At 59.6% G+C, this 57,671-nt stretch carries 45 protein-coding genes and 1 pseudogene (1 of these 46 running past the window's edge); 12 read left to right on the plus strand and 34 right to left on the minus strand.

Going from position 1 to position 57,671, the window contains the following annotated elements; all coding sequences use genetic code 11:
• From BGC09_RS12125 to BGC09_RS12150, 7 genes and pseudogenes are all read right to left on the minus strand, one after another.
• Positions 1–240, minus strand: a 240-nt coding sequence (locus BGC09_RS12125) for a helix-turn-helix domain-containing protein (RefSeq protein ID WP_141727761.1), incomplete at its 3' end; no start/stop codon positions are given.
• A gap of 263 nt (positions 241–503) precedes the next feature.
• Positions 504–1,871 (minus strand): UDP-N-acetylglucosamine 1-carboxyvinyltransferase, encoded by a 1,368-nt coding sequence (murA, locus tag BGC09_RS12130; protein ID WP_069804260.1) that lies wholly within the window; start codon positions 1,869–1,871, stop codon positions 504–506.
• Complete coding sequence (locus tag BGC09_RS12135; RefSeq protein ID WP_069804261.1) at positions 1,868–3,442, minus strand: phytoene desaturase family protein; 1,575 nt, start codon at positions 3,440–3,442, stop codon at positions 1,868–1,870. The genes murA and BGC09_RS12135 overlap by 4 nt, the downstream gene beginning before the upstream one ends.
• 40 nt (positions 3,443–3,482) lie before the next feature.
• Positions 3,483–4,871: an FHA domain-containing protein gene (locus BGC09_RS12140; RefSeq protein ID WP_069804262.1), complete on the minus strand. Its 1,389-nt coding sequence runs from the start codon at positions 4,869–4,871 to the stop codon at positions 3,483–3,485.
• 199 nt (positions 4,872–5,070) lie between these two features.
• On the minus strand, positions 5,071–5,331 hold the full coding sequence (locus BGC09_RS23280) for a hypothetical protein (protein WP_069804263.1): 261 nt from the start codon (positions 5,329–5,331) through the stop codon (positions 5,071–5,073).
• Positions 5,332–5,427: 96 nt separating this feature from the next.
• Positions 5,428–5,505: pseudogene (locus BGC09_RS23525) on the minus strand (zinc ribbon domain-containing protein); the annotation flags it as partial.
• Positions 5,506–5,751: 246 nt separating this feature from the next.
• Entirely contained in the window at positions 5,752–6,555 is an 804-nt protein-coding gene (locus tag BGC09_RS12150) for a hypothetical protein (RefSeq protein ID WP_069804264.1), read from the minus strand.
• 815 nt (positions 6,556–7,370) lie between these two features.
• On the opposite strand from BGC09_RS12150, the gene dnaA reads away from it, so the two are divergent.
• The 3 genes from dnaA to BGC09_RS12165 all read left to right on the plus strand — a co-directional run bounded on the left by dnaA (position 7,371) and on the right by BGC09_RS12165 (position 11,287).
• Positions 7,371–8,969 carry a chromosomal replication initiator protein DnaA gene (dnaA, locus tag BGC09_RS12155; protein ID WP_069804265.1) on the plus strand — a complete coding sequence of 533 codons (1,599 nt, stop codon included), beginning with the start codon at positions 7,371–7,373 and terminating at the stop codon, positions 8,967–8,969.
• A 380-nt stretch (positions 8,970–9,349) separates the two neighbouring features.
• Entirely contained in the window at positions 9,350–10,057 is a 708-nt protein-coding gene (locus BGC09_RS12160; RefSeq protein WP_069804266.1) for an SDR family oxidoreductase, read from the plus strand.
• Positions 10,058–10,114: 57 nt separating this feature from the next.
• Positions 10,115–11,287 (plus strand): S-adenosylmethionine:tRNA ribosyltransferase-isomerase, encoded by a 1,173-nt coding sequence (locus BGC09_RS12165; protein ID WP_084658570.1) that lies wholly within the window; start codon positions 10,115–10,117, stop codon positions 11,285–11,287.
• Positions 11,288–11,467: 180 nt separating this feature from the next.
• On the opposite strand, the gene BGC09_RS12170 is transcribed toward BGC09_RS12165, so the two are convergent.
• From BGC09_RS12170 to BGC09_RS12210, 9 genes are all read right to left on the minus strand, one after another.
• The gene (locus tag BGC09_RS12170; RefSeq protein WP_176728911.1) at positions 11,468–12,343 is read right to left on the minus strand and encodes an SAM-dependent methyltransferase; all 876 of its coding nucleotides are present in this window, start codon (positions 12,341–12,343) and stop codon (positions 11,468–11,470) included.
• A gap of 115 nt (positions 12,344–12,458) precedes the next feature.
• A complete protein-coding gene (locus BGC09_RS12175; protein ID WP_069804267.1) occupies positions 12,459–13,565 on the minus strand; it encodes an ABC transporter substrate-binding protein in 1,107 nt (368 codons plus the stop codon).
• A 410-nt stretch (positions 13,566–13,975) separates the two neighbouring features.
• Positions 13,976–14,944: an ABC transporter substrate-binding protein gene (locus tag BGC09_RS12180; RefSeq protein ID WP_176728912.1), complete on the minus strand. Its 969-nt coding sequence runs from the start codon at positions 14,942–14,944 to the stop codon at positions 13,976–13,978.
• Between the two features lie 330 nt (positions 14,945–15,274).
• A complete protein-coding gene (locus BGC09_RS12185) occupies positions 15,275–16,357 on the minus strand; it encodes an ABC transporter substrate-binding protein (RefSeq protein ID WP_084658583.1) in 1,083 nt (360 codons plus the stop codon).
• A 239-nt stretch (positions 16,358–16,596) separates the two neighbouring features.
• Positions 16,597–17,463: a class I SAM-dependent methyltransferase gene (locus BGC09_RS12190; protein ID WP_069804270.1), complete on the minus strand. Its 867-nt coding sequence runs from the start codon at positions 17,461–17,463 to the stop codon at positions 16,597–16,599.
• Between the two features lie 238 nt (positions 17,464–17,701).
• Complete coding sequence (locus BGC09_RS12195) at positions 17,702–18,784, minus strand: ABC transporter substrate-binding protein (RefSeq protein ID WP_084658585.1); 1,083 nt, start codon at positions 18,782–18,784, stop codon at positions 17,702–17,704.
• 84 nt (positions 18,785–18,868) lie between these two features.
• Entirely contained in the window at positions 18,869–19,759 is an 891-nt protein-coding gene (locus BGC09_RS12200; RefSeq protein WP_084658588.1) for an ABC transporter permease, read from the minus strand.
• On the minus strand, positions 19,756–20,547 hold the full coding sequence (locus BGC09_RS12205; protein WP_069804272.1) for an ABC transporter ATP-binding protein: 792 nt from the start codon (positions 20,545–20,547) through the stop codon (positions 19,756–19,758). Before BGC09_RS12205 ends, BGC09_RS12200 begins: the two co-directional genes overlap by 4 nt.
• A gap of 341 nt (positions 20,548–20,888) precedes the next feature.
• Entirely contained in the window at positions 20,889–21,746 is an 858-nt protein-coding gene (locus BGC09_RS12210; protein ID WP_069804273.1) for a class I SAM-dependent methyltransferase, read from the minus strand.
• Positions 21,747–22,269: 523 nt separating this feature from the next.
• On the opposite strand from BGC09_RS12210, the gene BGC09_RS12215 reads away from it, so the two are divergent.
• The 4 genes from BGC09_RS12215 (at position 22,270) to BGC09_RS12230 (ending at position 26,387) form a co-directional block, all read left to right on the plus strand.
• Positions 22,270–22,776 carry a hypothetical protein gene (locus BGC09_RS12215; RefSeq protein WP_069804274.1) on the plus strand — a complete coding sequence of 169 codons (507 nt, stop codon included), beginning with the start codon at positions 22,270–22,272 and terminating at the stop codon, positions 22,774–22,776.
• A 196-nt stretch (positions 22,777–22,972) separates the two neighbouring features.
• Complete coding sequence (locus tag BGC09_RS12220; RefSeq protein WP_069804275.1) at positions 22,973–24,088, plus strand: methyl-accepting chemotaxis protein; 1,116 nt, start codon at positions 22,973–22,975, stop codon at positions 24,086–24,088.
• Between the two features lie 320 nt (positions 24,089–24,408).
• A complete protein-coding gene (locus BGC09_RS12225; RefSeq protein WP_069804276.1) occupies positions 24,409–25,338 on the plus strand; it encodes a J domain-containing protein in 930 nt (309 codons plus the stop codon).
• A 107-nt stretch (positions 25,339–25,445) separates the two neighbouring features.
• Positions 25,446–26,387 carry a dihydrodipicolinate synthase family protein gene (locus BGC09_RS12230; protein ID WP_069804277.1) on the plus strand — a complete coding sequence of 314 codons (942 nt, stop codon included), beginning with the start codon at positions 25,446–25,448 and terminating at the stop codon, positions 26,385–26,387.
• 120 nt (positions 26,388–26,507) lie between these two features.
• On the opposite strand, the gene BGC09_RS12235 is transcribed toward BGC09_RS12230, so the two are convergent.
• Together BGC09_RS12235 and BGC09_RS12240 are read right to left on the minus strand one after the other, a co-directional pair.
• Positions 26,508–27,416, minus strand: a complete 909-nt coding sequence (locus BGC09_RS12235; RefSeq protein ID WP_141727763.1) for a zinc ribbon domain-containing protein — start codon at positions 27,414–27,416, stop codon at positions 26,508–26,510.
• Positions 27,417–27,875: 459 nt separating this feature from the next.
• Entirely contained in the window at positions 27,876–28,751 is an 876-nt protein-coding gene (locus BGC09_RS12240) for a hypothetical protein (protein ID WP_069804279.1), read from the minus strand.
• Between the two features lie 557 nt (positions 28,752–29,308).
• Here BGC09_RS12240 and BGC09_RS12245 point away from each other — a divergent pair.
• Both BGC09_RS12245 and BGC09_RS12250 read left to right on the plus strand, forming a co-directional pair.
• Positions 29,309–31,444 (plus strand): GAF domain-containing protein, encoded by a 2,136-nt coding sequence (locus tag BGC09_RS12245; protein WP_141727764.1) that lies wholly within the window; start codon positions 29,309–29,311, stop codon positions 31,442–31,444.
• 146 nt (positions 31,445–31,590) lie between these two features.
• A complete protein-coding gene (locus tag BGC09_RS12250; protein ID WP_069804281.1) occupies positions 31,591–32,094 on the plus strand; it encodes a response regulator transcription factor in 504 nt (167 codons plus the stop codon).
• Here the strand turns inward: BGC09_RS12250 and BGC09_RS12255 are convergent.
• The 3 genes from BGC09_RS12255 to BGC09_RS12265 form a co-directional block, all read right to left on the minus strand.
• On the minus strand, positions 32,091–33,257 hold the full coding sequence (locus BGC09_RS12255; protein WP_069804282.1) for a serine/threonine-protein kinase: 1,167 nt from the start codon (positions 33,255–33,257) through the stop codon (positions 32,091–32,093). The genes BGC09_RS12250 and BGC09_RS12255 overlap by 4 nt on opposite strands.
• A 263-nt stretch (positions 33,258–33,520) precedes the next feature.
• Positions 33,521–34,882 (minus strand): FHA domain-containing protein, encoded by a 1,362-nt coding sequence (locus tag BGC09_RS12260; protein ID WP_069804283.1) that lies wholly within the window; start codon positions 34,880–34,882, stop codon positions 33,521–33,523.
• Between the two features lie 107 nt (positions 34,883–34,989).
• The gene (locus tag BGC09_RS12265) at positions 34,990–36,204 is read right to left on the minus strand and encodes a protein kinase domain-containing protein (protein WP_069804284.1); all 1,215 of its coding nucleotides are present in this window, start codon (positions 36,202–36,204) and stop codon (positions 34,990–34,992) included.
• Positions 36,205–36,586: 382 nt separating this feature from the next.
• Here BGC09_RS12265 and BGC09_RS12270 point away from each other — a divergent pair, with 382 nt between their 5' ends.
• Complete coding sequence (locus BGC09_RS12270; protein ID WP_069804285.1) at positions 36,587–37,396, plus strand: TIGR01458 family HAD-type hydrolase; 810 nt, start codon at positions 36,587–36,589, stop codon at positions 37,394–37,396.
• A gap of 83 nt (positions 37,397–37,479) precedes the next feature.
• Here BGC09_RS12270 and BGC09_RS12275 read toward each other — a convergent pair whose 3' ends face one another.
• From BGC09_RS12275 to BGC09_RS12315, 8 genes are all read right to left on the minus strand, one after another.
• Entirely contained in the window at positions 37,480–38,793 is a 1,314-nt protein-coding gene (locus BGC09_RS12275) for an FHA domain-containing serine/threonine-protein kinase (protein WP_069804286.1), read from the minus strand.
• Between the two features lie 72 nt (positions 38,794–38,865).
• Positions 38,866–40,182: a glycosyltransferase family protein gene (locus BGC09_RS12280; RefSeq protein WP_069804287.1), complete on the minus strand. Its 1,317-nt coding sequence runs from the start codon at positions 40,180–40,182 to the stop codon at positions 38,866–38,868.
• 7 nt (positions 40,183–40,189) lie between these two features.
• A complete protein-coding gene (locus tag BGC09_RS12285; protein WP_069804288.1) occupies positions 40,190–41,341 on the minus strand; it encodes a glycosyltransferase family 4 protein in 1,152 nt (383 codons plus the stop codon).
• A gap of 4 nt (positions 41,342–41,345) precedes the next feature.
• Complete coding sequence (locus tag BGC09_RS12290) at positions 41,346–42,512, minus strand: glycosyltransferase family 4 protein (protein ID WP_069804289.1); 1,167 nt, start codon at positions 42,510–42,512, stop codon at positions 41,346–41,348.
• On the minus strand, positions 42,496–43,686 hold the full coding sequence (locus BGC09_RS12295) for a glycosyltransferase family 4 protein (protein ID WP_069804290.1): 1,191 nt from the start codon (positions 43,684–43,686) through the stop codon (positions 42,496–42,498). Before BGC09_RS12295 ends, BGC09_RS12290 begins: the two co-directional genes overlap by 17 nt.
• A 517-nt stretch (positions 43,687–44,203) precedes the next feature.
• Positions 44,204–44,548: a histidine triad nucleotide-binding protein gene (locus BGC09_RS12300; RefSeq protein ID WP_069804291.1), complete on the minus strand. Its 345-nt coding sequence runs from the start codon at positions 44,546–44,548 to the stop codon at positions 44,204–44,206.
• A gap of 92 nt (positions 44,549–44,640) precedes the next feature.
• Positions 44,641–45,933, minus strand: a complete 1,293-nt coding sequence (locus tag BGC09_RS22575; RefSeq protein ID WP_141727766.1) for an FmdB family zinc ribbon protein — start codon at positions 45,931–45,933, stop codon at positions 44,641–44,643.
• A gap of 164 nt (positions 45,934–46,097) precedes the next feature.
• A complete protein-coding gene (locus BGC09_RS12315; RefSeq protein ID WP_069804294.1) occupies positions 46,098–49,184 on the minus strand; it encodes a helicase C-terminal domain-containing protein in 3,087 nt (1,028 codons plus the stop codon).
• A gap of 396 nt (positions 49,185–49,580) precedes the next feature.
• Between BGC09_RS12315 and BGC09_RS12320 the strand changes: the two genes are divergently transcribed.
• The gene (locus BGC09_RS12320) at positions 49,581–50,312 is read left to right on the plus strand and encodes an NUDIX hydrolase (protein WP_141727767.1); all 732 of its coding nucleotides are present in this window, start codon (positions 49,581–49,583) and stop codon (positions 50,310–50,312) included.
• Positions 50,313–50,408: 96 nt separating this feature from the next.
• On the opposite strand, the gene BGC09_RS12325 is transcribed toward BGC09_RS12320, so the two are convergent.
• The 3 genes from BGC09_RS12325 to prfA all read right to left on the minus strand — a co-directional run bounded on the left by BGC09_RS12325 (position 50,409) and on the right by prfA (position 54,221).
• Positions 50,409–51,257 carry an HAD family hydrolase gene (locus tag BGC09_RS12325; RefSeq protein ID WP_069804295.1) on the minus strand — a complete coding sequence of 283 codons (849 nt, stop codon included), beginning with the start codon at positions 51,255–51,257 and terminating at the stop codon, positions 50,409–50,411.
• A gap of 384 nt (positions 51,258–51,641) precedes the next feature.
• The gene (locus BGC09_RS12330) at positions 51,642–52,880 is read right to left on the minus strand and encodes a pyridoxal-phosphate-dependent aminotransferase family protein (RefSeq protein WP_069804296.1); all 1,239 of its coding nucleotides are present in this window, start codon (positions 52,878–52,880) and stop codon (positions 51,642–51,644) included.
• A gap of 240 nt (positions 52,881–53,120) precedes the next feature.
• Positions 53,121–54,221 carry a peptide chain release factor 1 gene (gene prfA, locus BGC09_RS12335; protein ID WP_069804297.1) on the minus strand — a complete coding sequence of 367 codons (1,101 nt, stop codon included), beginning with the start codon at positions 54,219–54,221 and terminating at the stop codon, positions 53,121–53,123.
• 991 nt (positions 54,222–55,212) lie between these two features.
• Here prfA and BGC09_RS12340 point away from each other — a divergent pair.
• The gene (locus BGC09_RS12340) at positions 55,213–55,893 is read left to right on the plus strand and encodes a YtxH domain-containing protein (RefSeq protein WP_069804298.1); all 681 of its coding nucleotides are present in this window, start codon (positions 55,213–55,215) and stop codon (positions 55,891–55,893) included.
• 116 nt (positions 55,894–56,009) lie between these two features.
• Here the strand turns inward: BGC09_RS12340 and BGC09_RS12345 are convergent, their stop codons facing one another.
• On the minus strand, positions 56,010–56,693 hold the full coding sequence (locus BGC09_RS12345; protein WP_069804323.1) for a histidine phosphatase family protein: 684 nt from the start codon (positions 56,691–56,693) through the stop codon (positions 56,010–56,012).
• Between the two features lie 20 nt (positions 56,694–56,713).
• On the minus strand, positions 56,714–57,671 hold the 3' portion of the coding sequence (locus BGC09_RS12350; protein WP_069804299.1) for a phosphotransferase family protein. Its footprint extends 89 nt past the window's final position; 958 of the gene's 1,047 nt are visible here — the last part of the coding sequence; its start codon lies off the right edge, out of view — the gene reads right to left on this strand; the stop codon is at positions 56,714–56,716.

Below are 57,671 nucleotides of genomic sequence, written 5' to 3' on the forward strand. Positions count from 1 at the left end.
GGCCTGCTCCTGCCCCGTGGCGGTGACATTGGTGGAGGTCTCGATCAGTACCTTAAACAGCTCTTCTTTGCTGGAGAAGTAGCGGTAAATCAGACCCTGGCTAATGCCGCTGGCCTCCGCGATATCGCTGATGCGTGTTTCCGCCAGGCCGCGGCGGGCAAAGATCTCGGCGGCTACGTGTAAAATCTGCCGCCGGCGTTCATCGCGGATCTGCTGGTTTGCTTGCTCACTGCGTGGCATCGGCTCATCCTGATAAGGTGGCGTGGCGGGTAGGTAGATAACGTCCTCTACTCGGGGCCGCCTTGATCTCAGCCCGCTCGAACTGGAACGAGCGGCTGGATTCTTTGAATGAGTAATCACTCATTCAACACATTGGAAAGTATAGCCTTCCTGCTGGCCTCTGTCAAGAGGGTGGGCAAGGAGCTGGCAGAGAGCCTGGCAGGAGGGTGGCCGAGACTGGGGCGAGAGGGTGAGAGTGAGAGGTAAGCAGGAGTCTGACGGAGCTAGGCGAGAGCATCCAGCGTATCGTCCTCTGCTGAAGGGCGGATCACCTCAAGCTGGGCCCCGAGGGTGCGTAGCTTCTCATCCAGACGCTCATAGCCGCGCTCGATATGCTCCACGCCATGCACCTCAGAGGTTCCCTCGGCGCAGAGAGCGGCCAGAATATAGGAGCAGCCGGCGCGGATATCGGGGATATCCAGACGAGCGGCGCTCAAAGGGGTGGGACCACGAACCACGCAGCTATGCAAATACTGTTTCTCGCGGAAGCGACAGGGTACCTCGCCCAGGCACTTCGTATAGAGGCCGATATGGGCCCCCATTGTTTTCAGGGCGTGGGTATAGCCGAAGCGGTCTTCATAGATTGTCTCATGGACCACCGAAATGCCATCGGCCTGGGTCAGCAGGATCGTGAAAGGCTGCTGCCAATCCGTCATAAAGCCTGGGTGGACATCCGTCTCCAGAGCGATGGGGGGGGGAGGGCGATCATCCCCAATAAAGCGAATGCCCTCATCTTCCACCTCGAAGCGCAGGCCCATCTTCGACAGCGTATTCAAGAAAGTCAGCAGCGTATCCTGCTGGGCCCCGCGCAGATAAATATCGCCTTTCGTCAGATAGGCTGCGATGGCCAGAGACACCGCCTCATTGCGGTCGCTCAAGAGCGTATGGCGGGCGCCGCGCAGGCGTTGGACCCCTTCGACAACGATGCGGCGATCCACCTTCTGCTCGATAATGGCTCCCATTTTCTGCAAGAACTTGATCAGATCGATGATCTCCGGTTCGAGGGCGGCGTTCTCAATGATCGTCACGCCGCGGGCCAGCGAAGCCGTAATCAAAAAGTTCTCGGTGGCCATCACGCTGGGAAAAGGCAAGCGGATCGTAGCCCCGTGCAGGCCACGGGGAGCGCTCATATAGTAGCGTCCGCCCAGCTCCACGATTGTCGCGCCCATCTGTTGCAGGCCGTTGAGATGGAAATCGATCGGGCGGGCTCCGATCCGATCGCCGCCAGGGAGGGGGATATCGGCCTCGCCGCAGCGATGCAGCAGGGGGCCGACTGCCAGGATCGCCATTCGATTCAAGCCGCCGATGGTTGCCGAGACCGAAGTAGAGTGAATGGCTGGCGTCCTGATCGTGAGCATATGCTCTGCTTCATTGAGCGTCACCTCTGAACCCATATCCTGGCAGAGACTGAGGGTCAGATAGAGATCACCGATGAGAGGCACATTGCGCAGCGTGCAGGGTTCCTCGCTCAGCAGCGAAGCGATGGTCATCTTGGTGACAGCATTCTTGGCTCCGCTGACCGTAACCTCGCCGTGGAGGGGGGTGCCGCCGCGGATCAAATAATAGGGAGCAGCCTTTGCAACGTCCGTCATGGATAGAGAGGTCTCCTTACCTGTTTACGAGCATTGCCCGGGGCCGTCCATAACCAGCGCAAGGCGTTGAGGCGGGAAGGAGGGTGCTTCACATAGCCTGCGCGCGCTCGTCTCCGTCCTCGTCCAAATGGTAACCAGCCTGGCCGGCGCTGGCGTTCGCCGTCGGTGGCTCTTGAGACTGGCAGGTGAGGGCTGCCTAGAGGGCCGACAATCTCGCCGCGCTCGATAGCATCGAGGAGGTCGAGCACATAATTGACACTCTGTGCCACCCCCTCGACCATCAGATAGCCGCTGGGCTTGACAGCATCGCCCACCAGAAAGAGGCCCTGTAAAGGTGTGACCGGCGAGAGATCCGTCCCCTGAGCCAGGCGATTCACCGGCCACTCGCCCCGATAGACGCTCATCGTCAAAATGCGGCAGTGGCGTTCAAAGGTTTCGCCGAAAAGTTGGCGCAGATCGGCGATGGCCAGGGCTTTCTCCTCCTCGATATTCTCGCTCTGGATTACCTGATGCGTGATGAGCAAGTGCTTGCCGGGGGGAGCCAGGCGGGGGTCGCAGTTTGTTGGCTGGACAATACCAGCGATGCGCTGCGTGTCGAGACAATACATGATCCCTCGATGTGGGATCAAAGAAACATCGCTGAGCACATGGACCTTCAGGCCCACTGCTTCGCGGTAAGCCTGATCCGCCTCGGTAGCTGTTGCCGCGCTCTGGGCCGCCTGTCGCTGCTGCTTGAGCAGCTCGGCCTGACGCACCTGGCGATTTTCGATCAGAGCGGTGGTCGCGCGCGGGCCGATATCGCTGACCAGCAGGGGAGCGTAGAGCAGCAGCTCGTCACCGCTAGTCTTGTCGCGGGCGCGCACACCTGTCACTCGCCCATCGGTGTGCAGAATCTGCTGCACCTCATGGCTGAGCAACACAGTGGCTCCCCGCTCGCGCAGGCGGCGCTCTAGCTCGGCTGCCAGCGCTCCGCAGCCACCCTCGACAATCCCAGGCGCACCATAGCGGAACATATTTTTGGTCGTGGCGACGACCTCAGCCGTTGAGACCTGATCCAGCTCCAGGCTGAGGGCGAAGCGCGCGATGCGCTCGAAGAAGGCCACCAACTCGCGATTGCGCTCGACCTTGATATGGCGCGCCAGCCAGGCGCTGAATGGTAAAGTGCTCTCGCTGGCGGGCAGCGGGCGGAAAAACATCAGATAGCCCAGGCGTAGGAACCAGAAGAACTGGCGCGGGCCCAGAAAGCGATAGACGCCGAGGAGGCCACGAGCACGCACCTGGCGCCCATGCACATGGAAGGAGCCGAAGACATCGGCGTCCAAAAGGCGGTGAGGGATCTGCAGGCGCCGCAAGGTGTGGGCCAGCACTCCGCTGCTGCCAAAAGGCACCATGTGGACAGCCCCGGTGCTGACCTGCACACCTTTGAAGGTCTTGGCGGTAAAGCGTCCACCGCAGTGATCAAGTCGCTCTAGCAGAGCCACCCGCTTGCCGCGCTGCAGCAGTTGAGCGGCGCTGAGCAATCCCCCCAGGCCAGCGCCAATGACGATGGCGTCGTAGTGAGCTTCCTGCATCTTTCTCAGAAAGAACCTGGTTTACTAGAGTTGAAAGCTGTCAGCGCTCTTCCCCGATTAGCGCTCTGAGTAGGGTATTGCACTCAGCAAGCGTGTTGAGCACGCTCTGGTGGATCTGGAAGACCTTATTCAGCTCGCGCGCTTTGCGAGCAAGGCGTGTCACATACTCGATATCGCGTGGATTGTTCGTGACGTCTTCCATCAGCTGGATCAGCTCGGACCAGGCCAGGGCCTCGCGGCTGCGGGCCACGTCGGCGATCGTTTGATCCATGCGTTCGGCCACGCGGCGGACGCCGGCGCGCAACTGATTAGCCGTCTGGGCGATTTCGGCCTCATGGTTGCGCAGGGCCTCCTGGGTTGCGTTCAGCTGTTCTTGAAGAGCGGAGACCTGTCCATCGAGCGTGGCCAGGGCTGCCATGAGAGAAGACATATCCGGCAACGCTGGCAGAGGCAGGCTGGTCAGGCGATTGAAGGTCACGCCATCGGCAGTGCTAGAAGCAAGGGGCTGAGCGACCTCTGCAGCGGCAGAAGCGGGCGCCATCGGCTCTGGCTCGCGTACTGGGCTGATGGCGACCGGCTCGGCTGCAGTGGCGCTGCTGCTGGAGCCGCTCTCGCTGCTGGGGGTGACCGGCGGAGTGGACGAGATTGATCCGCTGCTGGCCACTACCGAAGGAGGCAACTCGCTCTCTGTGTGCGTTGCAAACTGGTCAATGGAACTGGCCGTCAGACTGCTATCCTCGCGTGTCCGATAGGTCATCTCGTTCGGTTGAATGCTGATGGTTGGCAGCTCATCGACGCCGACAGCGGGAGCCTGGAAGATCAGCTCATGCTCACCGATACCAATGTGGTCGCCATCCTTCAGTGTATAAGGGACCAGTTCTTCAAGCTGTTGGCCGTTGACGAATGTTCCGTTAGCGCTCCGCTCGTCGCGCAGGATATACTGGCCATTTTCGTAGCGTACAGTTGCATGGCGGCGTGAAGTAAGCTTATCCTTGGAGAGGAGAATATCGCTGGTTGGCGCGCGTCCAATCGTAATTTCCTCTTTATCAAGGGTATATTCCTGGATCACCTCACCGCTCTCTGATTTCAGGATAAAGCGGGCGGGGTTTTTAATTTTTGGCTCCGCTGTGGCAACTGCCGCTTCATGGCTAGCGGCTGGCTGAGCGGGAGAGGGTGACAGCTCCGTTGGTGCAGATGGAGAAGCGGGAATGGTGGCATTTGGCCAGCTACCACCGGACGAAGGCGGCGACTGAGGACCAGGAGCCGCAGCTCCCCACTCATCCTGAGCTGGCACGGTTGCGTCGCCCCCGGAGAGCGGGGTCTGGGCCGGCTCATAGGCGGGAGCGGATGGAAGCAGCGGCTGACCACAACTCAAGCAGAAGCGATCGCCGGGCCGCGTCTCTGCACCACAACGGGGGCACTTGTCCATAATAGATCTCCTCCCTTTGCTAGCACGTAGGCTTTGCTTTTGTGCTCCTCGTATACCTCACAGGAGTATTTAGCGCACTCGCAAAACTGTTGCCATTATACCAGAAGTGGTCACCGGGCGTCGAGCGGGTACACAAGCGAGGGTAGGAGAGCAATCGCTCACCTGCTGTGTCACTCATTCACTCGCTGGGCAGCCCATGTTACCAGAACAGACGCCTGAACACCTCACGGATGAGATGACGCACAAAGAGGTAGGTCAAGAAAAGCGTGAGGGCGATCAGACCGACGAAGCACCAGAAGAAGCCGCGCAGTCCGGGGATGTACCAGGCCAGCAGGCCCAAAGCCACCAGAGCGGCCAGGGTGCCCCCAACGATGGCCAACAGAATCAGCCCCGCTTGCTTGAGGGGCTGATTCTGCTGGCCTGGCAAGGCATTTGCCAGCTGGAACGCTGAATCCGGCATGGGCTGGATTGGCGAAGCTCCTGACGGATCTCCCCAACCGGGGCCAGGGGATCTGTTCCTCTGGCTGCTGGCTATTCCAACCGAAGGGGACAGCTGGGCGCCGCAATTGGTGCAAAAGCGCATCTGCGAGTCATAAGGCTGGCCGCAGTAAGAGCAAATGCCTGCCCTTTGCATCTTCCTGACTCCTTTCCTATCTCCCAAGAGAACGTGCTTGAAACTGTGCCACCCCTGGGACCTGCTTTCTTCGCCCAGCGGAGTCGGAGATCCCCTTGATGGTTGCTTCTGAGCTCGTACTCTTACAGAAATTCAGCGAACACTCTGTTCTACAGCCCCTGAGTTACCTCTTCTTCTTCTTCTTCGCCGTCGCCTCCCCTCCTCTCGCGCTGCCCTGTCGCTCACCCCGGCAGCAATCAAGAGGCATCAAGAGAGAGGCACCCAGGCTACATCAGGTTGCAGCGTGTCGAAAAACTGTTTCAGTGTCTTCTCGTCGCCGGGTGCCGAAAACACAATGCTCGTCTCGCCGCGCACCCCGGAACAAATCTGGCTCGGCGTACGTGTTGGTGTTGGACTCACCCGGGCGGTTGGGCTAGCCTTGGCCTGGGGGCGGGCCGTGGCCGTGGGTGTCACCAGCGAGGCTGTGCACTGGAAGACTGACTTCTGATTGCGGTGTGGTGCCTCAGAGAGGCTAATGGCGCTCCCGTCGGGGAGGAGATAGGAGATAGAGAAGTTCCCTCCAAAAATAGGGTCGTGCACCGTACCGAGGGCGCTCACCAGACAGGCACGCGCTGGCAAGCGTGATGGTAGGTAGATAGTGAAGCCGAGCAAAGCCTGAACCTGCTTCCAATCGGTAAGGGTCCGCGGGCCACTGCTGGCAGCTGTGGCCGGAGCAGTAGCAGTAGCAGTAGCAGTAGCAGTAGCAGTCGCAGTCGCAGTGCCGGGAGTGGTCGTCGCGGTAGCGGTGGAGGCTACTGGTGAGACGGTGGCTCCCTCGTCGCGGAACAGCATTGAGGGTTTGCCGCACCAGTGGAGCTGATTCAGCGCTACAGTAGCTGCGGTAGGTGTCGCGCTTCCAGATTGATTCGGGTTGCCACCCAGCAGACCGGAGCAGGCGGCAGTCAGTGATCCCGTCAAGATCACCAGGGTCAGGAGTAGAAGCCAGCCATGTCGATGCTGTGGCGAATGGGCAGCCCGTGCCGAGCGCAGTAATGCTTTCATGGGCATCATTGAGCAGCCTACTCCTCTCCCTGGTGACCTGCGAGCCAGGGGCAAGGTGTGGGGTGGCTGCTCCTCCTTTCTATCCTCTCTCAAGGGATTGCAGCGCGGCAACGAGCAGAACTTGAGAAAGAGCGTCGTGCTTTGTCCTGGTTGCTCTTCTCCTCACCCTCTCAAGAACGAACGAGAAGAGGGAGAGAGTCAGGATCGCTCGTCGCCGTTTTGCTGCTCTATCGTGCGAGCCAGTTAATTATGCCATCCAGGCCATGCGCAAGGAGCGAGGGAGGTGCGCAGCCAGATAAGAGCAGGGGTGTCTCAGCGGCGTGTGAGTAGGGGGAAGAAGGCTGCCATCCCCCGGCTCTGGCGGCGGCTGGGTGAGCGAGATGGAGCAGGAGAGGGCGGGCGAAGTGCACTCCCTGTCCCGCCTGGAGGAGAGGCGCCTCGCCTGGTGGCTCTCTCCTCCCAGCGACAACAGTACTTTTTTCCACGCTCGCAAGAGCACCCTGCGCGCTTTGAACCCAGTATATATTACTGGTAAAGGAATTCCTATGGTCTGCTTCTCATCTGGTACCAAAAGAGGGCTTTACAGCCTTTTGGTTTAGTGCTACCATTACCCTCTGCTATTCAGGAATACGTTCATCCGGGTGTTTTTTGTCCTACTCATCCGACCCTTGTACTACCAGCGTAGGGCTGGGCACCCCTCTAGCTGCCGAGTTGTTCTGATAATCCAGGCCTGTAACCTGACATTTCTATGCCCGAAGGAACTCAATCAGAGCGAACTGACGCAGCCTGAAGGCAGAGACGAACTGCGTATGAGGTGAGAGCCGGTGAATGCAAGACAGATCTGGAAAGCGACACTGGAGCAGATACAGACCCGGGTCCAGCCGTCCGTCTACGATACCTGGTTCAGCGGCACGGTGGGTCTCTCGTTCGACGAGAACGTCTTTATGGTAGGGGTGCCCTCGGCCTTTGCCAAGGCTCAAATGGAAGTACGCTTTATCGAGATGATCCGCTCGCTCCTCTCGGAGGCGACCGGCTGTCAGCCCGAGGTGCGCTTTGTGGTCACTAAGGGTTCGACTGTCAACGAGGAGCTGCAAGCGTTGGAACAAGAGGCCGCTGTGAGTGAGAGTCCTGCCCAGCGCTTAAAGCGTGCCTATCGCGCTCCCAGGCATCGCCCGGCCTTGCGGGCAAAACTCGATGCGTCTTCACCGGCGATTGCAATGACGTCTCATGCCCCTTCTAGCGCTCGCCCGGTTCCCCATCGCGCTGAGGCCCGTGAGGAGGAACACGAGCAGGCTGCTATCTTTCTTGGATATGAACGCCCTGCCGAGGAGAAGGCTGGCGGCGGTGGCGTGCAGGAGCACCTCTTTACTCCCATTGAAGGCGGTAGCATGCTAAATCCTCGCTATACCTTTGATACTTTCATTGTCGGCAAGTCGAACCGCCTGGCTCATGCCGCCTCGAAGGCAGTCGCCGAGCGCCCCGGCTATGTCTACAATCCGCTCTTCCTCTACGGTGGGGTGGGCCTGGGTAAGACCCACCTGCTTCACGCTATCGGGCATCATGGTGAGGCTGCCGGCCTGAGCGTCCTCTATACAACCTCCGAAAAGTTCACGAATGAAATTATCAACGCCATTCGCTTTCAGAAGACGGAGGAGTTTCGCGCGAAGTATCGCCAGATCGATATTCTGCTGGTCGACGATATTCAGTTCATCGCGGGCAAGGAATCGACAGAAGAGGAGTTCTTTCATACCTTTAACGCGCTCTACGATTCCAACAAGCAGATCGTGGTGACCAGCGATCGCCCCCCAAAGGCCATTGTGAGCTTGCAGGATCGCCTGCGCTCGCGCTTTGAGTGGGGATTGCTGGCCGATATTCAGCCGCCTGATTATGAGCATCGCCAGGCAATCCTGCGCTCGAAGGCCGAGTCGATGCGTTTCCAGGTTCCCCCGGCAGTCATTGATTATATTGCTCGCCCGGAATGCCGCAGCGTGCGCGAACTGGAGGGGGCGTTGAAGCGGGTGATCGCCTATGCCACCTTACATCAGGAGCCTCTCACGGTGAACCTGGCTGCCAAAGCTCTAGAGCATATCTATAACAGTAAGCCGCCAGCAACGTTAACGGTGCGTGAGGTCTTGGAAGGGGTCTGTCGCTACTATAATGTCGATCCCGAGCAGCTGCGTGGCAAAGCTCGCGATCGAGAGATCGTCTGGCCGCGCCAGGTAGCGATGTATGTGATGCGCGAGCAGACCGATGCTTCGTTGCTCCAGATCGGCGCTGAGCTGGGCGGACGCGACCATACGACGATCATGCATGGCTGGGAAAAGGTGCAGGCGGAGATGGCGACCAATGACCGTGTGCGCCGTGAGATCGCGGCGGTCATTGAGACGATCGAGCAATCTAGAATGGATCTGCGGCGGCTCTGATTGGCCGCTGCGCTCTCCTGCTGATCTGACTGAGTAAGGCGGGCTAAAGCCCTTCCATTCAGGATCGGTTGGCGCTCAGGTGGCGCAGCAGAGCCATAACGAGAGCAATCGCCAGACTGGCAATAGCGTGCGTCAGAGAGGTTGGCGCAGCGCCGGTCTGGCTATATTTTTGGCCCTGGCCCTGTGCGGGCTTATCAGGGATCTCGGGGAGAAGCTGCCTGACTGTCAGCCAGGGCGCTTCTGGCTCTGAGGGGAGCTGACCTGTCCACAGGAACAGGGAGCAATCTGTCCGCTTGCCCGGTGTCTGCTCTGTGGGTCTCGCCCCATAATGGTCCTTGCTTGTGGTTGAGTGCTTCAACAAGCAAGGAGGTCCATTAGCTATGACGTCTGCTTCTCTGAGGGCTGAGCGTACCGGGTTAATCACCGGAGCCTCTCGTGGTTTGGGGCTGGCTCTGGCTCGTGAGCTGGCTCGTGCGGGCTGGCGGCTCATTATCGATGCGCGCACTCCTGGCGAGCTGGAGGAGGCACGCGCCGAGCTGGCTCGCTGGAGCGAGATAGTGGCTCTGGCTGGCGATGTCGGCGATGCTGAGCACCAGCAGGCTTTGACCAGTGCTGCGGCGCGCTGGGGGAGGCTCGACCTGCTGGTCAATAACGCCAGTATTCTTGGCCCCAGTCCTCAGCCGTTTCTGCTGGATTATCCCCTGACGGAGCTGGAGCGAGTCTATCGCGTCAATACCTTTGCGCCTCTTGCGCTTATCCAGCTATTGCATCGCTATCTATCTTCTGGTGCCTGTATCATCAATGTTACCAGCGATGCGGCCCGTGAACCGTATCCTGGCTGGGGTGGCTATGGCTCAAGCAAAGCGGCGCTGGAGCAGCTGACCCTCATTCTGGCGGCAGAGCAGCCGCAGTGGCGGGTCTACCTGGTTGACCCTGGTGATATGAGGACGCGCCTGCATCAGGAGGCTTTCCCCGGTGAGGATATCAGTGATCGGCCTCCTCCAGAGGTGAGTGTGCCGGGCTTGTTAGCCTTGATTGAGGGAAGCTATGCCTCTGGGCGCTATCTGGCCCGTGAGGTGAAAGCTTGATGCCGGCAATGGATGCAGATGGGAGCCTTCTGGCTGTCAGAAGAATGGTAGGTACCTATGAGGACGTTCGAGCGATCTTGGCTTGAGCAAGAGTCGGGGGACGGAGGGCGTGAGGGGGGTGCTGATCCGGGAACTGATTCCAAGGGAGAGCGATCGACGGTTGGGCTGGAGCTGACCACTTTCTCCTTTGAGCTACCGCCTCAGCTGGAGGCAGGGGAGCCGCCCGAGGCGCGTGGTCTAGCCCGCGATGAGATACGTTTGCTGGTCTCGTATCGCCGTGACCATCGCCTGGTGCATGCCCGCTTTCGAGAGCTGCCAACCTTTCTCAAGCGAGGCGATGTGCTGGTGATCAATACCAGCGGCACCATGAAAGCTGCGCTGCCCGCTGAGCGAGCTGGCGGAGAGCCAATAGAGCTACATCTCTCGACGTGTCTGCCGGCTGGTCTCTGGGTAGTTGAGTTGCGCCTACCTCTTTCTGAAGGCTCGCAGCCTTTTTTCGGAGGCCGGCCTGGCGAAGTACTGACTTTGCCGCAAGGGGGGCGGGTGATGCTGCATGCTCCCTACGTGTCTCGTGCGCGCTCTGAAGCTGCTGGTCGGCAACGGCTCTGGGTGGCAACCTTTGAACTGCCGGAGCCTCTGGAGGCCTATCTGGAGCGCTATGGTTTCCCGATTCGTTACGGCTACGTCCAGCGCAAGTGGCCAATCGACTATTATCGCTCGGTCTTTGTCACAGAGGTCGGCAGTGCGGAGATGCCTTCGGCCAGTCGTCCATTTACGGCTGAGCTGGTGACGCGGCTGGTGGTAGAAGGGGTCCAGTTCGCGCCTCTGCTGTTGCATACGGGAGTAGCCAGTCTGGAAGCGCATGAGCCGCCCTACGAGGAGTACTATCGTGTGCCTGCTGAGAGTGCCGAGCTGGTCAATGCAGCTCGCCGGCATGGGCGGCGAGTCATCGCCATAGGGACAACACCAATGCGAGCGCTAGAGACGGTTGCTGATGAGTATGGAGAGGTGCATCCTGGTGAGGGCTGGACCGATCTGGTGATTACTCCGCAGCGGGGGCTGCGTGTCGTCAACGGGTTGCTGACGGGCTTCCATGAGCCGCAGGCGTCGCATCTGGCCCTCTTAGAGGCCCTGGCTGGACGCGAGCATGTAGAGCAAGCCTATGCGGCGGCGCTTCAGGAAGGCTATCTCTGGCATGAGTTTGGCGACATCCATCTGATTTTACCCTGAGCGATAGGTGGTTGTCAGGACCGGCAGGCGCAGAGACGATCAGGCAAGTACTGGCGCGTGGATGTCATCCCTCGGTTCGGGGTGAGATCTTGCCTCCGGGTCAGCGCCGACTGTGGCCCGGCGGCCTCTTGCCTGGTCGGACCGCGCCCGCTGGTCAGCTCTCTTGTAGCGGCGCCTGACTTACCCCTGCTGGACGACCTGGCTCTGGCGTACTGCTGTAACTAGCCAGTGATACAGCTTTTCCGTTTCGGGGGTGAGCTGGTCGCTCGAGATGAAAGGGTAGACGGGACGGTTGTACTCGTAGCCCTTGCGGGCAGTGGAGGTCACGGTGGCCTGCCAGCCCAGGGACGCCAGGAGAGAGACGGGGTCATCGATGGTTCCGATCCAGGGAACGCCGAGCCGCGAGACGCGCTCCATACGCTGGCGTGTTAAGGGAGAGCTGGTCATGGCGCTATGGATCGCGTCGAAGGCCAGCCAGCTCTGAGGAGCGCTCAGCTTGCTGATCAGCCCGAGCAATTGATGGATAGCCTCATTGGGCAAGTAGAAGAGCAGGCCCTCAACGAGCCAGATTGCAGGGAGTGCTGGATCGTAGCCAGCCTCCAGTAGGTGGGTGGGCCAGGAAGTCTCGGTCAAATCGGCGGGGATAAGATGCCGTCGGCAGCCCGGGCGGGCTTGCTGGGCCTGCAGGATGCCCTCTTTGTAGTGGAGTACGTCGGGCTGATCCAACTCGAAGACAGTCATGGCTGGCGGCCATTCCAGTCGGAAAGCACGTGTATCGAGGCCGCAGGCAGGCATGACAAGCTGACGAATGCCTTGCTCATTGACGATGCGCTGCACGAAATCATCGAAAAAGCGTGTGCGTACAATGATACTACCACCTGCATCTTCGAGCTGGCGAAAACGCCGTTCACCCTCGGCTCCGGCCAGAGCGGCGGCCCAGGGATCGGTGAAGAGGCGGTCCTCGCGCAGGCTCTCATGAGCGCGCACTGCGGCTGTCATATAAGCAGTGTAGCCTATCGAGGCTTTCTGGGCTGAGGTAGAGCTGTGCTCTGACATCGTGTTCATCCTTTCCAGGGCAGGCTTGTTTGCCTGGAGCAAGAGCTAACCAGGGGTAGCAGTGCTGTGGCCAGGCGTGGCCTGGCCTCTTGCTCAGGGCAATGCTGGGCTTGAGCTACACCTGTGGAGTGAAGCCTTGAAGAGCCTGAGCAGCGGTTTGGGTATCAACCAAGGTAGAGAAGGGAGGAATCTTCTTCACCGCCCCTGTTTGAAGGGCAAAGGAAGCGGTCACGTTATAGCCCCGCTCGTTGACGATGGGCGTGGTTGCGTAGGAAGAACGCAGGTCCTGGGCAGCGGCGGCAGCGGTCTTGTCGTCGATGTGAGTATACTTCTGCAAGATCTTGATGGCCTGGTCGGGATACTTCTGGATGAAGGCTAAAGCCATAGCCATAGCGCGCACGAGGGCCTTGAAGGTGTTGGGCTTGGCTCGAATCAGGCTGGCCTTGGCGTAGAAGACCGAGTTGAGCTGGCCCTGCATTTGAGGGACATCGCCGCGCAGGGGACTGATGAAGATGCGTCCCAGGCCCTGAGTTTGGACGGCCTCGCCGACAGGTTTGTAGAAGCTGAGGGCGTCGACACGGCCTGCTTTCAGGGCTGCCACCGCGGCGGAAACGTTGTTGCCGACAGCCACGAGGGTGGCGGACTTGTTGACGTCCAGACCAAAGAGGTGGAAGAGGTAGCTGACAAAGCCGCCGGTTTGGCCAGTAGCGGAAATGACGCCGATCTTTTTGCCGACGAGGGCTTTGACCTTGGCCTCCAGGGGGCTGCTTGCGGAGAGGCCAGTCTGCTGCAGGAACTTGTTACTGACGGTGATATCGTTGGGGAAGGCCACCTGGAGCTGGCCGATGACCTTGACGTCAGCGTCGACCTGCGAAACCAGGAAGGCTTCGGTGAGGAGGCCGCCGACGGCCACCTCAACAGCACCGGAATGGATGGCCTCAGCCATTTGGGGACTGGTGGGTTCAAGCTGGAAGGGGGTAGGGTAGATGGTGAGGCCCTGAGCCTGGAAGTAGCCCTTGTCAAGGGCTACCAGATCTGGCAGGAAGGGAGCTGAAAGACTGTCAACTGCTACCTTCAATCTCATGTTATCCTGGCTCTGGCTGCTCGATGGAGGGGGAGCGCTGGCGCCACAGGCGCTGGTAGCGGACAGCAGCAAGACCAGGATGAGAGCAAGCAGCAAGGAATTGGAATGTCTGAGGAGCCAACGCTGTTGCCTGAGCATTAGTGGGCTCTCCTTAAGTGGCTTGCCGAGCAAACTGTCCATTGAACGATGAACGAACGGGTTTCAGGTATCCTCGGAGCTAGCAGAGGATAGTCAGCAGGCCAGGCTGGTGCTGGCTGTGCTGATGGTGCTAAGGGCGATTTGGCGATAGGAGCGATGCTGATAATGCAAAAGCTAGTGCTATGCGCGACACTCCTCCTGTAGCAGGCTGGTTGGGCAGTCATTTCCCACGAGCTGGCAGCTTAGGCTACCTGCTCCTCTCACTCTTAAATGTGGGCAGAAGGCCCAGTCCATAGTGGCCTCCTCTCTCAGCAGTAAGCGGCGCCCACCAGGGTCATGAAGATCACTGAGTGGGCGCCGCTTACAAGCTTCAAACGTGACAGCTTGGTTGTCTGGACGAACCGGATGCATTACACCTTCGGTGTAAAGCTCTGCAGAGCCTGGGTTGCCGTCTGGGTGTCAACCAGGGAAGAGAAAGAAGGGATCTTCTTGGCAATACCAGTTTGCAGAGCGAAAGCAGCGGTGACATTGTAGGCTTGTTGGTCAACCACAGGAGAAGAAGGGTAGGAAGTACGTAGATCCTGCATGACCGCGGTAGCGGCCTGGTCGCTGATATGGGTGTATTTCTGCAAGATCTTGGCGGCCTGGTCGGGATACTTTTGAATGAAGGCCAGAGCCATCGCGATGGCGCGCACCAAGGCTTTGAAGGTGTTGGGCTTAGCGCTGATGAGACTGGCCTTGGCATAGAAGACCGAGTTGAGATGGCCCGTCAGCTGAGGGACATCGCCGCGCAGGGGGCTGATCAGCATGCGGCCCACTTTCTGAAGCTGGACGGCCTCGCCGGTGGGCTTGAAGAAGCTGAGGGCATCGACGCGGCCCGCCTTGAGAGCGGCGATGGCGGAAGAGACGTTGTTGCCGACCGAGACAAGGGTTGCGTCCTTACTGGCATTGAGACCGAAGAGGTAGAAGAGATAGCTGACAAAGGCGCCAGTCTGGCCGGTGGTAGAGACGACACCGATCTTTTTGCCGACGAGAGCTTTGACCTTGGCCTCCAGGGGGCTGGTCTCGGAAAGGCCAGTTTGCTGCAGGAACTTGTTGCTGACGATGATATCGTTAGGGAAAGCCACCTGGAGCTGACCGATGACCTGGACATTCGAGTCGATCTGTGAGACCAGGAAGGCTTCGGTAGCCAGACCGCCGATGGCGACGTCGATGGCGCCGGAATGGATGGCCTCGGCCATCTGGGGGCTGGTAGGCTCAGTCTGGAAGGGGGTAGGATAGACGGTGAGGCCCTGGGCCTGGAAGTAGCCTTTGTCGAGGGCGACGAAATCGGGCAGGAAGGAGCTGGAGAAGGCGTCAATGGCCACCTTCAGCTTCATATCATCCTGGCTCTTGGTGGTGGTGGTGGTGGTAGAGCTGGAGCCACATGCTGTCACACCCAGTAGAAACAGCGTGAGAAACAGCATGGACAGTGCATTTCTCAGCAGCATCTGCGAGCTGGATCGCATTATGTTCCTCCCAAACTGTATTGAGAGCGAAATGCCAGGTAATCAATTTATGCGGAGCGCTACCGCTCCAACCAGAGAGTGCGGTCGTTGCCGGCCTGGTCTTGGAGCGGCAGCCTCCCGAGAAATAGCTTCTCTAGCGTTACACTACCAACTGCCACTACAAATAGCGTTCGCTCATTGAATCATCCCAGGTCTATAAGGCTAGACGACAGGTGAAAAACCTTGTATCGCCTGAGTAGCCGTATTTGTATCAACGATCGCCTGGAAAGGCGGAACAGCTGATAGCAGACCTGCCTTGATATCAAAAGCAGCGGTGACATTGTAGGCTTGTTGGTCAACCACAGGAGAAGAAGGGTAGGAAGTACGTAGATCCTGCATGACCGCGGTAGCGGCCTGGTCGCTGATGTGGGTGTACTTCTGCAGGATCTTGGCGGCCTGGTCGGGATACTTTTGAATGAAGGCCAGAGCCATCGCGATAGCGCGCACCAAGGCTTTGAAGGTGTTGGGCTTAGCGCTGATGAGACTGGCCTTGGCATAGAAGACCGAGTTGAGATGGCCCGTCAGCTGAGGGACATCGCCGCGCAGGGGGCTGATCAGCATGCGGCCCACTTTCTGAAGCTGGACGGCCTCGCCGGTGGGCTTGAAGAAGCTGAGGGCATCGACGCGGCCCGCCTTGAGAGCGGCGATGGCGGAAGAGACGTTGTTGCCGACCGAGACAAGGGTTGCGTCCTTACTGGCATTGAGACCGAAGAGGTAGAAGAGATAGCTGACAAAGGCGCCAGTCTGGCCGGTGGTAGAGACGACACCGATCTTTTTGCCGACGAGAGCTTTGACCTTGGCCTCCAGGGGGCTGGTCTCGGAAAGGCCAGTTTGCTGCAGGAACTTGTTGCTGACGATGATATCGTTAGGGAAAGCCACCTGGAGCTGGCCAATGACCTTGAGGTCGGCATCGACGCGGGAGACCAGGAAGGCTTCGGTAACCAGACCGCCGATGGCGACGTCGATGGCGCCGGAATGGATGGCCTCGGCCATCTGGGGGCTGGTAGGCTCAGTCTGGAAGGGGGTAGGATAGACGGTGAGGCCCTGGGCCTGGAAGTAGCCTTTGTCGAGGGCGACGAAATCGGGCAGGAAGGAGCTGGAGAAGGCGTCAATGGCCACCTTCAGCTTCATATCATCGCGGGCGCTGCTTGATCCGAAACTCAGATTGCAGCTACTGAAGGTGACACTCATCAAAATAAGCAGACTCAAGACTGACCAGAAAGATCTGGCTCCAAGGGATCGCATGATATTCTCTATCCTCCAATATCAGGATTCCCGAGATCGACCTCGGTGATCGGACGCACTGAAGCAAGCAAAACCAGATGCAGACTCTTCCCCAGCTCTTCAGCGTGAGGGACTGGCCTGTCCAGACCTGGTTTGCTGATTCATGTTGGGAAGAGCAGACAGTTCTGGCTGTCTGCTCCCACCTGTACCAAAGGAGAAGCCTGCCCCTAAAGAGAACCTGCTTCTAAAGCAGTATTGCATTATTTTGATGCATCTATCTTTATTGCCGCTACAAAGTGATGGTAGAGGTTCAGCAAGTCAGGGGTTAGCTCTTCTTTGGAAACGAAGGGAAAAACTGGGCGATTGTACTCCAGAGACTTATGAATACTATAAATAACTGTAGCTCTCCAGCCGTAAGAGCGGAGCAAAGAGACAGGATCGTCGATAGCGCCGATCCAGGGAGAGCCAAGGCTGGCAACGAGCTTTGTGCGTACTTCCAACAGAGGGGAGTTGAGCATAGCGCTGTGGACGGAATCGAAGCCGAGCCAGCTGCCAGGTGCTGCCAGGCTGCTGATCTGCTCAAGGAGCCTTCTGATTTGCTCCTCTGACAGATAGAACAGCAGCCCTTCCACCAGCCAGACTGCCGGGAGGTGAGGATCGTAGCCGGCCTGCAAGAGAGCATCTGGCCACTCAGGAGCGGTCAGGTCGACTGCCAGACTATGGCGTTCACACCGGGGATGGGCGCCCTGCTTTTGCAAGACCTCCTCTTTGTATTCAAGAACCATTGGCTGATCCAGTTCGAAAAAGCGTGTGTCCTCGGGCCAGTCCATACGGAAAGCGCGGGTATCCAGGCCGGCGGCAGGAAGCACAATCTGCCTGATTCCTTTCTCAAATGATAATTGATGCAAGCACTCATCGAAGAAGCGTGTGCGTACAACAATGGGAGCTCCTTGATCCTTGATCAGGAGCCGACGTCTTTCTCCCTCCTCGGTTGCCAGGGCGGCGGCCCAGGGATCATCAAAGAGGCGGTCGGGCCTTTGGCTCTCGAAAGCGCGGACGGCAGCCGTCATAAAAGCGCTAGGGCCGATCAGCTCCTTGGGAGTTGAGGGATAAGCTGTTTCTGACATCGACAAGGTCTCCTTCCTTTGCTCCTCAAAGAAATTCCAAGCATTAGACGCCAGGCGGGCATCAACGACCCGCCTACCGTCCGATCAACCGCTCAGCCGGACATAAGTTGGCCAGAGAGAAGCAACCGTCCCACGTGGCTGCTTCATGAGCACCGGGCCTCTCTGGCCAGGAGGTGGGGCAGAAGACGCACCTCCGACAGTGTCACAGCCATGAATTGGCGACATTAGCCAGGCTCTGCTACACAGTGGGACGAAAGCCCTTCAGAGCCTGGCTGGCGGTCTGAGTGTCCACCAGCTGCTGATAAGGTGGAGCACTGCTAATCAGACCGGTTTTGCTATCGAAAGCGATAGCGACGTTGTAAGCCTGTTGATCGACAACCGGCGTCGATGGATAAGACTGGAGCAGGACCTGCCTTGCTGCGGCGATTGTCCTGTCGTCAACCTGCGTATACTTTTGCAGGATTCCCATTGCTCGATCTGGATACTTTTGAATGAAAGCCAGAGCCATAGCAATGGCGCGCACCAGGGCCTGAATCGTCTTAGGCTTGGAGCGAATGAGGCTGACTTTGGCATAGAAGACAGCATTGAGCTGGCGGGCCAACTCAGGAACATCTCCCTTCAAGGGGCTGATCCAGATATGGCCCAGGCCCTGAGACTCAATCGTCTCTCCCACCGGCTCAAAGAAACTCAGTGCATCAACGCGCCCAGCCTTCATCGCAGCTACCGCACTGGCCACTGTTGGGCCGAGCGTCACCAGGCTAGCTACCTTCTTGGGATCGAGGCCAAAGCGACGGAAAAGGTAAGAAACAAACGCCCCAGTGAGTCCCGTTGTCGAGACGACACCGATCTTCTTGCCGGCGAGCGCTTTCACCTTAGCCTCCAGAGGGCTACTCTCGGTCAAGCCAGTCTCCTGCTGGAGCTTGTTGCTGACAGTAATCGCCCCGGCCAGGCCGACCTGGAGCTGGCCGATCACCCTGATCTCAGGGTCGACCTGAGAGAGCAGAATCGCCTCGGTCAGCAGGCCCCCGAGAGCCACCTCGATGGCCCCTGAGCGCACAGCCTCAGCCATCTGAGGGCTAGATGGCTCTGTCTGGAATGGCAGCGGATAGACTGTCAGTCCCTGAGCCTTGAAATAGCCCTGATCGGCGGCTACAAGATCGGCCAGATAGCCACTTGAAAGGCTATTAATGGCCACCTTCAACCTCATATCGTCGGCAGAAGCCGTATTTTGGGCTGGGCCACAACTTGAGAAACCCAGCGCAATCAGTATGCATACCAGGGCTAAACAAAGCCCCCGATCCATCAGAGAAGATTGCCTCATTGCCTCTTTTCAATCGCCAGGAAAGCCTGCTCAGTGGCTCCCGAGATAGTGGAGGCATTGTCTGCTCTCGCAATGCCGATCCTCTCAGGACTGATCAGCGCTGCTGAGCTTGAGGCCGGCTTTCCAATGGGAAGTCTTCCGGTCGATAAGATTCACCACTGCATTGAGCAGTCCTGCGATCAGCGTCAGGACCAGCAACGCAGCGAAGATACCGGCAGCGTTAAACGATTCGCCGGACGACTGAATCAGATAGCCAATGCCGCGGTTGGCCCCGATCTGCTCCGCCACAATGGCCCCAATCAGGGCATACGGGATAGCAACGTGCAGGCCGGTCAACACCGAGCCAGTGGCCGAAGGAAGAATCACCTTAAAGACCACGTCGCGCTGGCGCCCTCCCATCAGGCGCACCGCATCGACCAGGTGCTGATCGACATTGCGCACCCCGTTGAGCGTATTCAAGAAAATCAGGAAAAAGACCGTCACAGCGGCCAGCACCACCTTCATCGGGATCTCGATCCCCAACCAGAGAATGAAGAGCGGTGCCAGGGCAATCTTCGGAATGCTGTTCAAAGCAATGATGAACGGGTTGAAGATCCGCTCCAGGGTTGGCTGCAGACCAAAAAGGAAGCCTAAGAGCAACCCACTCACGACGCCGAAGAACAAGCCAAGCAGCGTTTCCTCCAGAGTCACCGCCGTATTAATGATGAGCGTACTTTCATACCAGGGATCTCCGTCGCTGAGCCAGGCGATGGTCTGGCGAAAGATGGCCAGCGGGTTGCTCAGAAAGGAAGAATCGAGAATCGTCCCTGACGCCAATTGCCAGAAGAGCAGCACGCCTACCACCAGTAGCAAGCGGGCCCCATAGATCAGCCACTGCTGACGCTGCTTGCGCTGCTGGGCCTGTCTGACCAAAGTCGAAGGCCCCACAAGGACAGACCTCGACTGCTCCGAGCTGAACTGGTTCACCAGACTCATAGCCTTACCTCCTGCCTCTGCACTTGCAGACGGGACTCCATGAGAGCATCCCAGAGACGTCGATGTAGATTGGTAAACTCCGGGCGAAAGCGAATATGGATGGCATCGCGTGGGCGAGGCAAGGTGACTGGCTCATCAGCGATAATGTGACCTCCTGTACCCAGCACCACCACGCGGTCGCCCAAGATAATGGCCTCCTCCAGGTCATGAGTCACAAAAAGCACGCTAGAGCGTTGCCTGGACCATAGTGAGAGCAGCTCATTTTGCAGCTCTAGACGCAACTGCGCATCGAGCGCACCGAATGGCTCATCCATCAGAAGCGTTTCTGGCAGAGGTACCAGCATGCGAGCCAGGCTGGCCCGCCGTAGCATACCGCCCGAAAGCTCGTGGGGATAAAGCTTCTCAAAGCCTTGCAGACCAACCAGACGAATGAGCTCGGCAGCACGTCGCCGCCGCTCTGCTGGTGGAACCCCTCTGATCTCCAAGGGCATTTCGACGTTGCGCTCGACCGTTCGCCAGGGCATCAGCGTGTCCTTCTGGGTCAGGTAACCCACTTCCAGCCGTGGCCCACTGATAGGAGCCCCTTTGTAGTAGACCGCCCCCGAGCCAGGGGGAAGCAGGCCGGCGACGATATTGAGCAACGTTGTCTTGCCGCAGCCGCTCGGACCGGCGAGGACCACGAAGCTTCCGCTTTCAATATCGAGATTCACGTTGTGCAAAACTGCAATTTCACGATCATTGCGAACGAATGACTTGCTGAGCTGTTCTATATGTATGACGATACTCATGAAGCTGCTCCTTATGGGACCTGGAAGAGTGACAAGGGTGGCGAGGGCTCGCCTTCCAGGCCAGGCACAGGTGTCTCCTTGTCCTCGCGTTGTTGCTGGCAGCGACCTCGACGACCAGCGCCAGCGGGCGGCTCGGTCGCCCGCTCAAGTCTGGTTGCAGCTGATACGAGCTGACCTGATCACATCTGGTCTGCTCTGGCCAGTGACGAAGGAAGCGGCTGGGCGGGCCAGTCCTGAAGGGGGCCAGCCCAGTCTGCTGCTGGATTTGCTCTCTCGCGCCGCGCAGCGAGGCTCAGGTTGGCGAACGAACTTGTTACTCCTTCCTTACCCTGCAGATTTCGTCATTCTTGCTTCTCTGGAGACCAGCGCCTGGCGGTGACGAGCATGTGATAGAGCTTCTCGGTCTCGGCGTTGAGAGCCTCGGGAGCGATAAACGGGAAGATCGCTCGGCCATACTCGTACCCCTTACGCGCATTAGGCACAAAGCTAGCCTGCCAGCCAAAGGAGGCTAGCAACGAGACCGGATCATCGATAGCGCCGATCCAGGGGGCCCCGTTTTTCTTAGTGAGCTGGATGCGTGAGCGTGTCAGCGGCGAAGAGAGCATGGCGCTATGGATCGCATCGAAGCCGAGGCAGCTCCCTGGGGCAGCCAGGCGACTCAGACGAGCCAGCAGCTGGCAGGTCTGCGTGAGGGGAAGGTAGAAGGAGAGGCCTTCTACGAGCCAGATCGAAGGAAGAGCTGGCTCAAAGCCGGCCTGCAGTAGCTGGCTTTCCCAGGGAGAGGAGGTCAGATCGGTGGCCACAATAGCGCGTTGGCAGCGGGGCTGAGCCTGATGGGCCTGAAGCCGGGCCTCCTTGTATGCGACAACGGCGGGTAGGTCAAGCTCGAAGAAGTGGGTAGCCGGAGGCCAATCGAGGCGAAAAGCCCGCGTATCGAGACCGGCAGCGAGCAGCACGATCTGACGTAATCCCTCCTCAAACGTCAAATGCTGCAGCCACTCATCAAAATAACGGGTGCGCACAATGATCGAAGCGCCCCTGTCCTCGCCCTTTTCAAGGATAGCGAATCCCTCGCTGCTGGCCAGCAAAGCGGCCCAGGGATCATCGAAGAGCCGATCTGGTCGCTGGCTCTCGACGGCGCGCGCCGCCGCTGTCAGGAAAGCGGTCACGCTGATGCGCTGTTTCGCCGAATCACGCATATCTGTCACAGGGGTCTCCCAGTGTATCGTTTCTGCCATAATCTAGAGCTAGCCATCACTATTGCAAGAAAACAGGCAAATTATATGGTTACAAAGACTTAGTAAGCGCCATCGCATACTTAGTCGCCAGCATCACCGGGAGCCCCTCAATTGAAGAGCTTATTCTGACTGAAGAGCTTGACTTATTTCTTTCTCTGGATCTATGATATAAAGCCTTGTCAATACCTCACTGGGTAGAAGACCCTAAAGAACCGGGCATTTCTATCTATGAAAGGATAGTACCTTCTGCGGATTTATGCAATATTTGCCCGGCATTTTTATATAATCTTAATATTTGAGAATGCCATCATCTGTTAAAATAACTAAGCGAGGAGTCGGCTCTGTGGGAATAACCCTATAAGCAGCACCAGAAAGCGGTTACCGTCTTTCCCCGAATTGTGGAGCTCTATGAATCGAAGAAGGTCAGGAGCCTGATGGTACCAGGCTCCTGGCTCCTTGTTTAGAACAGGAAGAGCCTTGATCGATGTATCGCCTGGACTTTGAAACAATGAAGCAGGTCATGCGCGAACATCGCAAAACCGGACTCCTCTATGCCGACCTTCCCTGGGGAGTCCCGGGGATGCCGGAGCCATGCCGTGTTGAGATCATTCTGCGTGCAGGACAGATTGTCTCCTGCTTCTTCGTTGGCAAGAGCGGGCGGCGTCTGAAAGAAGAAGACGCTTCGTCAAAGCTCGCGCGCCTGGGAAAGCTCGACTGGACTTTTGTTCCTCAAGAGGAAGTGCCCACCGAGTTGCCCTCTGCGCCCGGGCAGGCGAGAAATGTCACCACAGGGCCCTCAGTTTTCCCGCAGCGCCTGCTGCATCTGGAACAGTGGCAGATGGTCGGCTGGTCGCGCATGCATCGCATGGTTTTTGCTCTGGCTGACGGAACCCGTTCTGTCGAGAAAATCGCCGAGATTCTCTCGACCTCTCCCGATGCGGTGCGTGCTATTCTGCGCGATCTCCAATCGATCGGCGTGATCCGTCTGTAGCACCGTGGCGAAGGGGGGACTCGCGATCAGCCGGGCTGGTACTGTCGGGCACAAAGGAGCAGGTTCCTAAGCAGAGGTGGCTCTCTGGGAGAAAGGTGTCTGGTGCGCTTTTCTTTCCCGATGCATATTTCCTTGCTGGTTTCCCAGCTATTCACTTTTACCTGTCTTGTGAGAACAAGGAAGGAAAGGCTTCCCGATGAAAAGGATCACCGTTGCTGATCTCGATACGCAGAGTACCGATGCGCAAGTGCCCAGTTATCTGGCTTCTGACCACCGTGAGAACCCCTGGCTGCGCTGGTGGTACCGGCTGGCCTCCCCTCTGATGCCACCGGCCTCGGCCTCCTTCCAGCGTCGCGAGCTCTTCCGGCGTGGGCGAACCGGCAGCCAGATTCTTCCTGCCCTCTACCTCCTGCTCATCGTGGCTCTGCCTGCCGGTTTCCTTGGCACCAATTTCTACCTGGTGCCGATTGTCATCGTCTGCTTCTTCATGTTGGTGATTGCCACGGTGCTGAACCGTCTGGGCTTTGTCAATGCTGCCGGCTTCATCGTGGTCTTGACCTTTATGTTCTTCCCCATCGCCGATATTGTGACCACCCCTGGCGGTATCAATATGATGGATCTGCCGGTTTTCGGCATGCTGATCCTCCCGCTGGTCTGTGCTGTCTCCTTCCTGGCGCCCTGGTGGGTCTTCGTAGTGGCTCTCATCAACTGTCTCTTTACCTTCTTTGCGCTGACGCAGCTCCCCCAGACGCCCGAGCTGATGGGTATGCTCGAAATCAACTTCACTGGCATCATTAGTCCTATCCTCATCAGCCAGATCATCATCTCGGTCGTGGCCTATGTCTGGGTCAGCAGCACGGTGCATGCTCTGGCGCGTGCTGACCGCGCTGAGGAGATCGCCCGTCTGGAGCATGATCTGGCCCTGCAGGCTGAGGCCGCGGCCCGGCAGAAGGAGCAGTTGGAAAACAGCATTCAGAAGATCGTGGAGACCCATACCCGGGTGGCCAACGGCGACTACAGCGCTCGCGTGCCGCTGACGAGAGACAATGTCCTCTGGCAGATCTCTGGCTCACTCAATAACTTGCTGGCTCGCATGCAGCGCTTGTCTCAAGACTCTGGCGAGCTACAAAAGATGAAACAGGGCTTCTATCAGCTGCGGGAAGAGAACAGGCGTTTGCGTGAGGCCGTCCTGGCCCTTCAGCAACTGCGCGAGGAAGAGGGCCGCTCGCGGGGAACCTCGCCCAATCTCTCGCAGTTTTCGCCCGATGATCCCAGAAAGCTGATGTGGCAGACCGGCGAAGAGCGCTTTTGAGGGGAGTCCCTCTGGCTGGCCAGCGCTGGAGCTGGATGCTCATTCGGGCGTGCGGCCTCGATCTCTGGCCATGCTGTGTCCAGCACTCCCTTGGAGGCAGAGCTGCTATCGAAGACTGAGCAGACGGCAGTCTATCTAGGTCGACTGAGACTCGTCAAACTCAGCTGTCCTCAGATTCTTTTTGGTCTGGGCCCCGGCCAGCCTGCTGGAACTGAAACAAAGACGTGGCTCAGGCGTATTTTCTCTGTGGTATCATACGTACTGGTTAACAAGAAACCGGGCGGCATGCTCCACGAGCTGGATGCTGAGATGGGCACTCGATGAGTCCTTTTGTCGACTATTATGCTGTGTTAGGGATAGAGGCCAGTGCCTCCCCTGCCGAGATCAAGGCTGCTTTCAAGAAGTTGGCGCTTCGCTATCATCCCGATGTCTATAAAGGCGAGGATGCTGAGGAGCGCATGCGTCTGATTCTGGAAGCGTATCAGACGCTCAGTGATGCTGAATTGAGACGTGCCTACGATGAGCGTCGCCGGCAACAGCCTGGCCTGGCAGGGGCGGCTCGCTCAACACTGACGGAGAGAGAAGGTAGCAGCTCTGCTACAGCGGCTAAGACTGAGGTCTCGCCGCAGGCTCGTCGCGATCGCCAACGCCATTATGATTTTCCGACGCTGGATGGCTCAGCGACCATCTATCTAGGCGAGATCATCTACAGTCTGGACGCCGAGCAGGCCGCTACCTTGAGGGAGCAGGGACTGCTGCGCGGTAGCGCTGGCAGTGGCCGGGCCCGCAAAGATGGAACGGTCCATGTGCCGCTCTCGCCGGCTGCGGGATCGTCAGGGGGCGATATGCGCTATTGCCATCGCTGTCGCCATCGTTGGTCTGCTCCCGAGGGGACAGTATCGGCCTCAGTTCAAAGAGTTGCCTGTCCGCGCTGTCAGGCCTACGACTGGGCGGAATATCTGCTGTTGCGCTGTGTTCACTGTCGAGCTGTCTTCGAAAGTGAGCAGATTCGCTATGAGGTCGGCGTCTATCGCTACAGCGGAGGCCGGCTCTGTCCCCCCTACGAGCTTTTTCCGCTCTGCCCTTATTGCGCCCGTTCTCACTGGTGTCCTGCTGAGGAGGCACGTCTTGAGCGAGAGCGGGCAGCAGCGGCGCGACGGCGTGGCCTCTCTTTTCTCCTGGCACTGGTCTTCCTGCTCGCAGTGGTTGCTGCGCTGAGCTTCATGGCCCTGACCACTCTCATCCATTGAGGAGGAGAGGCCAACCTGGTGCTGGCTGAGGCGAGATCTGTTCTTCTCCTTCCCGCCGTCCACAGGATTCTGCCGGTAGTATGGCCTACCAGGGGGAAAGAAGAGACATGTCAGCCTTGCTGTTAGAAGGGATCTATCCGCCGGTCCCAACGTTTTTCTCGCCTGACGAGGAGCTTGACCTGACAACACTGGAGAGCCATCTCCGCTGGCTGGCGGCGAGCGGTATCGCCGGCTATGTGGTCCTTGGCTCTAACGGCGAAGCGCCCCATTTGACCGCTGAGGAGCGAGTGCTGGTCATTCGCACTGCGCGTCAAGTCATCGACCAGCTAGCCTATCCCAAGGAAGCGGCGCGTCCCCGGCTCCACCTGCTTGCCGGTTGTGGCGAACAGTCAACACGGGCCACTGTCGCTGGCTGCGAGCGGGCGGCCCAGGCAGGAGCTGACGCTGTCCTGGTACTGCCTCCTTTCTATTTCCGCGGACGGATGAACGGAGCGGCCCTGCTGGCTCATTATCGGGCAGTCGCTGACGATTCTCCGGTGCCCGTCGTTATTTACAACATGCCAGCCAACACAGCAGGTCTAGACCTGGAGGCATCGCTGATTTGCCGGCTGGCCGAGGAGCATCCCAACATTATTGGCCTCAAAGATAGCGCTGGTAACATTGCCAAACTGGCCCAGATCAGCGGCGAGCTACAGGCCAGCCGTCCCGATTTCTCCGTGCTGGCTGGCAGTGCTGGTTTCCTGCTGCCAGCCCTGGCGGTCGGCGCACGGGGAGGTGTGCCAGCCCTGGCCAACGTCCTGCCACAGCAAGTTTGCCAGGTCCAGACGCTTTTCGCGTCCGGGCGACTGGAAGAGGCTCGCCGTCTACAAGCGCGTCTGGTGGCCCTCAATACCTTGCTGACCGCAACCTATAGCGTGGCCGGACTTAAGGCTGCTCTGCAGCTGCTCAAGGGCTATGGGGGCCGGCCTCGCTCGCCAGTCTTGCCACTGGATGAGCAAGAGCTTGCTCGGCTCAGGGCCGCCCTGGTCCCTTTCATCGACGAGGGCTAAGCTGACAACATGCCGGCCTCTGGCCCAGACTGGACAGGACTGCCAGGCCCACGAGCATGAGGGGCGCTGCTCGCTCGAACAATCGAACGCCGTAGCGGCCCTCGCTCGTCTGAGTCAGGGTTAGCTACTCTCCTGAACTGTGAAGGTGGCCACCTGGGCAAGTTGAGCGTCGCTGCAGTCGGAGGTGGTGCACCAGTAAATCTCGACCGCCCCCTGGCCGGCCAGATTGTAGTAACCGGCAAAGTAGCCGGCGTCGTAGTCTGGTTTCACCTGCAAAATTTTGTTATCAAAAGCGTGTAAATTATTAAGATACCACTTGGCTACCATGTAGCCGCTACTACCGCTCTTTATTTCAAAGGTGGCATAGATAGTTTGGTGCGTCTTAAAGGTCGAGGTCAGGTGAGTTGGCGCCACATCTTTCACCTGATCGGCCATCTGCACCTTAGTGACAATGGCGCTGGCCGAGGTAACGATGGGCGAGCCAGAGGGTGAGGGACCCTGCTGGTTAGAAGAGGCTGGGGTAGTTGGAGCCTCGGTCGCTGTAGGCGTCAGCAGGCTGTTGGCGGTGCCTTCCTCTGCCGCAGCTGTAGCAGCGACAGCGGTGGCAGTTGCATTGATGCTGCTGACCACCGTATTGGAAGCATTGCGAGCCAGAAGGAAGAGACCACCGCAGCAGGCAGCGACGATGACCAGCAGAACGACGCCGGTGATGAGCAAGACCTTGCCAAGGTTGCTCTTACGCGGTGGGGTAGGGGGTGGGCCATAGGGACCTGGGCCGCCGGGTGCATACGGTCCGACTGGGGGAGGGCTATAGGGATCGGTGGGCATATTCGGCGTGCCATAAGGAAACCCTCCCTGGGGACCGTAGTTAGTAGCCGGCGGCGGGGGAGGGGTCTCCTGCTGGGGAGTGGCTGCCACAGTAGGGTCGTAGGGGGTCTGGCCAGCAAGATTATAGGGTGTAGGATTGCCGCAGACCGGGCACGAGGCGGCTCCTGTAGGGAGCGCTGCCCCGCAACGATTGCATTGCATAGGGAAAAACCTCCTCACTCAAGTAGACCAGCAGCCGATGGGTGTTCAGCAGAACCAATGCTGTGGTCCGGGAACCTCTGAACTGAGATACTGGGGAAGCCTGCCTGGACCTGTCTGTCTGTCTGTCTGTCTGTCTGTCTGTCTGTCTGTCTGTCTGTCTTCCTGCCTACCTGCCCTTTTCCCTTCCTTACGGGACGCAGGCATGTTCCTTCTTCCCTCCCAGCCTCTTGCCAGCCGTCCCCTGCTATTGATCCTGTTTCTGCCTGCTCCCCGGCCTGGCTGACTGCTCTCTCAGTCTGACACGCATCATCGTGGCTGCCAGGTGGCAGCTCCTAGCCACCTTTAGAGAAAACGCTGGCAAGGCGATCATTTTGCAGGAAGATTTACTCCTTGCCGAAGCGGAAGCGGGAGAGGGACTGGCTCCCGCCACACCGGGGTTAGCCGGGGTAAAGCAGTCCATCACCCGGTCACAACCGTAAAGGTGACGTGCTGGGCCAGGACGCGGTCCGTGCATTGCGTGGTGCTGGCCCAGTAGAGATCAACGCTTCCTGTCCCGGGCTGGCCGTAGATAGCGTAGGAATAGCCAGTTTGGCTGTAGGGCCTGACAGGAAAAGCAAAGTTAGTCACACTATTGCCATTAAGATACCAGTAAACGCAGACGGCCCCGGCCTGGCCATGTGGATGGAGGCCAAACGTGACATAGATAGCTTGATTCGTCTTAAAAGTAGTCGTCACCTGAGTGGGCTGGCCGGTCTGCGCATTGACAGCGCTGGCCAGCTGAGGCTGATCAATATAGGACTGCCCGGGAAGCGCTGTCGCGGAAGGAGAGGCAGTAGCGCTGGTCTGCGGTGTTGCTAACCCGTTATGGCTTGCCGTGGCGGTCACTGCGTTCTGCAAGCTGGCACTACTCCCGTTCGAGTTAACCACCATATTGGTGGCCATGAACCAGACAAAGAGCAAGATAATAGCTGCTGTTACCAGACAGGCGGCTGAAGCAAAGAAACCCAGGCGAACGTGGCCGGGACGATAAGCAGGAGCGGCGAAGGCGGCACCTGCTGTGGCTGGTGTAGCAGGAGAGAACTCCTGCGGGGGCGCAGCCTGCTGAGGGGGGGCTCCGGCAAGCCAGAGCGGCTGTTGTGCCTGGGGTGGTTGTTGTACCAGCTGAGGCTGGAAGACAGTGGTTGGGCTGGCGGGATCAACGTCGTTCCAGTCCCCCCCTCCTGGCGGCAGGGAAGTTGGCTGGGATGCCGGCCCAGACTGAGGCCAGCTCGGAAAAGGCATTTGCTCAACGGAAGTGGGGGCCATCCCCGCGCTGCCAGGTTGGATCTGGGGCATCGGGGTCGGAACCGCTCCCCATTGGTATTCAAACGGCGCTGCCCTATCAGGGGCCAGAGTCGGTGACGAGGGGGGGACCTGGCCCAGGACTGAGCCACAGCGGGGGCAACGGCTATCTGTCCAGCCTGGCGAGAGCGGCAGGCCGCAGTGTGAGCACCTTCTCATCGGTCGTTTCTCCCATACATGCTTACGAGTGATCTCAGCGTTATTTCCCGTTACTTTTTTAGTAACGGTCAAAGGATGAACCAGCGGGCGGCTCTTCCCCTGAAAAGGCTATCACACATAGGCCGCAGTCAGGCCCGCTGGCGGGAAAAGCCTGGAGAAGGCCAGACAGCTATATACTGGCCGCTATCTATGATATAATGTGGTTCAAGTTCGTAGCGGTCGCTGCTGAACAACCACGGGCAGAGGATAGCACATCTCTCTGAAGCAGAAAGGTTGGATAAGACATCTGGCCTGGTTGACCTGAGAAGATCTGGCCCTTTCCTCTGAGGAAGAGGGCGCATCTTCCATCCGTGGCTGCAAGAAAGGCGGTGACCAGAACAGGGTGACAGGACGTGTCGCAACAGTGTGAAGTGGAGCAGGTGCTAGGCCAACACCTCTCACGGTTACAAATATGTTTACAACGTGCGTCCGGCGCAGGCTCTGGACCCGAGGAAGGGAGCGATGCCTGGCTCTTCTTGCAGGCGCTGATAGGGGAAGATGAAGCCGGGCTGCGGAGTTGCTTTGAGCGCTCGGGGCGCTGGCTGGCGGAGCAAGGGGGAAGATTGGACGCCCGCCTGGAGGCCATGCAGGTCTATATCGATGCCCTCAGCGAGGAGCTACAGGCTATTTTTGCTGATCAGCCCCAGTTACTGGCTGCAGCGCTTGCGCGCCTTTATCGGCTTCAGTCGACCTGCTCGCTGGCCCTGACTCAAGGCTATCAGGAGGCGATGAGTCAGCTTGCAGACCAACAGCGGCACTTGCTGGAACGCCATAGCCGGCATCTCCTGGCTCTGCAGCGCATCAATGGCATCAACAACTCCAGCATGGATCTTGACCAGACGCTGGAGATGACGGCCCGCATTGTGGCCGAGGAGCTGCAAGTCGCGCTGTGCGCAATCTTCTTTTACGATGAGCTGCAGCGCTTGTTGACCCTGCGGGCAACCAATGGCCCAAGACCGCTTGGAGGCATGCATTTCACTCTGCGCCTGGGTGAAGGATACAGCGGCTGGGTGGCAGATAAAGGCCATCCCCTCTTGGTGCGCGACGTGATGAGCGACCCGAACTTTGCAGCTGAGGCCACCACCTACGACACAGAGTATCACGGCCTGATGGCGCTCCCGATTATCTTCTTTGGCTCAGTCGAGCGCCTGATCGGCGTCATCAGCGTGCAGTCGGAGGAGCCGCGCGACTTCACGCCTGACGAGATCAACTTTCTAGAAGTGGTGGCGGGGATCATCGCCATCAATGTCGAAAATGGGCGCCTCTACGAGCAAACCGATGAGCAGCTGCGGCGCAAGGTCCACGAGCTGGCAACTATTCACCGCGTGACCACTGTCATTGCACGCACCTTAAACCTCGACGAAGTGCTGCAGATGATCACGACTCAGGCGGTGCATCTCAGCGGCGCCGAGCGCTCGTGCATCTTCGAACTGGATGCGGAGATGCAGACCCTGCACATTCTGGCCCACTATGGCTTTGGCGGCAGTCAGATCCAGCAGGCGCGTGTCAAAGTAGGCGAGTGTTGCGCGGGGCGTGCTGTCCAGACGGGGCGCCCGATCATGCTCGTCGACTGTTTCCAGCAAGATGAGAAATGTTTCCTGCGGGCTGATCCCTTCATTTCGTCAGAGATCCATTCAGTGCTTTGTGTGCCGCTAGAGGTAAAAAGGAAAGTTTTGGGCTGTATCTGTATCTATAGTAGTCACAGGCACTTGCTGAGTCCTGAGCAGATGCAGCTGGTGGTGACCTTTGCGAATGAAGCGGCCATCGCCATTGAGAATGCGCGTCTCTACGAGGAGACGCGGCGAGGTTTGGAGCTGAAGTCGATGCTGCTGCGCGAGCTGCATCACCGGGTCAAGAATAACCTGGCCACGGTGGCCGGCATTCTCTCGCTGCAGCGCCGGCGGACGCGCTCGCCCGAGGTTGGCAATACCCTGGCGGAGAGCGTCAATCGGGTCCAGGGGTTGGCGGCCACCCATGATCTGCTGGCGCATGAGGACCTTAGCGAGGCGCGAGTTGATGATATTGCACGCAAGATTGTGGGCGTTGCCAGTGCTAATCTCAGTCCACCGGAGGCCCATATTACCTTTAAGGTTGAGCCATGTCCGATCGTCATTCCCTCGCGGGCGGTTACGATTCTGGCCCTGGTGCTCAATGAGATGGTCTCCAATGCCATTAAGCACGGCATGGCTGACCTGAGTGAAGGCACAGTCTTAGTGCGAGGACGTGAAGAGGAGGGCATGGTAGTGGTTGAGGTCATTGATACGGGAAGAGGGCCGAAGAAACCCTTGGAGGAAGAAGAGAGCGGTGAGGGGCTGGGCCTCTCATTGATTCGCAATTTGCTCGCTGATCTGCGTGGGCGCTTCAGTCTACGGCGTGTGAGCGAGCTTGAGCCGCCAGCTAACACGCCTGGCCTCAAACCAATCTGCGGGGGCTATACGGTGGCGGAGGTGCGCTTCCCCCTGACACGCACGCATGCTCTTGCCTCGTAAACTGCCTGAGTCGTACCGGTGAGCTGGCCAAGTGAGTGCTGCACTGCCCCAGAGGCTGGGGTAAAGCCTTACCGTGGAAAGGATAGAGGTCGTGGCCCCGTGTGGGCCTGTTCTGGCTGCTATTGCGGTTGGGAGAAGGTGATGACATGTCTGTTCAAGAGCACAAGCCGAAGATTCTCATTGTTGAGGATGACGAAGCCATTCTTAATGTCCTCAGTCTTTTTCTGTCCTATGCTCACTTTGAGGTACGTGGGGCACGCAGCGGAAAAGAAGCAATGGAGCTTGTGCCCAGCTTTGGGCCGCAGCTCATTGTTCTCGATCTGAACATGCGGCCTATTTCTGGCTGGGAGGTGCTGCATTGGTTACGTGCCAGCAAGCTGAGTCCCCCCATCCGCGTCCTTGTCTTGACAGCCTCGACACGTTTGAGTGAGCAGGTGCGTGGTCTGGAGGAAGGGGCAGTTGACTACTTAACCAAGCCGACGCAGCCGAGTGTCCTGGTTGAGCGCATTCGGAGTATTCTGGCCATGAGCGACGAAGCGTTGCTTTCGCTGCTCCAGAAGCGCCTGCAGCAGCAGCGTCGCGTTCTGGAGCAGCTTGTTCAGGCTAGCAAGGATGAAAAGATGAATGTTTCTATTATCAAGACCTGTTAAACGGGGACGGTGATAAGAGCGTGTCCACAGGCAGTACAGAAGCGAGTGCTGGCCAGGTGGATGCGTCCGCAGCCGGGGCACTGGTTGATTGGGCAGCCGCAGCGGGTGCAGTAGCGCATGTGGGGTTTATTCAGATGCTGGCAATTAGGGCAGAGGTAGCCAGTGGCATGTGGTTGAGCTGCTCCTCCGGGTGAGGCGGGTCTGGCTGGTAAAGCGGCTGGGGCTGCCTGGGCAGGCTGTGGGACTGGTGGGGAGGGCGGGACGAAGCGCTCCCCTGGATAGGCTGGTTGGTAGGCTGGCAGTCGACCGGTAGCATGGATTGCCAGATCGAGCGCATCGGCCAGCTCGCTGGCGCGTTGGTAGCGCTGGGCGGGGTCCTTCATCAGGGCAGTCAAGATCACTCGCTCCACCGGTAGGGGCAGAGTGGGATTGAAGCGGCTTGGTGGTAGAGGTGGCTCGTAGAGGTGGCTGTGAGCCAGGGCCGGGTAATTGTCGCCGAGGAAGGGAGTGCGACCGGTCACGGCCTCGTAGAGCATGACGCCCAGGGCATAGATATCGGCCCGTCCATCGACCTGCCCGCCCATACACTGCTCAGGGGACATATATTCAGGGGTGCCAACGCCGGCGCCCGGGCGTGTCAGCTGCTCGTGGCTGCTTGCCAGGACCTTAGCGATGCCAAAGTCCGAGAGAATAGGGCGGCCCGAGCGATCCATCAACACATTGACCGGTTTCACATCGCGGTGAATGATCCCCTGGTCGTGAGCATAGCTGAGGGCGTCGGCAATCTGACGAAAGACATGTGCGGCCTCTGTCAGATCCATCGTTTTCCCCTGGGCGCGGAGCTGGTCAAGCCGCTGCTTCAGTGTCCCCCCATCGACCAATTGCATAACGATATAGAGCAGCCCATTATATTCGCTGGCGTCATGGACCGTGACGATATTGGGATGAGACAGGCGAGCGACCAGGCGGGCTTCGAGGTTAAAGCGCTCGACGAAGCTGCGGTCTGAGGCGTACCAGGGCGGGAGCACTTTAATTGCGACCTCGCGATCCAGATTTTCCTGGCGGGCGCGATAGACGCGGGCCATGCCGCCCTGGCCCAGCGGGGCCAGAATCCGATAGTTTCCGAGTGTTGCTCCGATCAGCTCATCGTGTTGTGGCTGCACAACTCACCCCATTGAAGAGGGCACCCTGTTGGAGGCTGCGGGCCAAGAGGCCAGCAACCAGCCGCGGCATCCAAAGTGATGCGACGCGGCGGGTGCCCGACCGATGTGACACACGTTCCGGGCCTGCCTGACCTGGCGAAGGGAGGCAAACCCGGGGCCGAAGAACCAAACCAACAAGCCAGACCCAAGGAAGAGTACCGTGCCAGGCTGCAGGAAGCCAGCCGGGCCGGATGCCAGTACGCTGAGCCACCACAGATCTGTCATCAACGTTTGGCGAAGACAAGCACGGTTTGCCCGAGCTGGATCTTATCCCCCTCCTGGAGCGGATAGGGCTGGTACTTAGTGATCGTCTGGCCATTCAGCCGGGTTCCGTTGGCGCTCCCCTCATCTTTCAGGGCATAATTGCCATTGCCCATATTGATGATCGAAGCGTGCAAGCGAGAGACAGCCAGGTCCTCCAGGAAGATATCGCTTTCGCGGCTGCGCCCGATGCTGAGCGAGTCCTTGCGGATCTCGTAGACGCGACCGGCCTCCTTCCCTTCTTCGACGCGCAAGATCCCGATTCGACCCTGCGGTCCTGTTGCGCGCAGCATCGTCTTATCGGCCTCGGAGAAGGCGGAAGGAGTAAGCTCCTGGGGTTGACCGAACTGGCCGGGCTGGCCAGCGGGGCCGGTGGGAGCGAAGCCGGGCAGAGAGACTGGCTGCTGAGCCTGCTGAGGCGGCTGCTGCCAGGGGCTGCCGGTGGGCGAAGGAGGCGCAGGTGTGGCGGGGACCTGCCCCATCAAGCCGGCACCCTGTGGAGGCTGGAGTCCCTGGCCCCAGGGCTGGGAGGGAGAAGCGCCCTGGGCCTGAGCCTGGGCCCAGGGGTCGGCAGATGCAGGCTGTCCTGTTTGTTGCCCGCTCTGACCCCAGGCAGGCATCCCTGTTGAGCCAGAAGGCGGCTGCTGGGTCTGCTGTGACAGGCTCCAAGGCGCAGTGTTGCCACTCTGCGGGGCGGGCTGGCCCCACGGGTTCTGAGCACCTGCCAGCGGCTGGCTCTCCCAAGGCGAAGCGGGGTTGCCGGCAGGCGCACTATCCCAGCTCGCGCCCGAGGGAGAAGGTGCTCCCTGGGCCTGCCCCGGGGGCATCCCCCACGGAGGGCTTTGCGGTTGCGCTTGAGCACCCCAGGGAGACATTTGCTGTGCTGGCTGCTGGGCCTGGGGCTGAGGCTGGGGAACGGACCAGGGAGCTGGCTGGGGCTGTGCTCCTGCGGCTCCTGCGCTGCTACCACTCCAGGCGCCCGGCTGCTGAGCCTGAGCTGGATTTTGGGCGCTCCAGGGCGAGAAAGGAGGCTGCTGCTGTGGTTGGGCCGCCATGCCTGGGCCGGGGCTGCCCCATGCGCCGGGCTGCTGTGCTTGGGGAGGCTGGCCCCAGAACTGGTCGGGGGCGTTCCCCATCGCTTGCTGGCCCCACCCTCCGGGGGCGGCCTGGCGCTGCCATTCTGGCACCTGAGCCTGCGCGGCGCTCGTCTCCTCATCGCGCTTCTTGCCGCTGCTGCGTATCAGCAAGATGGCCCCCACGATCAGGATGATAACGACGACCGCTGCAATGACGAGGATGAGCGGACTCGAGAGTAGATTATGCATACTGGTTCACCCCTCCGAGTTGTAGGAGCTGCCTGGCCGATCCACATATCCTCGCGGAGAAAGCGACCGCGTGGGCCGTCCCTACAACTGCAAAATAGCGTAATAGCTCAGCGCAGTTCAAAGCGAACCTCGACGCTGCCGAAGCGGAGAATATCTCCATCCTTAAGTACATGCTCCTCATGCGGTGCAAGAACCACTCCATTTAAGCGGGTTTTATTCAGAGCGTTCAAGTCCTCAACGGTAAAAGTACCATGCTGATTGCGGATATAGGCATGCCGTCTGCCAACTGTCTTATCCATGAGATTAATCTCGGGGTAAATCCCAAGAATGGGATCGTGGCGACCGACAACCATTTGCTCACCGGTAAGAGGAAAGACCTGGCCCGTAGCGATAACGACCAGGCGGGCCTGTTTTTGAGGAGGCATGCGGGGAGGAGCGGAGCGCTCTCCCTCGGGGGGCTCGGCACGCTCATCAGCGCCCACCTCGTGGACACGCTGCTGCAGCTGCTCCAAGGCGGCCAGGAACTCCTGGGGAGTCTGATAGCGCTCTGCAGGCGCCTTGGCCATCGCCGTCTGGAAAAACTGGTCCATCTCCGGCGGCAGCCCTGGCCGCTGCCGGCAGATCGAGGGCACTTTCTCGTTCATGTGCTTGATGACTATATCGACCGCTGTCTCACCCTCGAACGGCGGATGGCCGGTCAGCATTTCAAACAGGACGGTGGCGACCGAATAGAGATCCGAGCGGGTATCCGCCGAGCGCCCGCTCTCGGCCTGCTCGGGCGCAATATAGTAAGGAGTGCCCATGAACATGTTTGACCGGGTCAGGGTAACCGTCTCGCTGCTGCGTGCTAGCCCGAAGTCGGTGATTTTGACGACATCCTTCGTGTTGATCAGGATGTTCTGGGGCTTGATATCGCGATGAACTACGCCATGCCGGTAGGCAACGTCCAGACCCTCGACGATCTGATGCGCATAGTTGAGCGCGCGCGAGGGCTTCAGTGGCCCATAGGTAATCGTATGGTACTTGAGGTTCTGCCCATCGATGTAATCCATCACGATAAAGTGCATGTTGTGGTCTTCCCCATAGTCGATGATGCGCACAATATGGGGATCACTCAGGTGCAACAGGATGCGGGCCTCACGCTGAAAACGGGCCAGCAGCTCGCTGTCCCCCGCCAGCTCGACGTGCAAGACCTTGATGGCATAAATATGGTTGTTTTCGAGGTCACGAGCAACATAGACGGTGGCGAAGTTGCCCCGCCCTCTTTCGTCAATCAGTTTGTAGCGACCCTTGATGACACGCCCGATCATGTCACCGTCCATGGCGCAATCTCCTACTTAAAGGCTATTCCTCGCGGCTATTATAGCATCATTCCCTGTCTCATGTCATTGGTACGTGGCTTTTTTCATCGCTCCCATCTCGGGAAACCGGTGCTGACAGACCGGGTAAGACATAGTAATAGGCTACTCTTCGAGCAAACTCCTCTGCACTTCTTGCTTCGCAGGCCAGGAACGCATATAGTGATAACGAAGGCTCGCCGACCTTCCTCTGCCTTGCGTGAGGAGGATCTACTGCGAAAAGGCCCTTTTCCAGGATGATGGCGCCAGCATTCCCTACTGTAGAGTAGACTCTTTCTTGACCAGTAGTGATCTTCCTATATTGTCTAGCTTTGTTCGATAAATCTGGATGAGGAGGAGACAGCTGATGGAGACTATTCGCGGCGTGCTGCTGGATATTGATGGGGTGCTGCATGTGAGTATGCAGCCCATTGAGGGCGCTGCCGAGGCGCTGCGCTGGTTAGAGCAGCAGGGGTATCGCTATGCCTTTGTAACCAATACCACGACTATGGCCCGTCCGACACTGGCGCAACGTCTCCAGGCGATCGGGCTGCCAGTCTCTGCTGAGCAGCTTATTACGGCTCCTGTAGCGACCGCCGCCTATTTGCGCCACGCCTATCCAGGCAAACGCTGCTGGCTGCTCAGTAAGGGGGATACGGCGGCGGATTTCGCTGGCGTTGAACTGGTTGAGCCTGGCAGCTCGGGAGCGGAGCACGTCGATGTAGTGGTGATCGGAGGGGCCGAGGAACTGCTTTCCTATGAGAATATGAACCGGGCTTTTCGCCTGCTGATGGCTGGCGCCGATCTGGTCGCCATGCATAAAAACCTCTACTGGCGTGTGAGCGATGGGTTGCGCCTCGATAGCGGGCCGTTCGTCTCGGCTCTAGAGCTGGCCTCTGACAAGCAGGCCGTGATCATTGGAAAGCCCGAGCGGGCCTTCTTCGCGGAGGCTGTACGCTTGCTCGGAACGGAGCCGGAGGAGACGCTGATGGTAGGCGACGATCTTGTCAATGACGTTCAGGGGGCCAGGCGGGCCGGTCTGCGGGCCTTGCTTGTCTGCACTGGCAAGCACGGACCGGATACGCCTCTGCTCAGGGAGTGCCCGCCGGAGGAGCGGCCCGAGGCGTTGCTGCCTTCGGTAGCGGCTTTACCTGACTATCTTGCTGGCCAGAGCTGAGGGGGGATGAAGCCGGTCCGGTCAGGCGGGCGACCTGGTGTGCTCTCGCCTTCCGCGGAAAAAGCGGCGAGCTAGAGAGCGAGCTAGCTTGTCGCCTCCTCCCCGTCCTTCGCCTCCGTTGGTGCCTGCTCATGGCCGTTGATCAGTTCGAAGCGCATTTCAATATTGCCGAAGCGGAGGATGTCGCCGTGCTTGAGCGCCCGCTCTTCGCCCGGTGGCAGGAAGCGACCATTGAGGCGAGTGCGGTTGCGTGAGTGGAGATCCTCAATGGTAAAAAAGGTGCCCTGCCGATTGCGGATGCAGGCATGGCGTCTGCCCACCATCTTGTCGGCCAGGCTGATATCGGGATAGAGGTTACGCATAGGATCACGTCGCCCAATGATTATCTCCTGATTGACCAGGAGAAAGACTTCCCCCGTGGCCAGGTGAACGAGTCGGGCTGCGGCTCGTGGAACTGGGGCCTTCTCTGTGGCGGCTGGGGCCTCGATCACGGTGCTTTGCTCAGGAAGGGCCAGCGGATCAGCCGGGACCCTGGGCTGGCTGGTCTGCTGAGGCAGGCTGACCGCGGCGCGGCGCAGGTTCTGCAGCGCATCGATAAATTCCTGGGGCGTTTGATAGCGCCGTTCGGGGCGCTTGGCCAGGCCTTTTTGGAAAAACTGGTCAACGATGGGGGGGAGATCGGGACGCAGCGGGTGCAGCGCTGGAATAGGCGTACTCTTATGCTTGACAATCAACTCCATCACATTGCTGCCCCGGTAGGGCGGTTGGCCAGCCAGCATCTCGAACAGGATGGCCGCCAGTGAGTAGAGGTCAGAGCGAATGTCTGCCGCATGGCCACTGTCGATCTGCTCAGGTGAAATGTAGTAGGCTGTGCCCATAAATTCATCGGTCTCGGTGATCGTCGGGGTATCCTTGGCCCGCGCCAGACCAAAATCAGTGATTTTTACCTCTCCCCGGTTATTGACCAGGATATTCTGCGGTTTCAGGTCGCGGTGCACAATGCCGCGACAGTTAGCCGCTTCTAAACCAAGAGCAACCTGCTCAGCATAATCCAGAGCAGTCTCCAGGGGGAAGGGACCGCGACGCTGCATGATGGTTCGCAGGTTATGGCCATCGACGTAATCCATGACGATGAAGTGGACTTGTCCATCCCAGCCGTAGTCGATGACATGGACGATGTGAGGATCATCAATGCCCAGTGGGAGCGAGGCCTCGCGCTGAAAACGCTGCAGAATCTCCGTATTGCGTAAAAATTTATCGTGCAGCAGTTTAACGGCATAGAGATAGTTGGTTTCCAAGTCGCGGGCAATGTAGACCGAGCCAAACGCTCCTTCTGCAATCTGGTCAATCAGTTTGTAGCGCCCTTTGACCAAATAGCCGAGAAAGGTGTCGTCCATAGAAACAGCTCCTCCTCCTGACTTACCTGACCGTCTCGACTGACGCAACCGCGCTGTCTCCGTTTCACTATATCATAACGACCGGAGGAGACCGAAACCAAACTGACCAAGAGTGGCCGCGAGTACGAGGACGTTGCGCAGCAAAATAATCTCGAAGAAGCCGGGCAACGTTTGCGCGACCTGGGGCGCACTAGTCGGGTCAGCCAGATGCGGGTAGTAGAAAACGTAGATTGAACTTGTCAGCAGGCAGATGACGATCCAGAGGAGCCGCCAGGAGCGAGCACGGGAGGAGGGAGTACGGTTCAGAGTGGCACCGACAACCACGGGAATGACCCAGAGGAGATATTGCGGGCTAAAGACCTTCCCAGTGGTGATGAGCAGCAGCAAGAGGGCGAGCATACTCTCCCAGAGGTCGAAGACACCTTTGTATTGCAGCCAGAGCGTCAGCAGGAGGCCAAGGCAGAGCAGGCAGGTCAGGAGCAGGCTCACGGTGGGCGCCAGAGGGCTGACGACGTTGAGGGAGCCGTAGCTAAAGAGAAGCTGAAGCGGCTGACCGAAGGCAGCCAGGTTGCTGAGCCAAAGCAGGCTCGCGGCCAACGATTCAATCTGAGGAGGCCGCTGGCTGAAGTAGCGCAGCGGTTCTAGCAGGGCGCCTGTAGGGTTGAGCAAGGCGAAGAAAGCGCTGACCAGCGCCACGGTGGCGCCAAAGAGCAGTAGGTGGCGCCAGCGCCAGGCTGCAATCCTGGGCAGCGGCTCCTGACCGGAGCTGAGAGACTGCTGTTCGGCCAGAAAGAGCGCCGGCAGCCCCACCAGGGGATAGAGCTTGAGAAGCGTACCGCCTGCCAGAGCGAGGTAGGCCAGGGCCCACCGTTCGCGTCGGGCTGCCACCAGGCAGGCCAGGACACACAAGGACGGCAGCAGATCGTAGCGCACCTGAAGAAGGGGGCCACCTCCCACGATGAGCAGCAGCGTGCCACCCAGTGCGGCCTGGGGCGAAACGAAGCGGTACAGCAGCCAGACCAGAGCAGCGGCCACACCGAGCATCAGCAGCGCAAAGGTTAGGGTATAGTACGGGAGCGGAACCAGCAGCGGCAGAGAGAAGGGAACAAGTGTCAGCGGAGGATACTCTTGTGGTAGAACGTGAAAGGGAGGCTGGACTCCATGAAGCGGGAGAAAGGTGCACTGCTGCGCCGGCAGCCAGTGCAGGGCTGCGCTGCCGAACCAGAAAAGCAGAGCATAGCACTGGTAACGGAGCAGGTCAGTTGGTGCAAGGAAGACTTGCCAGGCACTCTCAAGGAAGAGCATTGTGCCGGGCAAGAAGAGCAGCCAGGGAGCTGGCCACCGGCGCAGGCCACGTGCCCAAAGGAGAGGGGAGCGTCGCATAGCCATCGCGCACTCAAGAGGCGGAGGTAGGCGTCGAGGAAGCGGAGTCGCGTTCAGCCAGCATTTCCACGAAGACCTCGTACGTCTTGCGAGCGATCGCCTCCTGCGTATAGTTTTTCAAGATATGCTGACGGGCCTGGCGTGCCAGGCGCTGATAGAGGTCCTGGTCCTCAAGCAAGCGTCGCACGCACTCAGCCATTGCGCGGGCGTCGCCCTCGGGGAAGATCAGGCCGCCATCGCCTACGGTCACCGGGATCTCACCCGAGCTAGAACCAACCACGGGCACCTCGCAACACATGGCCTCGGCCATTGAACGTCCAAACTGCTCCATCCAATTGGGGCGGGTCAGCGAAGGCTGCAGCAGCACATGCATCTTGCGCATCTCGTCAGGCACCTTATAGCTCGGCAAGCTGCCCAGGAAGGAGACACGTTCTGCCACGCCCAGGCGCTGGGCCATCCGCTCCAGCTCATCGCGCAACGGTCCGTAGCCGATAAAGACCACGCGGCAACACGCTGGCAGCATGGCCAGAGCCTCGATGATCAGCGGCACGCCCTTCTCCTCCTTCAGGCGACCCACGTAGCCCAGAATAAACGGCTCTCCTGGCTGGTAAGGCCGGCGTTGGGGATCGGGGTAGTGCAGGCTTGGCTCCGCCCCGAACTGTGCAATCAGATGGATCTTGCCCTTATAGCCCTTACGGCGCAGCACTTCGCCCGCCGCCTTATTGCAGGCTTGAGCGTGTCTGGCGTGTTGGTAGCAATACAGCTCAAACTGCCGGAAAGGAGGGGGATAGCGGCGATAAAGGTTTTGGAACGTCGAGAAAATCGGCAGTGCCCCATAGCGTCGGGCCAGGCGGATTGCCTGGTAGGTTGCGAAATTATACGGCTCCTCATCGACATGCACGATATCGGGGTGCACGCGACGCATAATACTATTGAGCTGAGGATAGTAGTGGATATGGAAATGGCCATTGAGAGCCATCGGAGTCACGATTAGCTCATAGCCCTCCAGGTAGACCCGTTCCAGCTCCTGCTTACTGCCATCGTCGGCCAGCCAGTAGGGGGGGGTCACGGCGATCAGCTCGATGTCGGGGCACTTAGCCAGCTCCTCCAGTTTGCGGTGAGAAGTGCCGGCGACGTAGGCCTTAGAGATTGTCAGAACGCGCATTGCACTAAGCTCTCTCCAGCGATAAAGCTGCTTCATAGGCAGCCAGCGTCTCGCTTGCGGTCCGCTGCCAGCTGAACTGCGTAGCGCGGCGCAGCGAGCGGGCGCGCAGGTCTGCCTCAAGTCTCATGTCACTGAGAACAGCATACATTGCGTCGACGAGGGCGTCCAGATTGGTAGGATCAACGCATAGAGCGGCGTCGCCCACCACTTCAGGCAGCGAAGTCCGATTGGAGCAGACCACGGGGGCGCCGCAGGCCATTGCTTCCAGCGGATCGAGGCCGAAGCCCTCGTAGAGCGAAGGAAAAACGAAGAGGCCGGCGCCGCTATAGAGAGCGGGTTTATCTTCATCGCGCACGAAGCGCACGATCACCTTATCGGCAATGCCCAGCTCAGCGGCCACCGGGCGTGGATCGGAGAAGCGGGGGCCACGCTGTCGGTCGGGATCGCCCGAGATCAAGAGGCGCAGATCTGGCTCGCCCAGGCGCTCGTAGACGCGCGCGAAAGCGCGCACCAACTGCGGAACATTCTTGCGTACGTCCAATCCCCCAAGATAGAAGACATAGCGCTGATGCTCGGCCAGGCCGTAACGTGCGCGCGCTCTGGCCAGTTGCTCGGGGTCATGCACGGGGCGATACTCCTCGCCGGCGGCCTCGTAGATCACGCGGATGCGCTCAGGAGGCAGCTTCAGCGTTTCGACGATATCGCGCTTTGCGTGCTCGGAGACCGTAATGATCAGGGTTGCGCGCCGCACCGCATAGGCGATGAGCTGCATATAGGCCTCGATCTTGGCCCCGGCGCGATAAATAGGCAGATGCCAGGGAATCACATCATGCACCGTGACAACGACTGGCATAGAGGCCCGCAGCGGTGGTGCGAAATAGGGAATATGGAGCAGATCAACGCCGTGGTGCCGGGCTGCGCGCGGCGACGTCATCTGCTCCCAGAACAGTTTTTCAACGTTCTCGCTCCGGGCCAACAGAGAGGGAACAGGAGCCGCGACATAGCGCATATGGCCAGAAAGGGTGAGTGGTGGCGGCTCAGGGCGTGGTCCCAACAGGACATACTCGTGGCTCTGATCAAGGGTAGCCAGGGCCTTGAGCAGGTGCAGCAGATACTGGCCGCTCCCGCTAGCGGGGTAGCGAAAGAAGAGGGCATTAATGCCGATCCGCATAGGAAGCCTCCAGCGTAGTGAAGTCCGTGAGGCCCTCATAGAGCTTCTGATAGACCAGGAGCATTTTACGGGCCGAGGCCTCCCAGGTATAGCGTTTCACCTGCTCATAGCCCCTTTGGCGCAGCTCCTGGCAGAGCTGCTGATCATCGAGCAAGCGTGTGATCGCGGAAGCCAGGGCCTCGGCGTCATAAGGGTCGACCTTGAGGGCGGCCTCGCCGACCACTTCGGGCAGCGAAGAGGTATTCGAGGTGACGACGGGGGCGCCGCAGGCCAGTGCCTCCAGGGCGGGCATACCGAAGCCTTCATAGAAGGAAGGATATGCGAAGACATCGGCCATACTATAGAGCATCACCAGATCGAGCGTGCTGACGTGCCCCAGAAAACGCACCTTCTCCGTCAGACCCAGGCGGACCACTTCCTGCTCGGTCTCCTCATAAAGCCAGCCCGGGCCGCCGACAATGACCAACATTTTCGGGCGCGGCTTGCGGTTCAGGGCCTGATGGAAAGCGCGGATCAGACCCAGGTGGTTCTTGCGCGGCTCCTTTGTTCCCACCGTCAAGACGAAGGGGTGTTTCAGACCATACTTATAGCGTGTGGCCTCCAGCAGCACGGGATCGGTCACGCGCCGGAAGGCGCGGCCCACTCCAGGAGAGATAATGACCATCTTCTCCGGGGGGATTGCCAGATACTTGGTAAGCGTGCGAGCCGAAGCCTGAGAGACCGTGGCGACCACATCGGCGCTGCGAGCTGCCCGTGGAACCACCCCGCGCAGGTAGGCGGCCAAGGAAGGAACAGCGTACTGTGGATACTCCAGGAACGCCAGATCATGGATCGTCACCACGGTGCGCGGGTGGCGACCAAAGCGGCTGAAAGGCGGCAGAACAAAGTCCGGGCCGTGGTAGAGGTCGACAGGGCCGGTGAACCAATTCGCGTAGGGAGGGAGCTGCCAGCGATACCAGAGAATATTGAGGTAGCGCTCAGGAATAGGAATGCGCCGAATCGTCACATGCTCAGCTTGAGGGAAAGTGCGTCCCTCCTGGGGGGGCTGGCTGCTCAACAGGACATAACGATTCACCTGATCTTGAGCGAGCAGGGCCTCAACCAGGCAACGGATATAGGTCCCGATGCCTGCCCCCTGCCTGATAGCCGTCGTGTAGTCAATGGCAATGCGCATAAAGACATCCCTGGCCTTTGTAGAGATCTTACCGATGGATGATTGAGCGCTGCTCGACCAATGGCGCCAGGCCGGCCAGCCTCCGCTCATGATCGCCGGCCAGCCAGCCAGCGAACAAGCAAGCAGGCAAGCTTGCTGGCCTGGTGCTTGCCCAGCCTGCGACCCTGCTCACCTTTTGTTTGTTCTGGCGATCAGAGCCTTTTCCTACCTGCCTGGTGGCGAATGGAAGAGGAGCAGAGGCAGGGCATGCGAGAAGAGGCCGGAGAGCAAGGCGGGCTTGCCTGCCAAAGGCCGACAATCCTGCCGCGGGCCACAGAGACCCAACCCGAAGCAACCCAACCGTTTGAGTCAGCGCGCGGAACAGTAACGACTCGGATTGGTTCAGCCAAACCATGTCGAAATGACGAAAGAGGGGCGAGACGCCACGGTGATGTAGGGCCAGGCAAGCAAGCAAGCAAGCAAGGACAGTGCTGGCGACTCTCGCCCCAGAGTAAGCCGGGCGGACCGGCGTGCCAGGCTAGCCGGGCGGCCAGCCGAACGGGCGTCCGCCCAAGAGATGGAAATGCAGATGAAAGACCGATTGTCCGGCGTCGGGTCCGACATTAGTCACGAAGCGATACCCACGCTCGGAGAGGCCGAGGTCCTGAGCGAGCTTATTGGCGACGGTGAAGAGGTGGGCGAGCAAGGTCCCATCCTGCTCTGTCACCTCCTTCATCGAAGCCAGGTGGCGCCGCGGAATCAACAGCACGTGATGGGGTGCCTGCGGATTGATATCCGCGAATGCGACGACCTCAGCATCCTGATAAAGGATCGTGCTCGGGATCTCGCCGTTAGCGATCTTGCAGAACAGACAGTCTTGCATAGTTGCCTTCCTCAAGCCAAGAGCGGGCTGGGGCTGCTGGCTCACCCGCGCCAGCGGAAGAGCAGACGAGAGACCAACCCGACTCTTGCCGATTACTCTTCCGAGACCGGCTGGCTCTCAGTGGCGTGAGGTGTGGCTTCGACGCTTCCAGAGCCAGTGCTCTCCCGAGAGAGAGAGACGATCTCGGGAGTGGGCGAGGTGACCATAGTACCAGCCGGCAAGACTGGTACCGCTTGCTTATTGTCCCCGGCCTGGACACCCGTTGTCAATTCCTGGGTATGCAAGCTAGGATCATTGTACTGCGGCAGCTTTAGCTCCTGGCGGATGAGGCGGATCGCCTGGTAAACCACAGCGGGCTTGAGCGAGAGCTGCTGCGCGATGGTACGATGGACGCCGATTGGAGGCACAGGGAGAAACGGCTCATACAGGGCTCGGATCTTCGCCAGTTCTTCGCTGTTCCCTCGGTAAGGCTGGACCTCCCACCAGCTTGGCAGCCCCTCGCGCTCGCGCAGGGCCTTCACGATCTTCTTCACTGCCGATTTAGGGATACTCAGCTCATGGGCAATCCGTGTACGGATGCCATCGAACTCAACAGGCTGGGCCAACTCCTTGTAGCGCGCTTCGACCAGGGCCACCTGCTCTGGAGTAGGCACGAACGGAGCCGGCGGAGGAGTTTTTTCGTGCTTGGGCTTGACCGGCTGTGGGAGAGGCTTCGCTGCTTTTGCGGGCTCCTTTGCCTGCCGATGATGGGGATGGGGATGGTGGTGGGAAGCCTGGCCCGATCCTGGCCGGGTGCTCCCTTTCCCGCTGGGGCCGAAGCCGAAGCCAGCAGCAGCGCCAGTAGATCTGGAGAAAGGGCCGCTCTGGCGGGGACCACGTGCAGGACCGCTCTCCACGGGAGAGCGTGGACGCTGGCCCAACGTAGAGTAACCGCCGCGGAAGAGAGGACCTCGGCGCTCCGCTTCCCAGTATTGAGCGGGGCCGCGTGGCCCTGGCCAGTCCCGTTCCCGTTCCCGCTCTCGCTCTGCACGCAGAGGGCGCTCCGCAGCTCGTGGCCGTGGGCCTTCTCGCCCTGGGGGGCGCGTCTCGGCAGGGAAGCGGGAGGCTGGTCCCTGCGGTGAGCGGAAACGCGCAGGTGGCTCTGGCTCACTGACCTTGATATCCTGCAGATGATCAAGCCAGTGGTTCGTCCCTCCCGGAGAACTGGGGGGACGCGGGGGCGGCGGCACTGGACGGGGCGCGCTCACTGGTCTCTGCGGCCCTGTTTTAGTGACCTGCTTCTCTCTCCGCGATTTCTGATTACACTCAGGGCAAAGGGCATCTTTAGCATTAACCGACTGGAATCGCTTGCCGCAGTTGATGCAGCGCATCTTGACTTTACTCATGCAGTTCTCCCTGTACCGCTGGATACAAGAACTTCTCTCACTCGCGTCGGAATGCACTTCCTAGTATAGCAGCTTTACCCGGAGCGTCAATTGTCTTAGAAAAAGATCCTGTTTCCCCATTGATATTGCCGAGTGCGCAATAATGCTTAGTACCGGAACATCTGTCAATTGTCCGCTCCCGGGGAAGGCTGACGCCCGTTCTGGAAAAAGCGGTAAACCTCTTCCAGCCGATCAGTGCGACGCGCGGGGGGGAGGGCCTGCAAAATCAGCCGGCCATAGCTCTTCGTATAGATGCGGCTATCGAGAATGGCCATGACGCCGCGATCCTCGCGCGTGCGCAGCAAACGGCCCAAGCCCTGCTTGAGGCGCAGCACGGCCTGGGGGAGAACGTAGGAACCAAACCAATTCTCGCCAGCCGCTTTCATAAGCGCGATGCGGGCGGCGTGGACCGGGTCGTCGGGCGGGTCGAACGGCAGCTTGTCGATGACCACCAGCGAGAGGGCTTCCCCGGGGATATCGACCCCTTCCCAGAAGCTTTTGAGGCCGAAGAGGAGCGCGGGCTCCGCTCTGAACTGGCGCAGCAGCTCACTGCGCGGCCAATCGCCCTGGCGTAGCAAGCGGAAAGGCAGGGCGCTTCCCTGCAGCAGCTCGTAGACTGCATCCAGCATACGCTGGCTGGAGAAGAGCAAGAAGGCGCGGCCTTGGGAAGCATTGACCAGGTGCAGCATTTCCGCGGCGATGGCCTCGATATAGCGTCGCACGGCCTCGCCCCCGCCGTAGGCTGGTTCGGGCAGATGGCGCGGCAGGTAAAGCAGGGCGTTCTGCTCGTAGTCAAAGGTCGGAGGAAGAATCTGTTCTTCTACCTCTGGCATCTCCTCATAGCTGAGGCCGATGCGCTGTCGAAAGTAAGCGAAGTGGGGACCTTTCTCCTCTGGCCGCAGCGGATGGGGTCCCGTGGTGGCCAGGGTGGCCGAGGTGAAGATGAGGACTGGGGTTTTCAACAGTTTCTCGCGCAGCCAGGAGGTCACATCGAGCGGAGCCGCTGAGACCTCGATATGGCTGCCGCGTTGCCCTGGTTGCATCACGCGCTCTAGGTAATAGACATAGCGCTCGGGATGATTGACGGCGAACACGGTGCGAATGTGCTCAGCCAGATTCTGCGTGCGCTTGAGCAGTCGATCGTAGAGGGTGCTCTCCTTTTCGGGCAGGTCGCGGGGGCGCTCCTGGCGTAGAGAATCGGCGAGCTGGGCGATGACTGTCGCTAGCTGCAATCCTTCCTCCAGTGGTTCTTGGAGGTTCAAGCGGGCACCAGGTCCGTAGGAACGAGCCAACTGCTCCAGGCGGCGCCAGGTTGTGAGCCAGGCGCGCTCGGCCTCGTCCTGGAGGCTCAAGCGGCTATGCTCCTTCAGCATGCGCTGGGCGAGCAGGGTGCGGATCTGGTTGGGGCTGATGGTGATAGTGAAGGCCCGGGTTGCCTCCTCTTCAAGATGGTGAGCTTCGTCCAGCACGATGATATCGCGCTCGGGGAGCAGGTGGCCCTCCAGGGCTGCATCGAGCAGCAGCAGCGTGTGATTCACCACGATGATCTGCGCCTGCTCGGCGCGCAGGCGCATCTGCCGGACGTAGCAGTCGAAGAAGAAAGGGCATTTGCTCCAGGCGCACTGGTCGCGCTCGGCCACAACCCGGCTACGCAGGTCGGCGGAGAGAGGGAAATCGAGGCTCTCAATATCGCCGTTGAAATCGGCGCCGGGGTCCTGGGTCAGCTCGTAGAGCCGGCGAAACTCGCGATTTTTGGCGTAGAGCTGCATGCCGAGGCGCTCGCTTTCGAGGCGATCCAGACAAAGATAGTTGCCCATACCTTTGACCAGGGCCGCCTCAAAAGGCTTGATGTGCTGCTGGACGAAAGGAATATCTTTGTAAAAGAGCTGCTCTTGAAGTGCTTTGTTGGCAGTGCTGATAATGGCTACGCGGCCCGAGCGAACGATGGGAACAAGGTAGGCCAGCGATTTGCCGGTGCCGGTGGCCGCTTCGAGGATGGCGTGGTGCCTTTGCTCCAGCGCGCGGGCCACAAGCTCGGCCATAGCGATTTGGGCGGGCCGCTCTTCGTAGCCTGGCAAACGGCGCGAGAGGATACCGCCCTGGCGCAGGTCAGCGCGTACGATGGTCAGCAGACCTTCCTCTTCTTCTACCTCTGCAGGCTTCTCATGTGTCGATGGGACTGGACTATCAGATCCAGGCTCCTGGGAAGGAGCTGCGGGAGCTGGGCGAGCAGGAATAGCGGTGGCCGGGATGGTTGAAGCCACATGGTGCGAGGCAGCGGGGCTGTTCTCGCTGGGCGAGGTCGTCCGTACTGGCGGTGGAGGTTGGATGATTGGCGGTACCATTCCACGCTCGCGCTCTTGAGCCTGGTAGCGATGGGGCAGACCCTTGATGGCGGCCAGACAGGCGTCGGTAAAAGCGCGCACGTGGGGAAAGCGCTCCCCAGGATCAGAGGCCAGGGCCTGCAGTAGCACTGCTTCCAGCTCTGGTGAAAGCGTCGGGTTCAGGTTGCGCGGCCTGATCAGCTGCTGGCGTTCCTGCTGAGCGAGCAGTTCTGCGGCTGTCCGTCCCTCATAGGGAGGGCGCCCGCAGAGCCAGTGATAGACCAGGGCCGCCAGAGCATACTGATCGCTGGCCGGCAGAGGAGAGCCGCGCAGATGCTCCGGGGCTTTATAGGGCAAAGCTGCAGGCTCGTCGTCGTAAGTCAGGTACCCGTCGCGGCAAGCCAGAGCAAAGTCGGTCAGCACTGCATGGATAGGCTCGCCAAGAATGCAGCCCGGGTGGAGATTGCCATGCACCACCTTGCGCTGATGTGCCATATGCAAGGCATCGCCAATGGAGAGCAACACCGGCAGAATCTGCTCGGGGGATAGGCAGTCCTGTCCCTGAAAATAGTGTGCAATGTCCTCGCTGGGAAGATCGTGCAACACGAGATAACCGTAGCACCGATCGCTGCCGGGCTGGTTGAAGAAGCCGTAGTCTCTCACCGAAGCAATAGCGCGGTTGCCGGCAAGTCTTTTCAGGTGGCGTGCTCGTTCCTGAAAAAGCTGCTGGTCGGCCTCGGTAAGCAAGGGGAGAGCACTGACCTTGAGAAAGATCTCGGCGCGAGCGCGTTTCGCTGGCTGACAGCGGTAAAGGGTGCCACCGGCATTCTCCTTGATTTTCTCGGCGATGGTGTAGGAATCAATCTGGTGCAAGTCTAGACCTGCCATCAATGGCTCTCCCCCACAACTGAACAGATGTTTGTGCTGCTTGTGCCAGTATATCACAGCTGTCGTTGGGGGACAATGTCAGACTGGGCGGGCGGGGCGATGGCGAGACCTGGCGGTAGGTGGGGGCCTGCTGCTTTCCCTCCCAGCACGCCACTTGACAGAAGTGCCAGAGTCAGCTATTTTAGCGTCAACGAGACACGCATTGTGAGGAGCGTGGCACAACACGCAATGGATGAGCGAGCGGGCGCCAGGCCGGGGAAAGGTGCACGCTTCTCGCAGTGAGCCACCTGACCTGAAGACCGACGCAGCTTGCTCTCGCGACGCTCATCCTGAGTGTGGCCTCTTTTCACCGCTGAGCTGTCTCCTGGCTTTCTTACTTTATTCCAAACAACAACTATGGGTGAGCAGAACGAGCAGATGAGCAGTGGGCAGAGCCAGACACCGAGTGCAGAGGCCCAGGCCCATCATTATGATCCCTCGAAGTATGAGCGGCCATCGGTGACCGTTGACGTGGTGATGATGAGCATTCGCCAATCCGATCTGCAAGTGCTGCTGGTCAAGCGGCGCTCCTGGCCGTATGAGGGGATGTGGGCTATTCCGGGTGGCTTTGTACATATTGATGAGTCGCTGGAGGATGCAGCCAAGCGTGAGCTGCATGAGGAGACAGGCGTCCAGGACGTCTATCTGGAGCAGCTCTATACCTTTGGCGATCCTGGACGCGATCCGCGCATGCGGGTGATCACGGTCGTTTACTACGCACTTCTCGATTCGGAGCGCTTGCAGGTACGCGCAGCGGATGATGCCAGTGATGTCGGCTGGTTTTCCATGTACAATCTGCCGGAGCTGGCTTTTGATCACGCCAAGATTCTGGCCTACACGCTCCAGCGGATTCGGGGCAAGCTGGAGTATACGACCATCGCCTTTAACTTGCTACCGGAGCAGTTCACGCTGCGCGAGCTGCAGCGCGTTTACGAAATCATTCTTCACCGCAAGTTGGACAAGCGTAATTTCCGCAAGAAGATTCTCTCCACCGGTATTCTGGAGGATACGGGGGCCAAGAAAATGGAAGGAACCCACCGACCCGCCCGCCTCTATCGTTTCAATCCGGCGGCAGTCGCGCGCCAGTAGGGCGGGGCGGCGGGAGCTGGGGAGGCGAGGGCGCCGCTCGCGTCTTGCCTGGTTGCTATAGCGCTTTCTTCCTCCCCGCTAGAGAAAAGGCGAGATCTATCTCTGTCGAGACGATTTGTCAGGCGGCTGCTGGGCTCCATTCTGGTCACTCCTCGTGGACTGCAGGGCAGGCGTAGCCTCTTCGGCGCTGGGCCTTCCTTGGCGAGCGCCTGGCAGCTCGAGCAGCGTCAGCAGGTCTGTCAGCGAGTGTATGAGAAGGCAGTCGACATCACTGCTGCGCAGGCGATGGGAGCGATCGAGCAGCACAGGTGTAATGCCCGCAGAGCGAGCGCCGAGCACATCATGGATGTAGGAGTCGCCGATGTGCAACGTGTAATCAGCAATAGCATTGGCCCGCTTTAGCGCCGTTTCATAGAGCAATGTCGATGGCTTGGCGTAGCGGGCAACAGCTGAGATGATCACGCAGTCGAAGAAGCGCGTCAGGCGGTGACGATGCAGGATGGAGCCGAGGCTGATGCCCCAGTCTGAGATCACGCCAAGCGTATAGTGATGGTGTTGCAGTACCTCCAGCGTGGGCACGACGTCGGGAAAGACTTCCCAGCTCGTATGTGCCGCAAACTCCTCCGTGATGGCTCGTGCCAGCTCGTAGAGGCGCTGCTCTCTGCGCTCATCGACGGCCTGGCGAAGCATACTGACGTAGTAACCCAGCCACAGCTCATTGATGGCCTGCTCGCTGGCCCAGGTATGGCGATCCAGGCGGACCTGGCGGTAGAAGAAGTCTTCCGCCTCGATCAGGCCCTGCTTGAGGCGTGGCAGATCAACGTCCAGGCCAGCCCGCTGGCAGACCTGCTGGCAGATTTCGACAACAGAAGGGTAGGGTTGCAGGAGCGTCTGACCAGCATCAAAGAAAATCGTGCGGATTGCCTGGGGTTGCTCAAGACGCATAGTCACCTCTTTTCCAGTCTGCTCGTTCGTTCGAGAGCGAGCAAGCGAGTTGCGCCATTCTGCCGGCTTTCAGCCGCCAGCCTGAACAGACGAGAGCCTGTCACTTCCTCCTCATCATGACCGAGGGATTGATCGCCTTAGCTGCTGGATCGGCTCCTATGATGCTCCCGGTTCCCTGGTTTGCAGGGAGTGCCGCGTAGGGAAGGGGCTGGACGAGACAGCGGAGGCTGAGGCGACGCCGTCATTGTGAACGTTCCGCGAGTGGCTTGGCCTCATGTTTTTCTGCCTCCAGCGCTGTGGCCTGGAGCAGCAGGCTCTCTCTCCTCAGGCAGGCCCACTGGTAGAGCGGCGGCCAGTGGGCCTGCCTGATCTATTTTCCCGCTCTCAGGCGTCCCCGGATGGTCGTTCTTCTTTGCTGTAGACCGCGGCGGCGGCGGTCAGAGCTGCCCCGGCCTGGACCGGCCAATCGTATGAGGGCAAGAGTTGCTCAAGGGCCGCCAGTACCGTCTCAACATTCTTACGGCAGGCGTTGTAGCCCATCAATCCGATACGGAGCAGCTGCCCTTTCAGGGAGCCGAGGCCGCCGCCGACCTCGATACTGTACCCGGTCAGCAGTTGCTGGCGCAGCAGGCTCTCGGAGACCGAGGAAGGGAGGCGAACGGCGGTCAGCACGGGGAGCTCGTAGCCGGGGCGGGGTAGCAGGGTAAGGCCCAGGGCCTGTAAACCAGCGCGTAGCGCCTCCCCATGAAGGCGGTGACGCTGCCAGCGGGCCTCAAGCCCCTCTTCAAGCACAATACGTAAAGCCTCATGCATAGTGAAGAGTAGATTGCTGCAGGCCGTGTGATGATAGGCATGATCGCCGTTCCAATAGCGCTGGAGAGCCAGCAGATCAAGATAATAGCTCTGTACCGGTTTGCGGCGCCGCTTGATTGCCTCAACAGCGCGCGCGTTCAGGGTCAGCGGGGCCAGGCCAGGGAGGGCGCCGAGGCATTTCTGGCTGCCCGCGTAGCAAGCGTCGATCTTCATCTGCTCGACATTGATGGGGATGCCCCCCAGACCCGAGACCGCGTCGACGACGAAGAGCGCCTCGTGGGCATGTGTGATGCGCTCCAGCTCTTCCAAAGGCTGGAGCAGGCCCGTGGAGGTCTCCGCAATGGCCGTGGCGAACAGCTTCGCCTCGGGATGCCTGGCAAACGCTGCGGCCACTTGCTGCGGATCGAGCGGCTGCCCCGGCTCGCTCTCCAGCAGAATCACCCGGGCCCCGATCCGCTGGGCGATTTCTGCAATCTTTCCACTGAAGAAGCCCAGGCTTCCAGCGATGAGCGTATCACCCTCCTCTAGCAGATTGCAGAGCACAGCCTCTGCGCCTGCAAAGCCTGAGCCAGAGACACAGAGCGTCAGCTCATTCTGTGTCTGAAAAACCTGGCGCAGCTGGTTGGCGATGGCGCCGAGTGTGTCAAGCAGAAAAGGATCGAGATGCCCCAGCTGCGGAGCGGAGGCTGCGAGCAGGACGCGCGGATCAACGTTACAGGGTCCTGGCCCGAGCAACAGTCGATAGGGGGGATGAAGTTCCGAGAAAGTGCTCTGGATGAGAGACGTCTGACCCGGCAGTAGTGGAGTCATCGAAGAAAAAGCCTACCTTTCGCTCAGAGAAATAGTGCAAACATACCCTCTCCATCGTTGTGGCCCTTCTCTCCTCACGGAAGTAGGATAGCACATCGCAGCCATCTTTGCCGGTATCAGAGGGCCGTCATGGTGCTCAGGCTGGGAGAGAGGGCTGAAGGAGGCGCCAGAGCCGGTGGAGCGGCTGGGGAGAGGTGCGGATATGTGTGCCTGAGACAATCAGCCCCCTGCTTCCGTAGTTTACTGGACGGCGGCAGGCTCTTCAGCAAAGAGGCGCTGCAAGCGATCGGCCTGGTCGGCGGCGATCAAATTATCGATAAACTCGTCCAGCTCGCCGTCGAGCACGCCTTGCAAATTATAGCGAGTCAGACCGATGCGGTGGTCGGTCACGCGGTCCTGGGGGAAATTATAGGTCCGGATCTTCTCGCTGCGGTCGCCCATCTGCACCTGTGAGCGACGCGCTTTCCCCAGCTCTTCCTGGCGGCGGGCCTCCTCCAGGTCCCAGAGGCGAGCTTTCAAGACTGAGAGTGCTCGCTCCTTATTCTTCAGCTGCGACTTCTCGTCCTGGCAGGTGACCACCAGGCCGGTGGGCAGGTGGGTAATGCGCACCGCCGAATCGGTTGTATTCACGCTCTGGCCGCCGTGGCCTGTCGAGCGGAAGACGTCGATACGGATATCGCTCTCCTTGATCTCGATGTTAATCTCCTCATCGGCCTCGGGCAGCACGATTACCTTCGCTGTAGAGGTATGGATGCGTCCATTGGCCTCTGTCACGGGAACGCGCTGGACGCGATGGGTGCCGCCCTCGTATTTCAAGCGGCGATAGGCCCCCTTGCCGCGCACCAGAAACGTGATATCTTTGATCCCGCCCTGATCGGTCTCGTTCAGATCGAGAATCTCGATCTTCCAGCGGCGCTGCTCAGCGTAGCGGCTATACATGCGGAAGAGATCGGCAGCGAAAAGGGCGGCCTCCTCACCGCCGGCGCCGCCCTGGATCGTCACGATGGCATTCTTCTCATCCATCGCATCTTTAGGCAGCAAGGCCAGCTTGACCTCCTCGGTCAGCAGCTCGCGGCGCTCTTTCAGGCGCGTGATCTCCTCGCGCGCCAGCTCGCGCAGGGCGGGGTCGTCGCTTTCGCGCTCCAGCTCCTCGGCCTCCTCCAGTTCTTTGAGCGTTGTGCGCAGCTGATAATATTTCTGAACGACTTCTTCTAACTCGGCCTGCTCACGCCCGTAGCGTTGGAGCAGAGGGATATTGCTCAGAACCTCGGGCTGGGCCATGAGCGTATTCAGTTCCTCGTAGCGATTGGCCAGACTTTCAAGCTTCTGCATTAAATCCATAGATGATCCCTCGCTGACTGGCTGGTACTAATCTCGCAGCAGGGCTGCCCTCTCTGGCGGGGCAGATGCTGGCAGCTCTGCCGCTCCGCGTCTCTGGGCCTCTTGCCGCTGCAGAGTGACCGGCCTGACCTGACCGGTGGTTGTGTGCCTGGCAGGTAGTAGCTGTGCGTGCTATCGTGCCGCAGTGCGCGCGCACCCGGTGTCGCGTTGCGAGGACCGACCCGGTATGCTGTGCAGAGGATCTCGGCAGGAGAGCAGTTCAAGCAGCTTATCACGCTGACACATGCAGAGCAGGCATGGCCCTGTTCTGTTCTGAGCAGAGAAGGAAGTAGCTACCCGGCAGCGAGCAGGTAGCTCTCAGCGCCAGCAGGACTGGCGCGATGGGCAACGGATGATAGACGCGGAAGATCGCGCATGATGACAAACAGGAACAAACCCTTTCCATTGTATTATAACACAGCGGCGCCGATCTTGCTGACACAGCATCAGGGTGGTTGCTGTTCTTGGCAAGCATCTCTATACTCAAAAGTGTAGAGCCTGGAGCGGGCCAGGGCCAGGCAATGGGGAACCGGGTTCCTGGTTGGACCAGGTCAGGCCCAGCGCGAGCCAGGAGAGGGGAGAGCGGCCCGTGGCTCTCGGTTGAGAGCAGCCTGACAGCCAACGGCGTGATGGCCCCCGAGCTAAGGAAGGAGAGAGGCTGAAACGCTGGCGAGACGGCTCACCCCAGAGAGAGGCATCTTTTGCCCGAAGGGGATGAAACTTGCCGTCCTATCGGATCGTGCCAGGAGCAGGTTCTCTATTTGTGCCTGTGAGGGCGCCGGGCGGGAAAGTGGGCAGCGTGGTTGGTCCTGCCAGCTCATTTGCGATGCAGGCAGCGCGGCGTCCGGTGAGGAACCACTTGCTTCCTGCCGATGACAGAGTAGGCATACGCAACGTGAAGAAAGACAGAACAGAAGAGCCTGTCCACAGCGAAAGGATGTGATGAATAGCGATGGCGAAAGGTAATGGCTTTGCGCCGGTAACAGAAACGCTCAAAGAAGTCCGTGCGCGTACCGCAGAAGTGGCGCGCACCGGCCTCTCAACTGTCCAGGATAATGTGCAGACCGTGCTGGAGCCGCGCCGTCGGCGTCTGCTCCTGAAGCGCCTGCGCCGGGGGCTGCGCAGCACCTCAGAGCGTGCCGAGGACCAGCTTCAGCAAAAGCGTCAGGCTCTGCAGCGTGCCTGGCGCGACAGCCGCAAACCAGTTGAGCGCTCCCTGGAGGAAGCTCGGCGGGAAGGCAGTCATCTCAAGAACGTGCTGAGTGAGCAGTTTAGCCTCCTGCTGGGAGCCTTAGCGGCGGGGCTGGGTCTTCTCCAGGTAGCCGTCGAGCGCAGCATGCGCGATGCGCGTGGCAGGCTGGAGCGCGCCCGAGGCAACCTGGCAGAGGCGCGCGTCGCCTGGCAGCAAGAGCGAGAACGACGGGCACGGAGGCGGCAGCGAGCGCGCATGCTCTTCCGCTTCGGCCTGCTGGTTGGTATCGTTCTAGCCCTCCTCTTTGCCCCACGGCCAGGTCAGGAGACACGGCGTCGCCTGGGTGGCTATCTCCGCAACGTAATTGCCTTTTTCCAGTCGCGACCATTTGTGCGCTCCGAGTCGGAGACCGCCGAGCACGTGCCGCTCAACGTTCGTTAAGGATCGGGCTGAATAAGATCATAATAGAATGAATAGAGTGGACAGAAGGTGTGAGCGCCCTCTGTCCACTTTGCCTGTCTGAGGCGTATCGGCAGCGCCAGAGAGAGAGCCGCCGCTCAGCGCCTCTGCAGGTGGCAGATATCGTTTAGAGCGAAGAGCACGCGCTGAGAGCCGGCCACACGCACCACCGTAATTGAAGTATTGGCCGCCGGGAAAAAGAAATCCCGCTCCAAACCCAAGACCTCGGCCACGTAGGCATTGATTACGCCGCCGTGTACAAAGGCGATCACTCGTCTCCCGAGGTGGGCATGAGCGATGGCATCGAGCGCCGTGACCACACGGGCCCGGAAGACCTTGGACGGCTCGCTGCCCTCGATGGCATCCCAGCTGCCGGCGGCCCCGGCCAGGCGGATAATATCCATCTGGCGCTCTTGCAACGTGCGAGCCAGCAGCTCTAGATTATCGTGCTCAGCGGGTAGTGGACGGACCGTACCGAGCCGGATCTCTTGCAAGTCGGGGACCACAATGGGCGTTAAGCCCAGGCGCTCGGCCAGAGGAGCGGCAGTCTCCCGGCAGCGGCGCAGAGGGCTACTATAGATCGCGGCGAACTCCAGGCTGGCCAGGCGCTCGGCCAGGGCCAGGGCCTGCTCCTGACCTTTGCGCGAGAGCGGCAGATCATCGTACATTCCGCCCGGGATCAGCTCATCGGCTGGGGGGAGCGCATCCCCATGTCGAACCAGGAACAGCTCCGCGGCGTGAGAGCGCCGCAAGAGAAAAGGATCATCCTGCAACAAAGCCATCTCCTCGCCAGCATTCACTGTCAGCGTCCTCCGCTGCTGCTACGGTGGCAGACCTCCAGCGCTCGTCGGGCCAGGGCTGGAATACCGGCCTCCAACTGTTCAAAGAAAGGATCATCAGTAGTGCCGGCCCGATAGCGGGCGTAGCTGCCCTCCAGCAGGATGGCTAGCTTCCAGATCGCCAGCGCTTCATAGAAGTCCATCTCACGCACAGAGCGCCCGCTGCGTTCAGCATAGTACTCCTTCAGCTCGGCGCGCGTCATGAAACCTGGTTGCTCCATGACGCGCCAGGTCTCGGTATCGAGGGCCGGCGGTGGGTCGCCAGGCTCGCGCCAGAAAGAGAGCAAGTAACCGAGATCGGCCAGCGGATCGCCGATCGTCGCCATCTCCCAATCGAAGATTGCCACCACCCGCGGCTCGCGCTCGGCGTACATCACGTTATCGAGGCGATAGTCGCCGTGGACAATGGTCGATGGTCCAGAGACGGGCAGATGGGCCTTGAGCCACTCCGTCACCATGTCCAGCTCGGGCAGAGGGCGCTGGCGCGAGCGCTCTAGCTGACCGATCCAGCGGCGCAGCTGGCGCTCCAGATAGCCGCTCGGTCTGCCAAAGTCCCCGAGACCCACAGCCTGCCAGTCGACCGAGTGCAGCTCGACCAGCGCGTCGATCAACGCCCGGCTAATAGCGTGACGACCCGCCTCATCGGAGGCGTAGGGCGGGAGCGTGTCGCGGATGATATAGCCGTGGACCCGCTCCATGAGATAAAAAGGGGCCCCGATCACGCTCGTATCCTCGCACGCCAGAAGCACGCGCGGTGTTGGCACCGGGCTAGTGTTGAGCGCCTTCAGCACGCGGTATTCGCGCAACACATCATGGGCGGTTGGCAGCAAGGGACCGCGTGGTGGCCGGCGCAGTACCCATTGCTGGTTCCCACGGGTGATATAGAAGGTCTCGTTCGAGTGTCCCCCACGGATACGCTCG

Source organism: Thermogemmatispora onikobensis (assembly GCF_001748285.1).
In the GTDB taxonomy this organism is placed as follows: domain Bacteria; phylum Chloroflexota; class Ktedonobacteria; order Ktedonobacterales; family Ktedonobacteraceae; genus Thermogemmatispora; species Thermogemmatispora onikobensis.

Coding starts and splice junctions, on each gene's coding strand:
- BGC09_RS12215 (WP_069804274.1), top strand. CDS start 22,270: ATGTATCGCCTGGACTTTGAAACAATGAAGCAGGTCATGCGCGAACAT.
- prfA (WP_069804297.1), bottom strand. CDS start 54,221: ATGGATTTAATGCAGAAGCTTGAAAGTCTGGCCAATCGCTACGAGGAA.
- BGC09_RS12220 (WP_069804275.1), top strand. CDS start 22,973: ATGAAAAGGATCACCGTTGCTGATCTCGATACGCAGAGTACCGATGCG.
- BGC09_RS12285 (WP_069804288.1), bottom strand. CDS start 41,341: ATGCGCGTTCTGACAATCTCTAAGGCCTACGTCGCCGGCACTTCTCAC.
- BGC09_RS12320 (WP_141727767.1), top strand. CDS start 49,581: ATGGGTGAGCAGAACGAGCAGATGAGCAGTGGGCAGAGCCAGACACCG.
- BGC09_RS12185 (WP_084658583.1), bottom strand. CDS start 16,357: ATGCGATCCCTTGGAGCCAGATCTTTCTGGTCAGTCTTGAGTCTGCTT.
- BGC09_RS12300 (WP_069804291.1), bottom strand. CDS start 44,548: ATGCAAGACTGTCTGTTCTGCAAGATCGCTAACGGCGAGATCCCGAGC.
- BGC09_RS12210 (WP_069804273.1), bottom strand. CDS start 21,746: ATGCGTGATTCGGCGAAACAGCGCATCAGCGTGACCGCTTTCCTGACA.
- BGC09_RS12345 (WP_069804323.1), bottom strand. CDS start 56,693: ATGGCTTTGTTGCAGGATGATCCTTTTCTCTTGCGGCGCTCTCACGCC.
- BGC09_RS12325 (WP_069804295.1), bottom strand. CDS start 51,257: ATGCGTCTTGAGCAACCCCAGGCAATCCGCACGATTTTCTTTGATGCT.
- BGC09_RS12140 (WP_069804262.1), bottom strand. CDS start 4,871: ATGGACAAGTGCCCCCGTTGTGGTGCAGAGACGCGGCCCGGCGATCGC.
- BGC09_RS12235 (WP_141727763.1), bottom strand. CDS start 27,416: ATGCAATGCAATCGTTGCGGGGCAGCGCTCCCTACAGGAGCCGCCTCG.
- BGC09_RS12240 (WP_069804279.1), bottom strand. CDS start 28,751: ATGCCCCAGATCCAACCTGGCAGCGCGGGGATGGCCCCCACTTCCGTT.
- BGC09_RS12175 (WP_069804267.1), bottom strand. CDS start 13,565: ATGCTCAGGCAACAGCGTTGGCTCCTCAGACATTCCAATTCCTTGCTG.
- BGC09_RS12165 (WP_084658570.1), top strand. CDS start 10,115: ATGAGGACGTTCGAGCGATCTTGGCTTGAGCAAGAGTCGGGGGACGGA.
- BGC09_RS12135 (WP_069804261.1), bottom strand. CDS start 3,442: ATGCAGGAAGCTCACTACGACGCCATCGTCATTGGCGCTGGCCTGGGG.
- BGC09_RS12265 (WP_069804284.1), bottom strand. CDS start 36,204: ATGGACGGTGACATGATCGGGCGTGTCATCAAGGGTCGCTACAAACTG.
- BGC09_RS12160 (WP_069804266.1), top strand. CDS start 9,350: ATGACGTCTGCTTCTCTGAGGGCTGAGCGTACCGGGTTAATCACCGGA.
- BGC09_RS12295 (WP_069804290.1), bottom strand. CDS start 43,686: ATGCGCATTGCCATTGACTACACGACGGCTATCAGGCAGGGGGCAGGC.
- BGC09_RS12230 (WP_069804277.1), top strand. CDS start 25,446: ATGTCAGCCTTGCTGTTAGAAGGGATCTATCCGCCGGTCCCAACGTTT.
- BGC09_RS12250 (WP_069804281.1), top strand. CDS start 31,591: ATGTCTGTTCAAGAGCACAAGCCGAAGATTCTCATTGTTGAGGATGAC.
- BGC09_RS12150 (WP_069804264.1), bottom strand. CDS start 6,555: ATGATGCCCATGAAAGCATTACTGCGCTCGGCACGGGCTGCCCATTCG.
- BGC09_RS12280 (WP_069804287.1), bottom strand. CDS start 40,182: ATGGCTATGCGACGCTCCCCTCTCCTTTGGGCACGTGGCCTGCGCCGG.
- BGC09_RS12195 (WP_084658585.1), bottom strand. CDS start 18,784: ATGAGGCAATCTTCTCTGATGGATCGGGGGCTTTGTTTAGCCCTGGTA.
- BGC09_RS12200 (WP_084658588.1), bottom strand. CDS start 19,759: ATGAGTCTGGTGAACCAGTTCAGCTCGGAGCAGTCGAGGTCTGTCCTT.
- BGC09_RS12170 (WP_176728911.1), bottom strand. CDS start 12,343: ATGTCAGAGCACAGCTCTACCTCAGCCCAGAAAGCCTCGATAGGCTAC.
- BGC09_RS12225 (WP_069804276.1), top strand. CDS start 24,409: ATGAGTCCTTTTGTCGACTATTATGCTGTGTTAGGGATAGAGGCCAGT.
- BGC09_RS12315 (WP_069804294.1), bottom strand. CDS start 49,184: ATGGCAGGTCTAGACTTGCACCAGATTGATTCCTACACCATCGCCGAG.
- BGC09_RS12275 (WP_069804286.1), bottom strand. CDS start 38,793: ATGGACGACACCTTTCTCGGCTATTTGGTCAAAGGGCGCTACAAACTG.
- BGC09_RS12340 (WP_069804298.1), top strand. CDS start 55,213: ATGGCGAAAGGTAATGGCTTTGCGCCGGTAACAGAAACGCTCAAAGAA.
- BGC09_RS12270 (WP_069804285.1), top strand. CDS start 36,587: ATGGAGACTATTCGCGGCGTGCTGCTGGATATTGATGGGGTGCTGCAT.
- BGC09_RS12290 (WP_069804289.1), bottom strand. CDS start 42,512: ATGCGGATCGGCATTAATGCCCTCTTCTTTCGCTACCCCGCTAGCGGG.
- BGC09_RS12180 (WP_176728912.1), bottom strand. CDS start 14,944: ATGAAGCTGAAGGTGGCCATTGACGCCTTCTCCAGCTCCTTCCTGCCC.
- BGC09_RS12190 (WP_069804270.1), bottom strand. CDS start 17,463: ATGTCAGAAACAGCTTATCCCTCAACTCCCAAGGAGCTGATCGGCCCT.
- BGC09_RS22575 (WP_141727766.1), bottom strand. CDS start 45,933: ATGAGTAAAGTCAAGATGCGCTGCATCAACTGCGGCAAGCGATTCCAG.
- murA (WP_069804260.1), bottom strand. CDS start 1,871: ATGACGGACGTTGCAAAGGCTGCTCCCTATTATTTGATCCGCGGCGGC.
- BGC09_RS12260 (WP_069804283.1), bottom strand. CDS start 34,882: ATGCATAATCTACTCTCGAGTCCGCTCATCCTCGTCATTGCAGCGGTC.
- BGC09_RS23280 (WP_069804263.1), bottom strand. CDS start 5,331: ATGCCGGATTCAGCGTTCCAGCTGGCAAATGCCTTGCCAGGCCAGCAG.
- BGC09_RS12330 (WP_069804296.1), bottom strand. CDS start 52,880: ATGACTCCACTACTGCCGGGTCAGACGTCTCTCATCCAGAGCACTTTC.
- BGC09_RS12205 (WP_069804272.1), bottom strand. CDS start 20,547: ATGAGTATCGTCATACATATAGAACAGCTCAGCAAGTCATTCGTTCGC.